Genomic DNA, 46,878 nt, shown 5'->3' on the forward strand with positions numbered 1-46,878 from the left:
CCTGAGGAAATTCTTCAGCATTTACGAACGATTCCCCAATTTGAACAGTATGACGAAGAACAGCTACATCAGCAGTTAGCGCAGCTTGTCGAATGGAATAACTTGACGGCACGTCAGGATATGACGAATGCGCGTACTATTGAGGAGTATAAAAAGAAACGTTTCCGTTATCAGCCAACGCCTTATACAATTGAAATTGAGCGTATGTTAATTGAGCTTGAGAAGATGGTAGACGATACGTTTAAAGGGTCGCTAGAGCGCTCGCAATTTGAACGTTTATTGGAGACGTTGCAAAAGCTAGAAGCAAAGCCGATGACACCTGATGCTTGTATGGCATTGTGGGAGGATATTCTTCAGTACTTTAAAACAATTCGTACAAGCACTGCGGATTATATTGCTTATATTAATAGTGAAAAGACAGACCAACGTATGCAGACGGAGGCATTTTTAATTTATAAGGCACAATTTACGAGTTATTTGCGCGATTTTATTGTGTCATTGCAGAAAACGTCATTTCAAATTGTTGAGTTGTTACAAAAGTTATCACTTGAAGTGATGCAGCCGTTTTTTCGAGAGCTTGTCAATAAGGAACGGTTGATTCCTCGCCTTGAGGAAATTCAACTGACAGATGAGGAATTATGTCAGCAGTATGAACAGTATTGGCAGTCTATCCAGCGCTGGTTTTTAGAAGTGGGCGGAGAAAAGAGCGAGCTTGAAATATTGCAATGGCAAACGAATGAGATGATTCGCCGCATTACTCGTTATGTACAACGATTAGGAGAGCGTCAGCATCATTTTAAAAGCCGCCGCAATGACTATATTCATTTAGCGAAATGGTTTGGAGACTGTGAAAATGTAGCAGATGCACATAAGCTTTCTTCCGTTGTTTTTGGCATGATGCAAGTGCAACATATTCAGTTAAAAACCTATACAACAGACGATTTACATAGTGATACATGGGATGAAAAGCCAGAGCTTGTGTCAATGAAACCACGTACAAATCGTTATCGTGAGAAAACAAAAGCAACGGGTACAATGTTGCAAACAGCGCAAAAGCAGAAGCAGCGTGAGCAGTATTTACAGGAACGTCAGCAACAAGAGATGGTGCTTTCTTCTTATTTTAACGAGGGCTATGTGCAATTATCACAACTTCATGAGGTCGAGTCATTTGTACGGAAGTTGTTACTTAGCTGGATGGCAAAGGCACGTACCAATCAACAAGGGCTTGTTAAAACAGAAAACGGCATGTTATTGCGTGTGCATGTTCTACAGGAAAACATCGTATTACATGCAGAGGATGGGCAACTGTCTATGCCAGATGTGCGTTTTGAGTTAGTGAAGGAGGGGGAGCATGGAGGGGCTATTTGATGAAAAGGCTGTGCAAGGGCTCGATTATTTGCTACATCATTTTTGGGTATTGCGCAAAGAGAACCCAGCGATGTATCAGTTGATTCGTGAGCGTCAAAAAGTATTGAAGCGCTATGCGAATGACAAGCTCGGCTTGCACTTACATATACGCCAACACTTTATTAAACTTGAAAAAATACCGATTGTGCCTGAGCGCTGGATGGGTATTCAGACATTTCAAACGCCAATGGATTATATGATTTTCTGCTATGCATTAGCATTTATCGAAGGCAAAAGCATTGAGGAGCAGTTTTTACTATCGGAATTATGTGAGAATATTCGGGCGATTGGTTATGAGCAAATTGAGCTAGATTGGACAGTGTATCAGCATCGTAAAGCCTTAATTCGTGTGATGAAAATATTGGTAGACTTGCATTTAATTGCAACAATTGATGGGGATGTACAAGGTTTTGACCATCATGAAAATCAAGAGGTATTGTATGAAGTCACGATTTATAGCCGTTATTTTATGCGGGCATTTCCTGAAGAATTTACCCAGTATGAGCATGTCCAGCAATTAATCGAAGGCGACCGCAATATGTTGGGTGAAGATGAAAGACGCAAGCGAGTATATCGGCAATTATTTACCTCACCAGCCATATATCGACAAGATGGGCAAGACCAAGACTTTTTATATATTCGTAATTTCCGTAATCGCATTAATGATGATATTGAACGGCATAGTGATTTTAAATTACATGTTTTTAAAAATGTAGCATTTTTATCGGTCACAGAGCCGAAAAAGTATTATGACCTATTCCCAAATACACGGGCAATAACAGATATCCTGTTACAGCTGTCCCATTATTTACATACGCATTTAGCAAGCTATCCACCGCGGGAAAATGGCGATATTGTGTTGACAGAGGGGCAACTCCAAGCAGTACTTGAAGAAATACGTGAGCAGTTAGGCGAGGGCTGGGCAAAATTATATCGCGATAAAACAACAGCAGCGGTGCGTGAGGAAGTTGTGGAGGAGCTAATGAATTGGCGGATGGCGACACTTGATGATGGCTTTGTACATATCCATGCATTGCTGGGCGTTTTGGCAGGTACATACCCACCAGACTATCAAAAGGAGGCTGAAAAATGACAAAATGGCAAATGAACCGAGCGGGCTTGCTGAATTTTTGGTATTACGATGATGAAATTTTTTCTTTTGAGCAAGGAAAATTGTTGTTACGTGGAACAAATGGTTCGGGAAAGTCAGTGACGATGCAAAGCTTTATTCCTGTGTTGTTGGATGGCAGAAAAACAGCGGACCGATTAGACCCATTTGGTTCGAAAGCACGTAAAATGAGCGATTACTTGCTTGGCGAGGAGGAAATTTCTAAGCGTGAGGAGCGTACAGGCTATCTGTTTATTGAATATAAGATGGCTGATTCGGAGCAATATATAACGACAGGCATTGGTATGCAGGCACGTCGCCATAAAGATTTGAAGTCATGGTATTTCGTGCTGACCGATAATCGTCGGATTGGCATTGATTTTGAACTTGCGCATCGTAGTAAAGCGGAAATTATCCCTTTCTCACAAAAGGAGTTGCAAAATCGTGTCGGAGTTGGTGGGGTAGTGGTCGATTCACAAAAGGACTATGCCGAGCTTGTCAATAAATATATTTTTGGCTTTGAAACGATGGAGGCTTATGAAGATTTAGTGAAGTTGTTAATTCAACTGCGTGCACCGAAGCTATCAAAGGATTTTAAACCAACTGTTATTTATGAAATTTTAGAATCTGCTTTGCCGCCATTAACGGATGATGAATTGCGCCATTTATCCGATACGATTGAAAGTATGGATCAAACGCAGCAACAGTTGGAGCAATTAACGATCGAATATGAAGCCAATACAAAAATTTTAAAAAAGTACCATGCTTACAATGAATATATTTTAGCAGAACGTGCATTCAAAGTAGTTGCTGTGGAGGGGCGATTGAAAAAAGCTGAAGAGGCGCGTATGACAAAGCAACAGCAGTTGGATGAAGTGCGTGAAACTGCGAAACAGCTTAAAGAAGAAGAACGTCATGTGCAACGTGATTTAACTGTAGCAATGGATGAGGAGGAGCGTCTTCGTTCGCATAAAGTATGGGATTTACAAAATAGTTTAACGAATAAAAAGCAAGAACATCATGAAACGATGGCTACTATAAAAAAGCTAAGCAATCGAAAAAGTGATGAGGAAACCAAGCGTATCAAGCTATTACATAGGTTGCGCGACCAGCAGGACGAGCTTTCCTCTACTGAAAAAGAGCAACGAGAAACACTACAGGAAATGCACGACTTAGCACAAGATGCAGCGTTTCAGGCACATGCTTTAAATGTTGATAGTTTGGCACGTGGTACGATGGAGTTTGCCTATTGGGGGCAAGAGGTGGAGCAGCATAAAGAGCAGCTACGCCAGATGAAAAAGCTCGTGTCTGAGCAGTTATGTTTAGCGGAGGAAGACCGTAAGCTAGAGCGTGCTTCTTCCGAAAAAACGAGGCAAATTGATATGTTGCAAAAAGAATTGGAGCAGGCAGGTCACTGGTATGATGAGGAGTTACATCAACTGAAGACAGCGCTATTTGTTTGGATGCAAAAGCATGACAAATTAGCATTTACTGCAGAAGAACAGCAGAAAATTTCACATATCTTGAATAAAATGTATAATGAAGCACCTTATCATGAGGTGACAAATATATTAATGGCTGCACTCAATAATTATCGTGCTGAGTTGACAGTTGAGCGCACAGCCAATGAAGTGGCACAGCGACAAAACGAGCTTGCGTTACAGGACAAGCAACAGCAGCTTGAAAAATTGCGCAATGAGGAATTAGCAGAGCCACAGCGTGTGGTGGGAACGGTGTTATTTCGGGAGCAGCTTGTACAGCAACAAATCCCGTTTGTGCCATTATATGCGGCTGTAGAGTTTCAACCGCATATAACAGATGAACAAAAAAGTCGCTTAGAGGCGGCACTTGCAACGACAGGTGTGCTGGATAGTTTAATTTCACCACAAACTTTCGAGGTGACGGAGGATGCCCTAATTTTACCAAATGCCCAGTTATTTGGTCATACACTTGCTGATTTTTTACAACCAGACGTCGATGTGGATGGCATTTCAGTAACACTTGTCGATGAAGTGTTGCGCAGTATTCCCGTTGAACAAAATAGTGAAGGCTTTTCTGTGGATGAGCGCGGTTTTTATCGAATTGGTTGTGTCAGTGGACATGCTCCACAGCAAGGTCCCTCAAAATACATTGGACGTGCATCGCGCAAACGTTATCAGCAAGAGCAAATAGAGCTTGTATTGGCAGAAATAACAGACTTGCAGAATCGCCAAGCGCAACTTGTCAAGATGCAGGAGGAAATTATGCAGACATTTGATGATGTGATGCGCTGGCAGCAAGCAATCCCATCTGACCGTACTGTTTATGATATTTATGAGGAAATGGTGCAAACGAAAAACAAGCAAAAGGGATTGAAGGAACAATTGCAACTGATTGACCAAGAGTGGCAGACTGTCAGACAAAGTTTGCGTGATATTCGTCAACAGCTGCTTGAAGTAAAGGATACATTGAATATTGCCCAAACGAAAGACGCCATCAATGAAGCACTTCAAGTGATGGATACTTATTTAAAGGAGCTAAATAATTTACGCTTTGCGATTTTAAATCAACAAAATTTGCATGACCGTATACGCGATGGGCAGTTTCAGCTTGAGGAAGTACAAGCGAAAATTGATGAATATCACGATGAATTTGTCGATGCGGAAAATAGGCTTGATAAAATTATAGCGGAAATTTCTTCAATCGAAACACAGCTAAAGCTTGAAGGAGCCGATGCAATCACGGCACGCATTGCAGAACTCCAAGCAACATTACAACAATTGAAAACACGTGATGATGAGATTCGCAAGGCGTTGCCAACATGTGAGGCACAGCAAACATTATTATCTACGCAACTTGAAAATGCTGACAAGGAAGTTACTTTTGCGAAATATATGTATGCACAGTGGCAAAAAGCGTTACAGGACGAACTAGATTTAGCATTTATCGCTTTGGAGGACAAAACACCACAAGCGATTGATAAGCAATTGAAAGCAGCTTTGCAACACGACCGTGTAAAACTTCAAGAGCAATTATCGAAAATCATCAATGAAGAGATGAATGCTTTAGCTGAGTATCATGTCAGCAGTTATTTAAAGGAAACGGAGATGCTAGCAGCATTTGCTATGCTAGAGGATGATCGTGTAGAAGGCTTTACACAGTTACGAGGACGTCGCATTATAGAGCTTGAATATCGTGGACAGCGTGTAAGCCCATATACAATAGATCGTGCACTGACCGCAGAGTTAGAGGAACGCCGCCATTATTTAGATGCACAAGACCGCGAGTTGTACGAGGATATTATCGTTAATTCAGTTGGCAGAATTTTACGTCAGCGCGTTGCTCGTGCACAACAATGGGTGAAGGAAATGGATCAAATTATGGCACAGCGCGACAACTCATCGGGACTTATTTTTTCGATTAGCTGGAAGCCGCGCACTGCGGAAGGGGAGAACGAGCTTGATACAAAAGATCTCGTGCAACTACTACAGCGTAAAAGTAGCTTTTTAAGTGAAGAAGATTTGCAAAAAATTACAAAGCATTTCCGTTCACGTATTGAAAGTGCGAAGGAAATTATTGGTCTACGCAATGAGGGCAATACATTGCATCAAGTATTAAAAGAGGTGTTGGATTACCGTAAATGGTTTTCCTTTGTTTTATCATATACACGCCAAAACGAAACGAAAAAAGAGTTAACGAACAATGCCTTTTACAAATTCAGTGGTGGGGAAAAGGCTATGGCGATGTATATTCCGCTATTTACGGCTGCTTATTCTCGCTATAAGGAAGCAGATGCCATGGCGCCATATATCATTTCGTTAGACGAGGCTTTTGCAGGTGTCGATGAGCAAAATATTCGAGATATGTTTGAAGTAGTCGAGCAGCTTGGCTTTAATTATATTATGAATTCACAAGTCATTTGGGGCGACTATGACACGGTTTCAAGTTTAGCGATCTCGGAGCTAGTTAGACCGAAAAACGCGGATTTCGTCACGGTATTAAACTATGTATGGAATGGTAAGGAACGTGTATTGAATGGCTAATCTATCCGCATTTCATCATGCTGCATTTCATAAACTATTTGTGTTGTTTAAGAAAAAATATTACTCGTTGGGCAGAATGCGCGGAACTGTTTCATTGCGTACATTTAACGCAGAGGAAATAGAGGAAATTGCAGGCTTTTTAGCGGTGTCACCTGCTTTTTTACAACGCAAGGGTAGCATAGTGTTAGCGCAATTTGAAGAAAAGCTTGCCACCTCCGCTTTCCATGATTTATCGCTCGTGCAGCTAGTCGAAGCCATATTAAATGAGCCACTTACTACAAAAGAACAAGAACAAACAACAAAGCTACAAAGTGAAGAACAATTTGTTTGTCAGCTTCGCTTAGTATTAGCATCATTGCCACAATGGTTGGCACGAATTTTGGAGAAACTACCAGATAGCCGCTTTATTTGGCAACAGCAAGCATCTATTTTACCTGCTATTCAATGTGTGGCACAGGCAATCAAAAATCGGCTACCGGCAGGGCAATTTGAACGTCTACCAATTTTCGCACAGCGTACAACGGGCAATCCACATGCCTTCGATGCACAAACACTATATGGAAGGTTACTTCTTCATGCGGCATTTAGTTTGAATGAAGGAGAATTCCCAAAAACAAGTGAAGAACGCAGTGAGTTATTAGCAACATTAGGGATTGTACAAGATGATTTATGGAATTTTGTGACTTGTCAAGGTTTGCGTGCTTTTGAGAAAGGGCAGGAGAATGCTGTATGGAAAGCGGCTATTCAAGAAAACAGTGTGTTGAATATGCCGATGCGTGAGCTAATGAAAATTGACTTTGTTCAGCCGGTTACGGGCGAAGCGGTATGGGTTGTTGAAAATTCTGGTGTTGCATCGACATTAATGGACGCACACCCAACCGCACCGATTCTTTGTACACATGGTCAGCTACGCATGGCTAGTTGGCGATTACTTGATTTGCTTGCTGAAAATGTCGAAATTTACTATGCAGGTGATTTAGACCCAGAAGGCTTACTGATTGCCCAGAAAATTAGTAGGCGTTATGGGGAACGTGTCGTGCTTTGGCGCATGGATGAGGCTTGTTACGAGCAAGGGTTAGCTGAACCATTAGCCGATGTGCAATTATTAAAGTTGAAAAATATCAAGATTGCTCCATCTCTTGTTGCGCGCATGCAGCAAGAGAAGCGTGCGGCATATCAGGAAGCATGGTTAGCGTGGTTGGTAGATGATATTCGTTTGCTAATGAAAAATTAGGGATGAAGCTAAATAGGCTGTTTTTCAACAGAGGAATGCTAAACCCTATTGTCAAATATTTTAAATAGTGCTACAATTCGATGTAGTTAAATAAACCTTATCAAGAGAAAGCAGAGGGATTTGGCCCGATGACGCTTCAGCAACCTCTAACAACAGTTAGAAAGGTGCTAATTCCAGCAAAGGATTTATCCTTTGAGAGATAAGAGTGGACGTGAAAAAATCCTTCTCATTCTATCTCGTATGGAATGAGGGGGATTTTTTAATTGTAAGCAATAACAGAGAGGGGAATGCAAGATGCCAATTAATATTCCGAAAAATTTACCAGCTGGAGAACATTTACGTGAGGAAAAAATCTTCGTGATGGAAGAGGATCGCGCAAGAACACAGCAAATTCGTCCGTTAAGTATATTAATTTTAAATTTAATGCCTGAAAAAGAAAAAACAGAGCTGCAATTGCTACGCTTATTAGGGAATACGCCACTCCAGGTCAATATTACCTTTTTAAATACGGCGACACATAAATCAAAGAATGTGAGTAAATCGCATTTACAGCTATTTTACACAACATTCTCGCAAATTCGTCATCGCCGCTATGATGGCATGATTATTACAGGAGCGCCTGTTGAGAAAATGGAATTTGAGGACGTGAACTATTGGCAAGAAATAAAGGAAATTATGGATTGGTCCAAAACTAATGTGACATCTGTTCTTCATATTTGTTGGGGAGCACAGGCAGCACTCTATCATCATTATGGTATTGGTAAGTTCGAGCTTCCTGCTAAATGCTCAGGGGTTTATTCCCATGTTATTACCGATTTAACGGTTGATTTAGTGCGTGGTTTTAGCGATTTGTTTACAGCGCCGCATTCACGCCATACTTCTGTCTCCATTGACGAGGTACGTAATCACCCTGATTTACGCTTATTGTCCTATTCAGAGGATGCAGGAGTCTTTATTGTACAATCGAAGGATAATAAAAATATTATGATTACAGGTCACTTAGAGTATGATGCGACAACTTTGGCGGATGAATATCATCGTGATATTGCGAAGGGGCTTGATACGGCAGTGCCTGTCAATTATTTCCCGAATGATGACCCAGCACAAGCGCCCATTAATACATGGCGTGCCCATACACATTTATTATTTTCAAACTGGCTGAACTACTATGTTTACCAAGAAACACCGTACGAATGGGATTTAGTAGAAGAGCTTGAATACCATATTTAGCACATCCATAAAGTCTAATTTCTTCTTGCCATGCAGAGGAAATTAGACTTCTTCTTCCTTTTGTGACTTTGGCTTTCGAATAGCAGCCACGATCAGCAGTAGAACAGGCAGTAAAATCATCACAATAAATGATAGAATAGGCCAAATCTCATTATTGTAATTATTGAAATGAATAATATTTGGATGCACAATTTGCGATAGTCCCAGTATCATTAAGCCCATTGGCAAAATAATTGGCCGATGATCCTTGATATTTAATATTTGTGCAAGTCCTACCACACTTACATAAAAGTACATAAATGTCCGAATATAAAGAGTTGTAAGCCACATAAAAGCCATTATCACTTCAATACGCTGCAAAAAATTACCGATTGATATTCTTTGTGCAAGTGCATAGCTAGGAAATGTTCGAGCAGCGGTGTTATCGGGTCCTAAGACAAGTATGCAGAGTGTTACCATTGTTGTGAGCACAATCCCACCAATAATAGTGCCCATATAAAAGCCTTTTTGTACAGAATGCTGAACATTGACCGTTATTGGATAAAGCATTAATAGCACCACTAATGGAAATGAGAAGATACTTAAAAAGCGTGTAATACTATAGAGCATGGACGCTTTAGTAGCCTCTAACATTGGCTGTATATTGTCAAACGTAATTTGTGGGGCAATACAAATCACGAAAAAAATAAAAATTAAGAAAAACAGTGGAAAGAGAATTTCAGCAGAACGTGCAAATGTTTCAATACCTAAGTAGGCTGCATACATAATAATAATACTAAACAGCAGGGCAAAGGCCATCGTAGGTGTTTCTGGCATAACCTCTGTTTGCATAAAAATACCAATAAAATATAATAATTCGCCTGTTGAAAGAATGGTTGTAATTAAAAAGCAAATTGTTGTGATCGTGCCAAAAAAGCGGCCTAAAATTTGCTTATTTGCCTCAACAAATGTCAGGGTAGGTGTTTGTTTAGCTAGGGTTAGCAATAATTTCACGATGAGTAAACTGAGTATGACACCAATACCTGCCGCAATCCACGCATCTTGCTTGGCCATATTCGTAATGCTGGCAGGTATAATTAAGATAGCCGTACCGATGGAATAGAGTATCGTAATAATAGTGAATTGTCTTGAACTGATCATTTCTTTTTCCATCTCATGTCTCCTTCATGTAGCTATTTGGTGAATGAAACAATATACTCTTTAATAGGTGTAAGGATAAAGGTAATAACGTCTAATGGACTTGGAATATTGATTTTAAGGGCGATGCCTATATTTAAAGCTGTACCAATCAGTAAGAGGATAGAAAAAACCACAACCGTCTTTGTCTCCTGTTGCTTTTTTAGCTTTGGTATCATGAGAAAAGCAATAATAATGGAGAGTAGGACAAACGCTATTGCTAGAATCAAACTATTCTTCCTCCTTTGGCATATTTAATAAGGAGTTTTGTAGGGTACCTACACCTTGTGTTTTCACCTTTACATCAATATTGACCTGCAATTCTGGAAAAATAGTAGGCCAATCCCCTTTGATTTTTTTCCACTGCTTTGCATCAGCTCGATGTAGGGCATCACAAAATCCCAAAATATCGACTTGATAGTATTGTTGAATCGTCTCTAATGTTTTTTCAATTCGTTTCTGAATGCCCTGCGCGGTCTTTTGATTAATATAATCCATGGTAGCACTTTCCATGAGATTGATCGTACAGCCCACTTCATCCACATTTTGAATAATATTGATTTGTACATCAATTTTTGGTGCTCCACGCTCAAAAGTACCTTTTATTTTGGTATGGGATTGCGTGATTTCCATAGACAAAGTTCCTTTTTCAGGACAGGCGATTCTTTCCACCGTACTTTTAATGGTGTCGTTCAGAAAGCTAATGCTTTTACTATCTTCCTCTGATAGTAATCCCACGAATTGATTGTCTTTAAAAACAGCTAAACCTGCATACTGTAGCCAAGCAGAGGTTTTTACCCGTTGTACATTTGTTTGATCCATTCCTAATTTCCTATCACCATGGATTTCAATAGCTGTAAGAATGGCACCTCTCTCTTCTTTATGAAGCATATCGACTAATTCATCTATATTGACAGCAATTGTAGAGCCCCAAGCTTTTTCAGAGGTTCGCAGAGAATTGACCATTTTATTGGCAGGTATTTTTTCAATGGGTGTTAGTATATTTAACACTTCCTTCGCTGTCGCCTCATAGGACATAATGACATCGAAATCATTTCGAAATTCATGATCTCGTGCAATTAAATCAAGTGATTCATCAATCCCTTCTTTTGCAAGGTCCTCTCCTAACACAACGACTTGAAGATGGGAAAAATACGGCTTTCTGGCCGCAACCGTTGTCATTTTTCGGATTGCCTCAAAGATAGTCTCACCCTGTGCATGATAGGTAATGACTGGGGCGCGCTGAGTGGAGACCTGTCGTACAGAAATCTCACTAGGATCAACAATTTGCACCGTTATTTCATAGTGATCCTCGACTTTATCGATGCCAAGTGCTACGACAATCGCTAATTCATTTAATTCACGTTTACTCCAGCATCCACTTAGAAGCAAGGTAAGGATGCATAGTAAACCAATCCCTTTTACTTTAGCCATATCTTATTCCTTTCGACCTTTGCGATTGATATAGGCATGCGCTCTTACCATATTTTTTTGATTGATCAGGCGAGGTCGTGTTCGCAACCATCTGCGTGGGAACAGCAAAAATGCATCCTTTTGGTCCTTTAGGATAAATGGGGCAAATGGACTTAAATAAGGTATACCGAATGTACGAATGCTACATAGATGAAGAATAATAAGCATAATGCCAAACATCACACCAAATAAGCCAAACATAGCAGCTACAATCATGAGGGGAAAGCGTAGCACACGAATAGTATTTGATAAGCCATAAGCTGGAAATAAAAAGCTGCAAATCGCTGTCAAGGCTACAATAATAACCATTACGGCTGACACAACCCCAGCATCTACAGCTGCCTGCCCAATAACAAGTGTACCAACAATGGAGACAGCAGGCCCAATCGTTCTTGGCATACGAAGTCCTGCCTCCCGTAATATTTCAAAGGCTACCTCCATAATAAGAGCTTCTACTACAGCAGGAAAGGGCACGCCTTCTCGTTGGGCAGCAATACTAATCAGCATTGGTGTTGGTAGCATTTCCTGATGAAAGGTGGTAATCGCTACATAGAGCGAGGGAGCGACTAAGGCTAGGCTAATACCAAAAAATCGCAATATACGAATGAGTGAGCTAATAAACCAGTGCTGGTAGTAATCTTCTGCTGATTGTAGAAAAGATGTAAATAATGCAGGTACAACCAAAACAAAGGGGGTACCATCAACAATTATTGCTATTTTGCCTTCTAATAATTCGCCAGCAATGACATCAGGGCGCTCAGAATTATAGATAGTGGGAAAGATAGAGGTTTTAGCATCTTGAATATAATCCTCAATATAGCCACTTTCTAGTATGCTATCTGTATCAATGCGATCTAAACGTGCTAATACCTCAGCGACAATTTTATCATTAGCAATGCCATTGATATACACGATGGCTACATCTGTTTGTGTGACATCGCCAATTACACGAGACTTTATCCAAAGATTAGGACTTTTAATTTTGCGACGAATTAATGCTGTATTGGTACGCAATGTTTCCGTAAAGGCTTCCTTTGGCCCTCTAATCACTGATTCGGTGGAGGGCTCAGTGACAGCACGATCTCTAGCATGTTTTGTGTTTGTAGTAAAGCCTGATGCTAAGCCGTCCAACAGGATTACGGTTTCGCCATTAAGAATCGCTTGATAGAGTGCTGTAAAATATTCGACATTGGCGATGTCACCAACTGTTAAAAAGGAATTTCGGATATGTTGATGAATGGTGGAAATATCAAACTCATGCTCTTCCTCGCTATACATCATCAGCTTATCAATCACTGCATCCGCAATCATCGTTTTATCGACTAAGCCATCAATAGCAATCATGGCCAGGGTATGGTGGCCAACGGTTATTTTACGTACCATGATATCGTTACTATGACCAAGTGTATGATCAATTATCTTTAGATTTTTTTCTAGGGATTCGTTTAATACTTCATGGAATGGGGAGGTATTGGTATTGTTAGACAGAGACATGTGCGTTCCTCCTCAAATGGACGTTCATTATTTATAGAATAGACAACTTTAGAAGGAGATAAACGAAGGAAGCCATTAAAAAACAGTATATCTCCCACGTAGCTCGAAGGAGATATACTGCTTTATGTACGATAGTCGTATTGTAATTCATCATTATTTGTATCAACGTCTACATATAAACTATGCTCGTTGAAAAACCATAAGTCCTTTTCCTCAATGTAATAGGTTACATCATCAATAACGGTTTCAACACCAATCGCAATTGGCTCCTCACGTGTCATACCGAGTGAAAAGCCCTCATGAAAGGGGCTAGAGCCGCCATAGCGAGCATAAAAACGAATTGTATCACCAGGCTCGACTTCCATCTCTTGTTTAAACCATTGTAGCGCTTGATCTGTTAATGCAATATCCATACGTATATGCTCCTCTCTTCTTTAAAGCCATTTTACCTTTGGCTCCGTGCCATTTTTAATACGGCCAATATTGGCACGGTGACGATAAATAATAAAGGTAAATAAAAAGGCTACTAGGATGCCTAATGCAAAATCGCCCGTAACAAAATAATAAACGATTGCATAAATAAGTGCTACTAATGCGGCGATCATCGAGGTTAAGCTAACGATTTTTGTTATTTTTAAGGTCACAATAAATGTTATAAATAACAGGACAAATAGGGGCCATGAATAACCAAGTAACACACCGGCAGAGGTTGCCACCGCTTTTCCACCGCGGAAATTAGCAAAGATAGGGAACATATGACCAATTACTGCAACTAGACCAAGCACTAATGGATGGATAGGGCTGTCTGCGAAAACGGGCAATGATACTAGTAAAACAGCCGCTGTTCCCTTTAAAACATCCATCACCGTGACAACAATCCCTGCTTTTTTCCCTAATATTCGAAAGGTATTGGTTGCACCAAGGTTACCGCTTCCATGCTCACGAATATCTGTATGATAAAAAAGTTTGCCTATCCATAGCCCAGAAGGTATAGAGCCAATTAGATAAGCGCATAAAATAATAAATCCATTCACCATAAGGTAGACACCTTTCCTTCACTTGATACGAATAGTTTGTCACAAGTATTTTACACTTTTTCTTGTGAATCTACAATGTTCGGAAGGAGAATTCACAGGAAGCCTTGAATTCAAATAGTTAGACAATCCAATCATTAGAGAGCGGCAACGCAAAGATAGGGATAATGGTCATTTTGTCAATTGTTCCTTCCTTTGATAGAATAGAAGTCTATCTCTAACATGTTTGCTGATGATGTATAGAGGATTGGTGTGTAGCTTATTTTGCAACTAAATGCGTAATGATGCGTCAAATGTTACGATTAAGAGAAGAGCAGCTACTTAACTTGCTTAAATCCCATTTTTAAGAAAGTGTTGAAGATGTTTACTATTGAAAAAAGTAAAATGAAATAAGACCTGTCGCTAGATCTTGACAGGAAATGCTATGATTGATTAGGATGAGAATAGTAATAGAACATGCGTTTGTTTTTGGAGGGGAATTTTTTGACGAATAAACAGTCACCTAGCGTCTATAATGATGACGCTATACAAGTATTAGAAGGATTAGAAGCGGTACGCAAACGACCCGGCATGTATATCGGTTCAACAGATGGCCGTGGACTTCACCACCTTGTGTATGAAATCGTAGATAATGCGGTGGATGAAGCACTGGCTGGCTTTGGCGCTCATATTATTGTCACGATTCATAAAGATCAAAGTGTAAGTGTGCGTGATTTTGGCCGTGGAATGCCAACAGGTATGCATAAAATGGGCAAGCCAACCCCTGAAATTATTTTTACAGTATTACATGCTGGCGGGAAATTTGGACAGGGCGGTTATAAGACAAGTGGCGGCTTGCATGGTGTAGGCTCCTCTGTTGTGAATGCGCTATCAACCTTTTTAGAGGTAACGATTCATCGTGATGGGAAAAAATATCGTCAGCGCTTTGAAAATGGCGGACATCCTGTAACAACGCTTGAAGAAATCGGGCAAACAAAGCAAACAGGGACACTTGTTCATTTTCTACCAGACGAGACCATTTTCTCTGTGACGAAATTTAACTATGATACATTAGCAGAGCGTTTACGTGAGTCAGCTTTTTTATTAAAGGGCTTAAAAATTGAATTAACCGATGAGCGCGAGGAAGGCAAAAAGGATGTGTTCTTTTATGAGAACGGTATTGAAGCTTTCGTTGCGTATTTGAATGAAGAAAAAGATGTCCTTCATCCTGTGAAATATGTAGAAGGCATACAAGATGATATCGAAGTAGAGTTTGCTTTCCAATATAACGATGGCTATTCCGAAACGATTTTATCCTTTGTCAATAATGTGCGTACACGTGATGGTGGGACACATGAAACAGGTGCAAAAGCGGCACTCACACGCGTTTTTAATGAATATGCAAGGAAAATTGGCTTGCTGAAGGAAAAGGATAAAAACCTAGAAGGAACAGATATTCGAGAGGGTTTAGCGGCCATCGTCTCTGTGCGAATTCCAGAGCATTTACTACAGTTTGAGGGACAAACCAAGGGTAAACTCGGCACAAGTGAGGCTCGTTCCGCTGTAGATAGTGTTGTATCAGAGCAAATTTTATATGTGCTGGAGGAAAATGCGGAATTATCAGCCTCTCTTGTCCGTAAAGCAATTCGTGCCCAGCAAGTGCGAGAAGCGGCTCGAAAGGCACGTGAGGATGCACGAAATGGCAAGAAAAACAAAAAGGGTAGTACGATTCTATCTGGAAAACTAACGCCAGCTCAGTCACGCAATGCGGCGAAAAATGAGCTGTATTTAGTCGAGGGCGATTCTGCTGGTGGCTCTGCCAAGCAAGGCCGTGATCGCACATTCCAAGCGATTTTACCGTTGCGCGGAAAGGTCATTAATACCGAAAAAGCAAAGCTGCAGGACATTATGAAAAACGAGGAAATTTCAACGATTATTCATGCGATTGGTGCAGGTGTTGGTTCAGACTTCTCTGTTGAAGATTCCGCCTACAATAAAGTTGTCATTATGACCGATGCGGATACAGACGGGGCGCATATTCAAGTCTTGCTATTAACGTTCTTCTATCGTTATATGCGTCCGCTTATTGAGGATGGGAAAGTCTTTATTGCACTGCCACCATTATATAAAGTGTCTAAAGGAACAGGGAAAAAAGAAGTGGTTGAATATGCTTGGACAGAAAGCGATTTACAAAAGGCCATCAAAAAAGTGGGCAAGGGTTACATACTACAGCGCTATAAAGGACTTGGTGAGATGAATGCAGACCAGCTGTGGGATACAACGATGAACCCTGAAACACGTACATTAATTCGTGTCACAATTGAGGATGGTGCACGAGCAGAACGACGTGTCACGACGTTGATGGGGGATAAGGTAGAACCACGTCGTAAATGGATCGAAGCGAATGTAGACTTCGGTATGGAGGATGATGCCAATATTTTAGATAATGAATTCATCCAACAAGAGGAGGGCCAAGCATGAGTAGTATAGAAGTATTCCAAGATTTACCTTTAGAAGAAGTAATGGGTGACCGTTTTGGTCGCTATAGTAAATATATTATTCAAGACCGCGCGTTGCCTGATGCACGCGACGGTCTTAAACCTGTGCAGCGTCGTATTTTATATGCGATGCACACAGAGGGCAATACACATGATAAGCCATTTCGTAAATCGGCTAAAACCGTCGGGAATGTTATTGGTAATTACCATCCACACGGCGATAGCTCTGTCTATGAAGCGATGGTACGTATGAGTCAGGATTGGAAGGCACGCCATATGCTAATTGAAATGCATGGCAACAATGGCTCAGTTGATGGAGACCCACCTGCTGCGATGCGTTATACAGAGGCAAGGCTTTCTACTATTGCGGCTGAAATGCTGCGAGATATTGGTAAGAAAACAGTGGAGTTTGTGCCGAACTTTGATGACCAGGATATGGAGCCAACCGTTTTACCTGCACGTTTCCCAAATTTATTGGTCAATGGCTCTACAGGGATTTCTGCTGGCTATGCCACAGATATTCCACCCCATGCATTAGATGAGGTGTTAAATGCGGTTTTAATGCGCTTAGACAAGCCAAATACGACAGTGGATGAATTGATGACGGTAATAAAAGGACCTGATTTCCCAACAGGTGGTATTATTCAAGGTGTTGACGGTATTAAAAAGGCTTATGAAACAGGTCGTGGCAAAATTATTGTACGCGCACAAGCGGTTGTAGAGCCGATTAAGGGTGGCAAGGAGCAAATCGTTATTACTGAATTGCCATACGATGTTAATAAAGCGAATCTTGTGAAAAAAATCGATGAGCAACGCGTGGATAAACGCCTAGAAGGCATTGCCGAAATTCGTGATGAATCAGATCGCACAGGCTTACGTATTGTCATTGAGCTTAAAAAGGATATACCAGGACAAGGAATTTTACAGTATCTATTTAAAACAACCGATTTACAGATAGCTTATAACTTTAATATGATTGCGATTCATAATCGTCGTCCAACGATGATGACATTGCCATTATTGCTGGATGCCTATATTGCCCATCAGAAGGAAGTTGTCACAAATCGTTCCATTTATGATTTACAAAAGGCAAAGGATCGTTCACATATTGTAGATGGTCTTATAAAAGCACTGTCTATTTTAGATGAGGTCATTGCTACGATTCGTGCCTCTAATGATAAAAAAGATGCTAAGCAAAATTTACAAGCAAAGTTTGATTTTACAGAAATACAAGCAGAGGCAATTGTCAGCCTGCAATTATACCGTTTAACCAATACTGATATTACAGAGCTTCGTAAAGAGCAGGATGAGCTGAATAAAATAATTGCCAAGCTAGAAGGCATTTTGCAAAGTGAGGCAAAGCTTATACGTGTGATCAAGCAGGAATTACAAGACATTAAAAAGCGCTTTACAGAGCCACGTCGCTCCAAAATTGAGCAAGAAATTGAAGAAATTAAAATTACCTTAGATGTGCTTGTGCCAAGTGAGGAAGTGGTGGTCACTGTCACAAAGGATGGCTATATTAAACGTACATCCACGCGTTCACATGCCGCTTCGAATGGACAGGATTGTGCGATGAAGGACTCGGATTACTTATTGTATGAAGCAACCTTAAATACACAGCATCATCTGTTACTCTTTACAAATCGAGGAAATTATATTTATCAGCCTGTTCATGAGCTTCCTGATATTCGCTGGAAGGAGCTTGGTCAGCATATTTCCAGTATTGTGCCAACAGGTGAGGATGAAGCCATTATCGCAGTCTATGGCTTTGCTACATTTGAGCAGCCAAATACCTATATCCTTACAGCCACAAAAGATGGGCAAATTAAACGATCTCCATTAGTAGATTATGTTGTGACACGTTATTCGAAGCCAATTAAAACGATGAATGTGAAGGCTGGCGATACACTGATTTATGCCGCCCTTGTGACGGATGCTGTAGAGCTTATGCTGACAACAGATACTGCGTATGCCATTCGTTTCCCAATTGAAGAATTACCTGTAACAGGTGTAAAAACAGGCGGAGTAAAAGGTATTACGCTAAAAGAGGGAGAAGCCTTAGTTGGTGTGAATGTGTTACAGCCTGATGAAACACAGTATGTGGTCATTGTGACACAGCGTGGAGCAGTAAAGAAGATGAATGTCGCTGAAGTAGAGATGGCCAATCGAGCAAAGCGTGGGCTTAAAATATTAACAGAATTAAAGGCAAATCCACACCGTATTGTGGCGATTGTTCAAGCAACGGATAAGGAGCAGGTCGTGATTGAAACCGAAAAAGGGATGCAGGAGGTGTTAGATGTACAAGCCTTAACACGTGCAGATCGTCATTCTAACGGTTCCTTTAAGGTGGATGTTGCAACAGATGGGCCGATTTCACATGTACAAATCGCAAAAAAAGAGCCAGCTGACGCAAAAGAGAGTTAGTATAATTGAATGCATCGTTCTGTACCAGTTACAGGGCGGTGCTTTTTTAGTTATACATCTAAAATTTAGACCTGCCCTTGTCATTTCCAATCAACTATGGGTATAATAATCATCGAAAAGTTCATAGTGAAAGAATGTAGGGGGGCTAGTAGCGGCTAGCTGAGATTGTGTCCGATAGGCACTGACCCTTTGAACCTGATTTGGCTCGTACCAGCGTAGGGAACATCTATTCAAAAAAAAGCATTATTTTGGAGATTGATTGTGAGACGTCTGGGAGAAATCCTAGGCGTTTTTTATTTTGGTTCAGCGGTTATCAAGATGGCGTCATGCTACATTTTGCCAATGTTCTTCTGGTGCTAACATTCATTTTATGAACGCTTTCATATTTTAAATTAGGAGGATTTCGCATGAAAAAATGGGCATTTATTGTATTGACATTCGCAGCACTGCTTGCACTTGTTGGCTGTGGGGAGAAGGAGGACAAGCAAGCTGATGATGCACCCAAAAAGGTTTCTGTTGTCCTTGATTGGACACCGAATACCAATCATACAGGGCTTTATGTAGCAAAAGAACTTGGCTATTTTGAGGAACAGGGCTTAGATGTGGAAATTATTATGCCTGGTGAGGCGGGAGCTGATCAGCTTGTGGCATCTGGGAAGGCGGAGTTTGGGGTTAGCTATCAGGAGGGCATTACACAGGCTCGTGTACAGGATGTGCCACTTGTTTCCATCGCTGCGATTATTCAGCATAATACCTCTGGCTTTGCTTCTATTGCCTCGAAGGGTATTACGTCGCCAAAGGATTTTGAAGGAAAAACATATGGTGGCTGGGGTGCACCACTTGAGCAAGCAGTATTGCAATCCTTAATGCAAACAGAGGACGCCGATATCGATAAGCTTGATATTGTAAATGCAGGCGATTTAGATTTCTTTACCATGATGCAAAAGGATATTGATTTTGCGTGGATTTATTATGCATGGACAGGTATTGAGGCAGAGCTTCGTGGTGAACAGATTAATATGCTGTATTTAACGGATTATAGTGAGCAGCTTGATTATTATACACCTGTCTTGGCAACAAATGAAAAGATGATTGAAAACAATCCTGACATGGTGAAGGCATTTGTGGCTGCTACAGCAAAAGGCTATGAATATGCAATCGAGCATCCTAGTGAGGCAGCTGATATTTTACTAGAAGCGGCTCCTGATTTAGATAAAGAACTGGTACATAAAAGTCAAGAATGGTTAGCGGATAAGTATCAGGATGATGCAGCACAATGGGGAGAGCAAAAGCTAGCTGTTTGGGAAAACTATGCAAACTGGATGTCCAGCAATCAGGTATTAGAGGGCGACTTCCATGCAGAGCAAGCTTTTACCAATGACTTTTTACCAAAAAAGGAGAAAAACTAATATGGCAAATTCATTAATCAGTGTTCAAATTATCCCAAAAACAGAAAAATATGAGGATATTATTCCTTATGTTGATGCGGCTATTGCTGTTATCGATGCTTCAGGTGTGAAGTACGAGGTACATCCACTTGAAACAACAATGGAGGGTGAGCTGTCAGTATTGCTGCAAATTATTGAGAAAATGAATGATAAAATGATTGAACTTGGTGCCATCAATGTGATTACACAGGTGAAAATTTTATATCAGCCATCTGGTATTACCATGAGTACATTAACGGAGAAATATCAGTAATGAAACAAGCATTGCACAAGGGAAGGACGATATTTTTTATCGCCTTCCTCTTATTCGTCTGGGAGCTAATTGTGCATATGGCTGAAGTTCCCCATTGGCTACTACCTGCACCAAGTAGTATTTTGTTGGAAGCCTTTCAGTCGTACCAGGCCTTTCTACCACATGCTTTTGCAACGGTGCAATTAGCATTGTTAGGGCTTGCCATTGGGATTGGCTGCGGTTTAACAGTTGCCATTGTCTTACATCGTTTTACATTTATTCGTGAGCTATTTTATCCGATTCTGATTATGTCGCAAAATATTCCAATTCTTGTATTAGCACCACTGCTTATTATTTGGTTTGGCTTTGGCTTATTACCAAAGCTGATTATCATTTGTCTTGTATGCTTTTTTCCGATTGTGATTGCCGCGATGGATGGTTTCCGTCAAACGGACGCTGCGTTAAAGCATTATTTTGAAATGATTGGTGCATCAAAGGCACAAACCTTTTGGAAGCTAGAATGGCCTTATGCCTATCCAGCGATCTTCTCAGGCATTAAAATCGCTGCTACTTACAGCGTGATGGGAGCGGTGATTGCAGAGTGGCTTGGTGCAAAAAAGGGCATTGGCGTTTATATGACCTTAGCACAGTCCTCCTTCCGCACAGATCGTGTGTTTGTGGCAATTTTTGCGATTGTTTTATTAAGCTTATTGTTATTTAGCAGTATTCGTTTGATTGAAAAATTCATGGTGAAGGGGAGAGGCTATTATGCTCAGCATTCAAAACATCGCTAAGTCCTTTGACGCCCTTCAAGTTCTCGAGGATTTATCCTTTGAGGTGAGGGATGGCGAATTTGTAGCAATTATTGGACCCTCAGGCAGTGGCAAAAGTACACTTTTTCAATTAATTGGTGGTGTCGCATCCATTGATAAAGGAGCTATTTTATTAAATGAAGGGGATATTCAGCAAAAAAGGGGAACAATTGGCTATATGCCACAGCAGCCTTCTTTACTGCCATGGCGTACGGTTTTAGAGAATGTAACCATTGTCGAGGAGCTTCAGCGTAAACCTAATACAGAGCGTGCTAAGATATGGTTAAAAAAGGTTGGGCTTGAGTCATTTATTCATGCGTACCCACATGAATTATCAGGGGGAATGCAACAACGCGTATCTTTTATACGGGCTATGGTCAGTGATAAGCCTATTTTATGTTTAGATGAACCATTTTCTGCACTGGATGAATTTACAAGGCTAGAAATGCAGGCATGGCTTTTATCCATTTGGGAGGAATATCGCAAATCGATTTTATTTGTGACCCATAGTATTGAGGAGGCACTTTTTTTAGCAGATCGTATTTTGATATTAACGAAACGCCCTGCTTCTATCAAAAAGGAAATGATTGTACCATTTGCTAGACCACGGCAAGAGGAAATTCGCCATTCTACTACATTTACAGCGTTGAAGCAACAGTTATTTACATACTTACAGGAAGAAAAGGGAGATGTCTATGCTGATTGATGCCCATATTCATTTAGAGCAGTATATGGCTGAGGAAATTCCTTCCTTGCTAGATGAGGTAGATGCGGTGATTGCCGTGAGTATGGAGCTATCTTCTTGTAAAAAAACATGGCTGTTAGCCCAAACATATCATAAGGTGAAGGCTGCCTTTGGTTTTCATCCGGAGCAGCCTTTGCCAAGTTCAAAAGATGAGACTGTATTATTTGAGTGGATTCGTTGTCATGCAGCTGATATGGTCGCTGTGGGCGAGGTAGGTTTACCGTATTATTTAAGGAAGGAACAAGCAATTGATAATGCTCCATATATCGCTTTGCTAGAGCGTTTTATTGTCTTGGCTAAAGAGCTCCATAAACCGATTATTTTACATGCAATTTATGAGGATGCCGCCATTGCCTGTGATTTGCTTGAAAAGCATCAGATCAATCAAGCGCATTTCCATTGGTTTAAAGGGGATCAGGCAGTCGTACAACGAATGATTCGACATGGTTATTTTATCTCTATTACTCCTGATTGTTTGTATGAGCAGGAGATTCAGCAATTAATTCAAGTCTATCCGATTGAGTTGATGATGGTGGAAACAGATGGGCCTTGGCCATTTGAAGGACCTTTTGCAGGTAAACGAACAGCGCCATGGATGATACATTCAACCATTGGTATGATTGCGGTAATCAAGGGGTTAACTGCACAGGAAGCGGCGTATATATTGACGCAAAACGCAAAAAACTTCTATCAACTTTAACGCTTAAAAAGCAGAATCAGCAACGATTTAATCGTCCTGATCCTGCTTTTTATATTTAGTGTGATCCTGCTCTAATTGCTCGCGCTTTGTTTTCGTCACTCGTTCATGCGTACTGAATAGGGTAGACTGTCGATTTTTTTCAACATCCTTGCCACTGATCCGTTTGCTATGCTTACGCTTCTTTTTTGCCTTTGATTGTGACATAGTTGTTTCCTACCTTTCCAAAAGTAAAACCTCGTAAGCATGATACTTACGAGGTGTTTACACATATTAGTGAGATACGTCCTGTACAGAAATACCTGTGTTTGCTTTAACGTCAACTTCACGATATTTCGCCTCATCGCTTTCTTTAGAAAGCAATGTGCCAATAAAGCCGCCAAGGAAGCCAAGCGGTACAGAAATAAGGGCTGGGTTCGTTAACATAATTAACGGATCGCCCACAAAGATTGCTTTACCTTCAACTGGATTCCATACGTTTGGTGACACAGCTACGATTGCTAATGCTGAAATTAATCCTGTTAGCATCGCTGTTACAGCACCTGCTGTATTAAAGCGTTTCCAGTAGATTGTGTAAAGAATTACTGGAAGGTTAGCAGAACCTGCAATACAGAATGCAAGTGATACTAGGAACGCAACGTTTAATGTTTGTGCCCCAAGTGCTAATAAAATAGAGACAACAGAGATTGTGATCGAACCAATACGAGCTGCAAGAACCTGCTCTTTCTCTGAAATTTTACCTTTTTTAATAATTTGACCATAAATATCATGAGATAGGGCAGATGCACCAGAAAGTACAAGACCTGCTACTACCGCTAAAATTGTCGCGAATGCTACCGCACAAACGAATGAGAATAGAATATCGCCACCAAGTACTTCTGCAAGAAGTGGGGCAGCCATGTTACCAGCAGGGTTAGCTGCAATAATATCTTCTTTTCCAACGAATGCTGCTGCACCAAAGCCTAAGAAAATTGTTAATACATAGAATAAACCTACAATCCAAGTAGCCCAAATAACTGAAGAACGAGCTGTTTTTGCATCTTTTACTGTAAAGAAGCGCATTAGGATATGTGGTAGACCTGCAGTACCTACTACTAAGGCAATTAGCATTGAAATTGTATCAATACCATTTGTATATTTAAGACCTGGGTTTAAATAAGCAGCACCATTATCGGTAGCTTTGGACATTTCGCTAAACATTGTAGCAATGCTGAAATCAAATTTCAATAATACTAAGAAAGAAATAATTACTGTACCAATCATTAAAAGACAAGCTTTAATAATTTGTACCCAAGATGTTGCTGTCATACCACCGAATAATACGTAAGTTGTCATCATAACACCTACAATTAATACGGCAATCCAATAGTCGATTCCTAAAAGTAATTGAATAAGTGCTCCTGCACCAACTAGCTGTGCAATCATGTAGAATAAAACAATTGTAATTGTACTTAAAGCTGCTGTTCCACGAACCTTTGAATTATTAAAACGTGCTGTAATCATATCAGCTAGTGTAAATTTCCCAAGGTTACGTAATGGCTCAGCTACGATGTATAGTACCACTAAGTAAGCTACTAAATAACCAACAGAGAAGAAGAATCCATCAAATCCAAATAGTGCTACTGCACCAGCAATACCTAGGAAAGACGCTGCAGATAAATAGTCACCAGCAATAGCTAGTCCATTTTGCCAGCCTGTTAAACCACCACCAGCTGTGTAGAAGTCACTTGCTGAAGAATTACGTTTAGATGCCCACCATGTAACAACTAATGTTAAACCAACAATGGCTACGAAGAAGAATATAGCTGTAAAACTCATCGGCGGCCACCTCCATTTTCATATTCAGCGATAATCGCCTTTGCCTCTCTATCATAGCTGTTCGCTTTTGCTACGTATAGATGACATAAACTCCAAGTCATAATGAATAATCCTGCAGCATAGATCCACACCCAAGTGATTTCCCCAATAGCCTTTTGGTGTAGAATTGTCGTATATGATGTCAAAATTGGTAACAACATGTAAGCTGCTAAAAATATGACAGTCATAGACCATAGAAAAGCATTTTTCTTTCGTACAAGTGACTTAAACGACTCCTGCTTTGCAATTGCATCGTAGTCAATTACAACTTCTTTTTTTGTTAGATTGTTCGCCATTAACATTTCCCATTTGTGTGTTTTTTTACTGCCTTAAGACTTATTTTTGCTAGTTTAGTGAATTCACATTTTCATTTTATGAAACAGTTTACAAAATTGCAATACATTTCAGAAAAATTATGCAAAAAAAATTTCCTAGAAAATAGTCCTAGGGGAGAAAAAATGCTCTAAAGTCAAGCAGACAAAGGGTTTTAGAATATTCAGATAAATAAAAGAAGTGAAGAGAAATCTACGTTCTTCATAAAAAATGGATGGTAAATTTACAAAAAAAATCGATTTTTTCAAGTGAAATTAAACACTGGCACTGAATACTATTTTTGAGACAGTATGAAAACACCTTATTATACAGCCAGTTGACGGTATTGAACCGGCGACTGGTTGTTTAATTTCGTTTTAATCCGAATATTGTTATAATAGTAAATGTATTCTTCGACAATATTTATGACACACGCATTTGTTGTGCGATAAATATCATCGAGGTAGAACGTTTCAGACTTTAGCGAGGAGTGAAACGTTTCAATTGGGGAATTATCAGCGGGCGTGCCTTTACGAGACATGCTCATGGTCATTCCTTTTTCTTTGACTGCCTTCTGATATGCATAAGATGTGTAAACAGAACCCTGGTCGCTATGCAGGATACAGCCTTCTGGTAGATCGGGTAATTGATTTAGCGTATCTAAGACAAAGTCGGTATCTTGTGTAAAACCAATTGTAAACGCAATAACCTCGCCATTAAATAGGTCTAAGATACTTGAAAGGTACATCATAGATTGTCCAAAAGGCAAGTAAGTAATATCTGTTACGAGCCTTTCTAGCGGTTTTAATGCCGTAAAATCACGTGCTAATAAGTTAGGAACAATGTGAGCTGGTTGTCCCGTACGTTTACGTTTCTTTACCTTTACACGACATTGCCAGCCGTATTTTTGCATCACACGTTGCACCGTTTTCTCACTAATGTCAGTAAGTAATTCTGTGATTTTTCGATAGCCGTATCTGAATTTGTGTAACTTGCACAAGTCGCCAATTTGTTGGTCTCGAAGATCCTTTTGAGTGAATTTATTTTCATTGACCTTCCAGCGATAATACGACGAACGAGCTACACCTAAATGACGGCAGATTTCACCAATCGGCATCCTTTCTTTTAACTCCTCTACTAGCTCTACTACAACTTTTGGGACCACTTCCTCTCCAACTCTGCGTACTTTTTTAACACTTCAATTTGTTGCTTTAAATAACGATTCTCTGCTTGTAACTTAGCGGTTTCACTTTCATATTCAGGCCCTTTGCCAAATGTATATTGTTTTCCTACTGGCTGTTCAAGACGATGTAATTCGCCGTTCTTGTACCATTTCATCCATGTTTTTAACTGAGAATGGTTACGAATATTTAGCTCCTCTAGTACTTGTTTTACAGGAATGCCTGCTAATCTCATTTCAATTGCTTTCATTTTCACTTCCACTGGGTAACTCACTCTTGTCCCCATAGAAAAACACCTCCACATTGATTTGATAAGGTACAATACCCGTTTTTCAACGAAAGGTGTTTTTATTTGTCTCATTTTTTTAGGTCAGTGCCCACTATTATCCTAGTGAAAATTGGTTTTTTTCTGTTTTTTGGAAGAAAAATAATATTGTTCGATAAGTAATTTAGTAGAAAACAATAACAAAAAATGCGAAAAAATCGACAAAAAATCGGTTTTTTCGCATGTTTTTTGTATATTTTGAATGAAGATTCATTGCTTACCTAACTTATTAATGAGAAATATCTGATACAGAGACACCTGTATTCGCTTTTACACGAATTTCTTTATAAATACGCTCTGCCTCTGCATCTGAAACTTTACTGGATGACAGAATCGTACCAAGGTATCCCGCAATAAAGCCCAGTGGAATAGTAATAATAGCTGGTACAGCAAGCGGAACAAGCGGCGTCCCAACAAAAATAGCAGCACCTTCAACAGGACTCCAAACATTTGGTCCCATCGCCCCTAAAATTAAGCATGATACTAACCCTGTCACCATAGCTGTTACGGCACCTGTTGAATTGAACTTCTTCCAGTAAATTGTATAAAGAATAACAGGTAAGTTCGCAGATGCACCGATACAAAACGCAAAGGATACGAGGAACGAAACATTTAAGCTTTGCGCAAATAAAGCTAAAATAATCGATACAATCGCAATTGAAATAGAGCCTGTACGAGCAGCGATTACTTGCTGCTTTTCTGTTAATTTTCCATCTTTAATAATTTCCCCATAAATATCATGAGAAATAGCAGAAGCTCCTGTTAATACTAAGCCTGATACAACTGCTAAAATTGTCGCAAAGGCTACAGCACCGATAAATGCCATTAATACATCTCCACCTAAGTATTGTGCAAGCAGTGGGGCAGCCGTGTTGCCAGCTTTACTTTCAGCAAGAATTTGATCAAGTCCTACAAAGTTTAATGCACCGAACCCTAAGAAAATTGTTAATGAGAAGAAAATAGCTGTAATCCAAGTTGTCCAAGAAATAGAAGCACGTGCTGTCTTTGCATCTTTTACAGTAAAGAAGCGCATTAAAATATGCGGTAAGCCTGATGTTCCTAAAACTAACGCCATCATCATAGAAACAGAGTCAATTGTACTTGTATATTTAATACCTGGTACAAGGAATTCCTCACCATGCTCTGTAGCAATCGTATCGAACATCTTCACTAGAGAAAAATCAAATTTCACTAATACTAATGTTGCTAATAAGCCTGTCCCAAATAATAGCAATGTTGCTTTAATGATTTGTACCCAAGACGTAGCTGTCATACCACCAAATAATACATAAGTTGTCATCATTACACCGACAATTAACACGGCAACCCAATATTCAATACCAAATAATAGTTTAATAAGTGCACCAGCACCAACTAGCTGTGCAATCATATACAGAATCACAATAATAATTGTGCCTGATGCAGCCACACCGCGAATGCGCTTTTCATTAAAGCGTGCTGTCAGCATATCTGCTAATGTATAACGACCTAAATTACGCATAGGCTCAGCAATAACATAAAGCAACACTAAATTGGCTACTACATAACCAACAGAGAAGAAGAAACCATCAAAACCTGTTAAAGCGATAGCACCAGACACCCCAAGAAAGGCTGCTGCTGATAAATAGTCACCTGCAATGGCAAACCCATTTTGCCAGCCCTTTAAACCACCGCCAGCCGTATAGAAATCAGCCGCCGAGGACGTACGCTTAGCTGCAATATATGTAACAACAAGCGTTAAACTAACAATTGCTAAAAAGAAACCAACCGATACTAAATTCATTTATTTTCCGCCTTTCGCTTGATACTCTGCTAGCACAGCAGCTGCAGCTTTATCGAATGAAGCAGCTTTTTTTACATATACTGTACAGAGCACAATAGTCATGATAAATAATCCTGCAGAATAAACCCAAACACCCGTAATATTTCCGATGAACTTTTGTTGTAGTACAGGCTGGAAAGCAAGGATGGGCAGCAAGATATAAAGGATTAAAAATATTGCTGTAATCGAGAAAAGGAAGGTATTTTTCCTTTTGACAAAGCTATTGAATGATTCCATTGCTTCAATTGCATCATAATCAATTGCTTGCGCTTGTTTTTTGCTTGAAACGTTCGCCATTATTATTCCCCCTAAAGTTATATATTTCTGTTTTAAACGACATATTTCTTTTTGATTCGTCGTTATATTCACTTATTTTATGGTGGAGATTCCTATAATGCAATACTAAATTTTGATTTTTAATAATTTTTAGTCAAATCAAAATGGTTGGAAGAACATAGAAATAATAAGGATTTAATAGAAATGATTTATTAGAAAGTAAGAGAAGTTTTCTGTGGAAATAATATTGTTAAAATAGTTTATGATGGAGAATAAGAAGTATGGGACAAAATTTAAACATAAAAGAGAATTTTCTGTAATTTATTATTGTACAATTGAAATTCATAAAATGTTAAAAAGTAGAAAAACTTTGTTATATAACAACTATCTGCTATTGCGAGAAATAATAAAAATAGTAAAAATAAGCTTTGAAAGAATTTTTAAAAAGATTGCGTTGTTTGGAAAATTTAGTATGAAGAATGTTCATTTGTTACATAAAAAGTAATAGGTGTATAAGGTTATTAGCTTGTATTTAACTTTTATAATGCATAAAATAAAAATGGTGATTGAAGGGAAGTGAGCCATTGTATGAAAAAGAAAAGTATCATGCTTATTTTAATACTGGTAATAAGCAGCGTGTTAACTGCCTGTGGAAGCTACAAGTTTGAACCGTCGTTAAATATAGAGGTTCAAGACTTTTCTATGACGAATCAACAAAATGAGCAGGTTCGTTTGGATGATTTAAAGGGAAAAACATGGCTGGCAATGTTTATCTTTACAAACTGTACAACAGTCTGCCCACCAATGACATTTAATATGACAGAAGTTCAACAGGCACTAGAGGACAAAAATGTTGAAGATTATGAGATCGTTGCGTTTAGTGTTGATCCTGAGGTAGATAAACCTGAAGTATTAGCAGATTACCTAAGTAAGTATAATGTTGTGGATCAAAGCAAGTGGCAACTATTAACGGGCTATGAACAAAAATTCATTGAGCAATTTGCACGCCAATCTTTTAATTCGGTGGTAAGAAATGATCCAAATTCAGACCAGGTCATACATATGTCACGTTATTATTTAGTGAACGCAGATGGAACAGTTGTAAAGGATTATGATGGCGCAACAGATGTACCAGTTGAAACGATTGTCGCAGATATGAAAGCTCTTATTAAAGAAAGTAAATAAAGCGTTTAACCAGTGAAAAACCCAAACTGTTAGAGTGAGGAAACTCGTAATAGTTTGGGTTTTCTGTTTACAGGCTAGGATGTCTCAACCGTATTTTTTAATTTGTCTCACTATTATTAGTATACTTTTCAATGAAATATAACTTCCTATAATTTATATTATGTAAACTAAAATCATTTGGCATGGAGGAGGGCTTGGATACGTCAACTACCCATATGTATATGGACAAAAACTTTTAGAGACTGCCACAAACCAGCCTTCTTTGTACGCGAGAAATTTAAAGCATTTTGATTCTTTGGACAAGAACTTTTAGACATTATATTTTTATGGAAAGTTGAAATACCTCAATGTAAATGGTCACTAAAGTCAAATGAATATGTCACCAAAGCAATGCGGTATGTGGCTGACTTTCTCCTATTATTTGAAAAAGAAAAAGATAGGATCTCTGTGGAATTCCATCTTGAAGTAAAGCATCTCGATAGTTTAAGTGTATTCTTTCACAAACTTGTTTATTTTTCACTTATCGTATTGTGGGAATGCAACCTTGTAGTCACATAAGAAAAGGGCTACCTTATTTTTATTAAAGAAAGTTCAATAAAAATAAGAAAACCCTAGGTGATTACATACCATACGTGAAGAGCAATACTTTGTTCGATTTGCATTTTACTACCTCAGCATACTGATATGTACGCTGTAATTGTATAAATGTCAAAATAACAATGTACATTTTTGCTTGTCTAAGCATGTACACTTTTGCTGATTAACTTCTTTTCTATACAAGTGTGTGAATAATTACAACTTGACATGGAGCCTCTACTCGCATGATTCGGTAGCCAAAACCCAGCTATGTCAAGGGCTGGCTAACCAGTTTAGGCTATCATGCTCGCCACTCCATGTAAAGTTGTAATATACAGAGGTAATCAAAAATGTACTTGGTTAAACAAGCGTTTTTGTACATATTTATTTCGACGTTTATATAATTGATTAGCTGTTAGATTCTTTAGTAAATATATCCAGCATTCATGTAGACAATCTTTTTTTCAAACAGTACGACTTTATTTCAAAGACACAACGATCTTACTACCCACTTTTTATTTATTCCATACTCTCATCTGCTAGTACTACTATTTTTTATTACCAAATTAGCCGTTTCACTCGGATGGTTAAGAGGAAAATGATGACCATATGGAACAAAATCAACCTTACCCAGATGCGAAGGAGCAGAATAGCCTCTGTCAGAATCCCCCCAAATAATGTGAAGATTATACTTTGTTACTTCATTGAAATCACCTTGAACGTTTTTCGATAGTAAAGTGTTAAGCTGAACCGTAGTATTTAAAATTCTAGGAGAAGTAAAACTTTTACTTAGTTTTTCAATATAATGTTCAGGGATGCTCTCTATACTTTCAAATAAACCATTACTTAATAAATATCGCTCTATCAAATTAGTAGTTGCCCATTTCAATGTCCATTTGTTCATAAATTGAGGAACATATATCGATTTAGCATTTTTTTAGTAACAGGTGGCTGAAGTAAAGTAATTGTATACTTCTTATCTATGTACTTTTGTACTAATGCTTCCAAAAGAATATACGCACCAAATGAATGGCCAATTAGATGGGCGCCGTTAGTAGCTTTCTCCAATAACTTTTTTAATACATTCAAATGAATCAATTTCATAAATCGATTTTTTCAAGAGCTTAGACTGCTCCTGTGTCTGATTTTTGTTTTTTAAAATTTAAGCTGCGTTGTTTTGTAGCTGTAAACGTACATTCATCCGATCGACTGCTAATTTGCAGGCATTATAAATAAACGTCACAAGGTTGAAGTGCAGTTTAGCTTTTCTACCGGTTTTGTGACGGACGTTGTTTAACTGAAAAAATTGCTTTAAATAAGCATTTACTCGTTCGACAGCTGTGCGTTCCTTGTAAAGTTTCTTCCATAGCTCGGAGCCACGTGCTGGAAACGTGTATTTGCGGATATCGGTTTCACACTTGATTTTAAACACCTTTTGACAGAGCGAGTCATCACGTAATGGACAGGTTGCGCAATCTTTTGGACGTGTGAACTTAAGCGTTTGATACTTTTCATCAAAGCTGTCGTAACAGTAGCTATGTTCACGCACACAGGTTGGACGGAAATGTTCATCAAAACCGATCATTTCGCCCTCACGTCTTTTCACATATGGAATCACAGCTTTCATCTCTTGTATTGAAATCTGGCGGTAAATTGCTTCATAGTCATAACCTGCATCGAAAATAGCCGTTGTGAAATGGTTAGGCATGATATGGTTCATCTTTTTTAGTAACGGAATCGCCGCTTTACTATCACTCAGATTGCCGGAAGACATTAGACGCGCCACGATATATTGGCTTTTTGTCGAAACAGCTAAATGCCCTTTAAAGCCGTACCAGAATGTGTTTTTACCATCGCTGTTTTTCTTGATGCCCCACTTTGGTTCAATGGGGATGTCTTGCCATAGAGTCGTCAATGGAATGGTTAATTGTGCTTCCAACTTCTTTTCAAAAGTCGTTTGATTCGCTTCAAGTTCTGCTTGTTCAGCGAGCCAGGCAGCACGTTCTTCTTTTGATTTACGACCACGTTTTTTCGGTTGTGTTTCTTTTTTCTCTGCTGGTTTTGCGGCATCTCTCGCTTCAAAATGTGTTGCATCAAAACTAAGGTGTTCCTCTTCAAGAAAACCTTCTGTAAAGGCAGCTTGAATAAGTTCATCGTGCATGCGATCTAAGACATCTGATTGACTAATCACGTCGACCATACGTGAATACGAGGCTTCAGATGGCACCGTGTCCGAAACTAAAAAGCCACAATCTAAGCGAAAGACGAAATCATGCGTTAATCGATTGACCAAATCTTTAACGGTAGGGATACGCTCGACAATGCGGATCATCAATGATTGAATCATCGCACCGTAGTTTAATTCTCGTGGAGCACCACGCATCGTCTTCTTTCGAAATAGTTGAAAGATTGGCTGCACATCGAAAGTGGCTAAAATAGCATCAAAACGACGAGAACTTTCCATTTTCAATAATTCACGGATGTCAAATAGGCTCATTTGTTTTACAATAGTCATGAGGCATCATTCCTTTTCGGTGGGTTGTTTAGTCGCTACCATTATACCGAATTTGGGGAGGTGCCTCATTTTTATTTAATTTTAGCCCTTGATATTAAAGGGATTAGAATTATGAAATTAACTCAAATAGATATTTAAAAGATTTTTCTCGCGTTTAAAAGGAGAACGTCCCAAACCTGGAAGATCCAAGATCCATACAGGTCGACCCGTTTTTTCATGAAGCTCTAGCGCTAAAGGAAATAAATCCTCTCCATCACTCAATAAACCATGTAATAAAATAAACGGTTTCCCCTCTCCTTGTAATTGGTAAAGGGTATTGTTATCGCATAATGTTCGCTCAAATAAGTGATGATGCTCACCATTTTGATATATCAATCGATAATCCAGATCAGCTACTACGGCAGGGAAAAAGTTCATGACACTCATCTTCTTAAACCAATCTCCCCCCCTCATGGTTTTCACCGAACCATTTGAAAATGTTCGTTTTGTGATAAAATTCAGTCCATCAGAAGGAATGTTTGTTATTTTACTTACTCCACTTTTCATTATTGTTTTCATAAGCGGCATTGGAACAGAGATTTTTGGTGCCCTCATATTCATACTTTCCGACATAACACTTAATAATTCAGCAATGTTCGGATCGTTCTCTTTGTCATCAACAAGTGTATATGTTTGAATAGCCGGCTGCTCCAATTTGAAAACCTGCACAATAAACTTCGCAAACTCATCGTTTGAAATCAGTGGCAACCTATATCCCTTACCTCCAGGAATCACTGGCATGAGTCCTCTTCGCATACTTGTCACAAGCAAACCTAATCCTGCTATCTGCTCTGTACTCCCTGTTTTACTACTACCAACCACAGTTGGCGGATTAATAACAGACAGCGGATAACCTACTGCTGATGCCTGCTAACGGATATAAAGATCTGCTAAAAATTTTGTTTTCTCATATGGATTTTTTATTTTTAAAAAATTGTTTCCTTCTTTAAATACATCTCTCGCAACCTTGCTATTATTATCATCAAAGGGACTCATATAGCCTACAATATGAATAAATTGCTGCAAGCCCTTCAATTGATGAATACTTTTTGCGAATTCACTAATATGTTGGGCGCCATTCAAAAATACAGAAGTTGCCTCTTTGTTTGTCGCTTGAATATCCATCGGGCCTCCTGCGTGAATAATCACATCCGTTTTCAATACCAACTCCTTATCTTCAGCACTCAGACCTAAGTCTATTTTCGTTAAATCACCTTCAATAAAGTGCATATTTTCCTCTTTTAAGATGCCTCTTTCCTGAAAAATCTGTGTTGCTTTACTTTTCGACCTCACTAAAAGAAGAATGTTCACATCCTCTTTGGCTAATTCCTTCACTAATTGCTTTCCAATAAAACCTGTTCCACCCGTTAAAAATACTGTTCTCATAAAAATCCTCCTAGTAGTACTGAGTAGTACTAATTTGATGTAAAAAAAATGCTTCTTTTACCGAAGCAAGTTAAACAAATGATCTGCTGTTTTCATGATTACAGTTGCATCCTCTAGTGTCTCTGAAATAAATAGCGCTCCTTCAAGATTTGTAATAAAAAGAGATGCAACCTCGTCAATATTTATTGTCTTTCTAAATTCACCCTTCTCTACCCCTTGTTTAAGTAACAGAGAAACTTTTGTTTGTAAGCCTTTAAAAAAAAGACCTATTTTTTCTTTTACTTTTGTGGCATTTGTAGGACTTTGAATATAAAGCGTAATAAATGGACAGCTCCCCTTATATTCTCTCGTCTGAACTCCTTGTGTTATTTGTTTTAAAAATAGTTGGATACGATCTTCAACTAATAATTGGTTTTGAGATAGTAAGTCATCTATTGCAGATTGATACATTTCAATCCAATAATCAACGACCCCTTCCAACAATTCTTCCTTATTAGAGAAGTGATAATACACATTAGACTTTGAAACTTTGCTTACACGAACTAATTCATCCATGCTTGTATAAGCAAACCCTTTTTCTAAAAATAATGTTGCAGCTACTTCAATTACACGTTTTTGATTCATTAATTTTACCTTTGTCATGATTAGTACTATACAGTACTACAATGGGTGTTGCAAGTATTTTTGTTAGTTTAATAAAAAATTGATCAAAAAAGCTTTACTTTAATTGATTTTACTGCTAAAAATTAATCTCATTTTGAACAAAGTTGAACTGATCCCCAAAACGTTGGCTTGCAATTTTTCACTTGTGTTTTAACGCTAGGCTCATATATTTTTGAAAAGAAAACAAATATGTTTTTTGGAAGATACATACGAATTTATTTTTGTAGTCACTAAATTGTGCAATTGGCTTCCCCATATATCTTCGGGATTACATCAAACAAATCAAAATATAATGCAGCAGATTAATCAGGCTGAATTCCAACCTGATATCATCCGAATGGGATCCTGCGAACCTCCCCCTGAATTAATACCTAACAAAATGATTCAGGGCGTACTACAAAAACTGTCTAAGTCTATGGCATCGCTGGGTTATGAAGAACCAAAAGGAAATATTCATCTAAGAAGAGAGGTATGTACATACCTTAAAACAATAGGAATAGAGGCTGATCCATCCTCAATTTTGATTACCTCTGGTGTTTTACAGGCACTACAACTTATTTCCCTTGGTCTTTTGCACACATGTTGAAAAGCCATCCTACCTATACTCTCTTAGAACCTTTCAATCGTTCGGAATGCAGCTTTCGGGAATTAAACTGGATGAAGAAGGTATAAATTGGTTGATCGACATAGGCGGAGAAAAGGAGCAATGCTTTTTACAATACATACTTTTCAAAATCCTAACGGGAGTGTCATGTCACTTGAAAGAAGAAAAACGCTTGTTGATAAGTGTGATAGGAAACGTTTGCCTATTATCGTGGGTGATGTATACAGGGAGCTTTGGTTTGATGAACGCCAATAAAGGCATTTAATAACAATGGACTTGTATTATATAGTGGTGGGATATCACACTCATATAAATTCCAGTTAGTCTTATCTATTTATAAAATCTATAAGTCAAAACCAGCAGCTGTATCGATTGAATAACTAAAATGTGGCTTCTATCTTCATATCATTTAGTCCCTATGTTCCCTTTCTAACTGTTAGCCGTAGCAAAAGCCTTTAAGTGAATTAATAAACGACATCGATTCTTCAAAAATTAATTTCTGATCTTTTCCTAACGTCATTAAATGTGTGGAGTTTGGAAAAGCTTTTATTTCTTTTTCACTTGAGGATATATTTTGATATATATAATTTGCACTCATTCCATACAACGAGTCATCCTTGTTTCCATAATAGATTGCTACTGGTGCTGTAATGGCAGAAACCTGATCCACTGTGTCATGAATAAACTGCTGGAACATTTTAAATGAATGTAAAGACACTTCCTGAAAAGCCAGCAATTCTTTTGCAATCTCTTCAGTTGTCTTCCCTTCGAGCTGCTTGTACGCTCTTGTATAATCAATCAATCGTTGCTTTAATGGTTCTGGTGTACGATCTTTTGGGGCGGACATTTCAATCTGCTCTTGCTGTGCGAGCTTTAATGAAAAGATCTCACCTATTGATAATCTGATTAGAGAAATCCTTTTATACCCTTGTTGTTGTAAAAAATAGTAAGCCTCTTGTGCATCTTTCCACCAATCATTTATATTCATAATTTAATAACGCTTCTGGTTGTCCCCCATGACCTTTGTATAACGGTACATAACATGTACAACCAATATGCTCGTTTAGATATTCGGCTATTTTTTTCATGTCACGTGTATGACTTGTGTAAGAATGTAAGAATAATATCGCTGTTTCATTTCCCTTAAGAAAGAGTTCTTTCGCTGGTCGAATAAGCATTCCATCACCTCAAAATGTCTATTATTATTTATGTTATAAGAAATTGTATAGCCACAATAAATATTAGACTTCCAATAAAACTAAAAAGGAAATCTTTTTTCCAATGCACAAGTGAAATACAAACAAGCTTTGTTAATAAGTAATTGAACTTCCAAACTAGTTTCTCTGCGTCAAGAAATAAGGTTGGAAAAATAAGTCCGGAAAAGATGGTACTGCACCCCAAATGTTAGAGTAATAAATCTAACTTTTGAGGGTCACTACCCTTTAGAACGGGCTTATCCTTGCTTGTAATTTTGTTCAACTTCAGTTAATTAAACCTTTTATTTAACAGCTAGAACAATAGCTGAAACAATATAATTGTCTACATCATAATTAAGTTCTCATTCACGGATAAATTCTTTGGAATAATTTTTTGGTACAATTGAGATATTTGTAAAGCCTGCATCTTTTAAAAATAGAAAATAGATATATAAAACTGATTCTATTAATAAATTTTTTGAACTTTTATCTAGAAAACTACTTATTAAATTAATACTATAAAGCATAATCTAACAAGAATATTAGATACGAATCATACATATATTGATTTTAGTATTTCATTAAAACAGAAGTCTATAATTATCCTAAGATGAATTTATAATATATGTGAAAATTATCTATAAAGATAGGATGATGACAATTATTGAAAAATCGGTTCTTGCTATGGTTATATTACGTGTGTTGTCTGGAAGTATTGAAGTAAGTGCTGGATTATTGATGCTAAAGTTGAATAATTTAGAAAAAGCATTTTATATTAATACAATGCTTGCGTTGGTTGGTCCAACAGTTTTAATCGTCACGACAGCAATTGCATTATTTGGACTAGCTGATAAAATTTCTGTGACGAGAATCATTTGCCTATTTACGGGCATAACCCTTATTATTATTAGCTCACATGTTAAGTAATAATAAAAATTGAAACTTTATTTTTACGCTATATTCTTCTTTCCATTAAATCTTTATTATGCCATCTCCATTTAACTGAGCAATTTTTTCTCTTGTGCCAACAATTTAAAACCCATCTTTTTATGTATTAGTATTTTAAATAACTTTTAGGAAATATCCTCCATTTTGCAATCATTTAGTATATACACACTAACTTCCCCCACTCCAGAATAAACAACACATGTTGAAACAGGTGTAATGGCAATCCAACCAATTACACTATTGTGTTCTTCTGCTACAAAGTGCAATGTTGCATGATATCTTTCATCTCATACCTGTTCACTTTGCACAATTGTTTCAAAGGTGGTCATCCCTGTTTTGATTCCTTCTTTTCACTATTATTTTGTGAATATGCAAGAAGAGGTTTTTCGCAAGGACTCGTAAATAGTACAATACAAGCTTTATGACGTTTAAACTTCATCTCTTCTTGTTAATTTAATAAATCTATTAATTGTTTCTCGTCAATTAAAGTATATATTTAATCATGAAATTGAGTGAATAACAGAACAAATACAATGAACCAAATGTCACACTGGTGTTCGCAGGAATCCCTTCTATAAGTGGGGATAGTTCAAGTTATATTAATCGGACGCTAAAATGAAACGAGTAATTGTATGTCTCGTCTTTTTATATTTGATTTACCTTGGATTCAAAACATGGTTATTACGTAGACAAAAAGGGATGATTTCTGCACCACCTTTGCCAAAATAAATATCTATTCCATTTTGTATTTTCATGATTTTGCTAGGTATCATTATGCCACTCTTCGGTATTTCTCTTATTATAGTTGTTATAATCGAACTTTTTATTTCAATTACTAAAAAGGAAAAAAAACTATTTAAGGAAATAATTAGTTTTAAGGAACTTAACTAAAAAACAGGTGTTAAAACACAATTAGCACCTGTTTTTTTATCGTATTATAGTTCATTAATAATATTGTCAATATATTGCTCATCTATAGGTCCATACACTTCATGAACAATCTCCCCATTACCACTTAAAAATATTGTTGTTGGTATTGTAAAACCACCGAAACGCTTTCGGATATCTCCAGTTTCATCCAGTAAAATGGGTAAATCCCATCCTTTTTTAGTAGCGTATTTAGTTACGGTATCTATACTTGCTTCGGTATCAGTTGCATTGACTGTTACAATCTGTACATCTTTTTTTGTTTCATAATAATTTTGCAATCGCGGCATTTCCTCATTACAAGGTCCACACCAGGTTGCCCAGAATACAAGGACAATTGGCTTACCTAGATAATTGTATAATGTTGTTTGTTCACCTGAAATATTTGGCAATTCAAAATTTCGTACTGCCCTATCTGAAAGTTTGATATCGGTTGTGTTAACTGTACTATCTAGTATTTCTTTAGAAGTTTCTGTTTTATCTGAAGCTAAATAGTTAATAAAGACAATACCCATTAAAATTAAAATAACACTTACTGAAAGCCAATTCTTCAAAACATTGCCTCCTCTAAATACAGTTTCAACCATATAGATTCTAATGATTCTTCAGAATATTGTCTTTTTAAACTAGAAATATTACCAGAAGCAAGAATTTTACCTTTATGCATAAAAATTACTTCATCTGCAATTTCCTCTACTGTTGATAGTAAGTGAGTAGAATATAAGATCAATTGGCCTTTATTTCTTTCCTCCTTTAAAATTGTTTTCACTCGGTTAATCCAATATGGATCTAGGCCGTTTGTAGGTTCATCTAAAATATAAACATCACATTCGCCTAGCAAACTTTGTGCAAAATTTAAACGTTGTTTCATTCCTTTTGAAAGCTCACTGACAAAGCTATTTTTATGCTCAAATAGATCGACTAGCGTTAAAATGTCATCTTGACCTCTGCTAGTAATCCCTTTTAATTTTCCTAAAAGCTCAATAATTTCACCCACTTTTAATGTAGGTGGAAAATTTAAATCATCAGGCATATATCGAACTCTTCCTTTAGGAATACCCGTTATAGTTCCACTCTCTATTGGTAATTGCCCCATAATTAATTTCATTAGCGTACTTTTTCCAGCACCATTCTCCCCCACTAAAGCTACAATTTTCCCACTTGTAAGCTGATAAGTAACTGGACCAATTTGTTGTCCTTTACAATATGTAATCACAACCTCTTGTAGCTCTATCATTTATAACGCTCCTTACGTTTCAACTTTAAATAAGCAAGACAGAGGGGAATTATCCACCATAATCCTGTAATCCCAATTATGAAGCCAATTCCTAAACTTGTTTCGTAAAACTGTGTTAAATAATAAAACGACTTCCCTAAAATACCTGTTTGTTCAATTTGAATTAAATAGACATAGCGTAACCATTCAATAATATTTATATGGACGTGAGTATAAATTACATTTTCATAAATATGTTTTGGAATAATAGTTCCAATTGCCATTACTATATAATTACTTAATAATGTAAAAACTGCCCATAGTCCTAGACTAAAACCTAAGGCTTGTAACCGATGTATGGAAAAAGTGCCAATCATTACACTAATAGCACTAAAAATAACGATAATAACAGCCGTTAATACAATAAATTGACTATCTATATGAACGCCACCAAAGAAAGCGCCTATAATTAAAATAACTGCCTCTGTAGTTACTAAAGCGAATAAGAAAATAGCTACTAATGCAACATATTTTGCTCCTAAATAATGTGTGATACTAACAGGATAAGATCGAATTAATTGATACCAACCTGATTCTATATCAGCAGCTATACTCATTGCCCCAATTGTCAAAATAAATAAAGGAAACAAAAAAAGTAATAAATTTAAAAGAGAGGCTTGAAAGCGATCAAATCCACCTGCATCCATGTTTAATTGCTGCAACATTAAAATGGCTACAAATAATACAATAAAAATACTGAGCAACATGTAAATCCACTTACTTCGGAAAAGTTGCTTTATTTCCGATTTAATCAATGTTCATGCACACCCCAATTAAATGACGTTACTAATTCTTCATACCCAAGTGGCTTACCTGCACCATTTTCCTGCTCATAAATTGTTGCATCCCCAATCGACGCAAAAGCAAGTACACCATAATTCATCGGTGTCCAATAATCCTCGTTATATAAATAAGCAGCCGTTTTTACATCTATCCATTCTTGTTTATCGTTTGATTTGATAAAAGCTGCTGCTACTTCTTGTTCTGGATTTTTTAAATATTCAATTAAACAACCTAAATCATCAAATACTAGATAATCATTATTCTTGAAAATTACTTGCCCTGCATAATCAGGATGCGTGATACCCATGTTACAAACTATACAAATATCCGTCTCTGGATCAATATTTCGAGGTTCTATGGTCTGCTCCGAACAACCTATCAAAAAAAGTCCAATAATTACTAATAAAATGATTTGTTTCATTTCAATTTCCTCCAACTAAAAACTAGTACAATCAATAAAGTGATGCCAATGCTAAAATGTTTCCCTGAAAAGGATAATTGCCAAGGTTGCCCCTCATAAACAATAGGTTTCTCATCCATTAGAGTATTTGGTTCCGTTATTTTATTGTCCATTTTTTGTAATAATCCAGTAGCTGTATTTCCAATAAAGTATTGATAATATTCATTTTTTAATACCCATTTACCAAATGTAGAAGTTGCAATGTACACACTATCACCATAGCCATCCCCGTTGAAATCTTCTCCTTCGTAATCATCATAAACATTCCTTACAAGTGTTATACCTTCAGAACCACTTGAAGCAACTAGCACATTTCCATAAAGTTTATTGTTTGTAACAAGGACACCTTTTGGTTGAATATTTTTAAGTACTAATAAATTACTAGCAAATATATTACTGGACATATCTACCGTATTTGCCTGTTGTAACTGAACAGCAATAGAATTTTCACGAATGATATTATGGATCACATTTACTTTTGAAGTTTGATAAAGTGTAATGCCAGAACTATTTAAAGCATTTTGATGTTTAACTGTGTTCTTTTCTATATCTACATTATTTGTCATCATGGACATTACCCCTGTTATATGATGGGAGTAGTTATTTTGAAGCAATTTGATATCGCTACCATACATTATATGAGTACCGTAACGTCCATACGTAATCGTATTTTTTTCAATTGTAACTTGCCTGCTATTCTCTAAGTAAATTCCGTCTTGTGTTTGTGTAATATTACTATTTTTAATATGAATACCCTTAGCGTTATAAAGAGAAATACCGTGGCTTTTTTCTGAATAATGACCAGATTTACCAATAATGTCTACTTCAGCAATTTCACTATTTTCTACACCATCGAAATAAATAGGAAATCTTTTTGTTTGAAATGAACTTTGAGTTATTTTGATGTTTTCAACTTTCTTTGCAACAACCCCTTGTTCTCCAAGAAATTGAATACCACTAACCTCTACATCATCAGCTTTTATTTCTAATTTTCCAGTGAATTTAACCCCCTTGTTTCCGTATATTTTAATGGGTTTTTTTATTAATAAATTTTCTGAATATTGCCCTGGTTCTAGCTCTAAAACATCCCCCAACGAGAGACTATCGATCTGCTGTTGTACGCTCTGAGCATATGCAGGTGTTGAAAATCCAACTATGCAGAAAAAAAGGGCAAGTAAACTGCCCTTTTTCATATTAGTGACTATGTGTTTCTTCAGTTCCATGCTGGTCCTCACTATGTTGTTCATGGTCCCCTTTTTCATGCATCATTTTTTCACTGCGTTCTTTTGCTGCTTGTTTAACTACGTCTAAAGCTTCAATTTTTGCTGTTGGATTTTCTGAAATATACGTTTTGGCATCTTCTTCATAAGCAAAGAATATATAACCCCAGTTCATTGGCGATTTAATATCTGTTTTAACAAGTGTTGCTTCCTCGACATTAATCCAATTTAGTGTAATATAATCTCGAACAAATTTTTCATTCGTTTGATTTTGAGCTAATTCTGCATTTAATAAACAACCAATGTCATCATAAAATGCAATCGTACCATCTGGTTTTACAGATTGTGCGGAAAAAACACCTAGTTCATGATCCTTTGTATATACTTTCATATTACAAATTTCACAAACAGTATCCACTGCTGGTTCTTGTAGACGATCATCGATTTTCCACTCAGCTGTGGATGCTAAATATGTAACTTCGTTTTTTGGTTGTTCTGAAACAACCTCTTCTTGTTTTGGTTCCTGATCTGTTTCTTTGTTTGTTCCTGCTGTACTATCATCATTACATGCATATAGAGCTAGCATAAATGGGACAATGAGAAAAATTTTCTTCATTCCTTTACCTCCTGAGTAATTATTTTACTAGACATATATACTTTACTAAAAAATTGTGAAAAAACTTAGAAATATAAGTGACAATAATATTCTTTTTATAAAAGTAAGAATCGATAAAATGAATTAAGTGAAGATTATAGCTTGTTACACAACCTTACTATTTTTTTCTTAACTCTTCTGGATGAAAATGTACTTTGAATTTTAAAATAAAAGTCTTATTTTTCTACAATGACTTGTATAACACGGCGAGTATTTTTTTGAAATGAAGCTTCATGTTGTTCTATCTCCCCAGTGAAGTAATGTTTTAGCTTATAGCGCCTAGCCCATCTTAAAATATCCTCAGCATTATATAAATAAGCCATATCGTTTGGTCCACCTGTATTGTATAAAAGCTGTGCATATTCATACACCTCAAACATAAAAACTCCATTTAATTTTATAGAATTCATTATTTTATCTAATACCACTAATTGGAATTTGTGTTTGAAATGACCGAAAACCATTATTGCACCATCATAATTTTCTTGAGGTAACTCATACTCTATTAATTCCACCCTCTTAGTTACAATTGATACTCCATTCATTCTTGCTAATAACTGTACTTTAGCTAGACCATATGAAGTCGAATCATAAACCGTTACCTGGTGTCCAAGTTTCGCTAAAAAAACCGCATTAGCTCCCTCGTTTTCTGCATAAGCCGCAATCTTAGCTTGTTTAGGCAAATACTGGACCGATGAGGTGATAAATCGATTTGCTTCAGTTCCATATACATATAATGGTGGACTAGCTTGGTCACTCCAAATACTCATTTCCTTAACCCCCTATTTGTAAAAAAGCTTCATCTCTTGACTATATTGTTCCATTTAATACGACTATTATAAAAAAAAATTGAGAAATTCAAATGAACTTTAAGCAACAAAAAATAAAATTTCACCTGCATAACCTATGTAATCTCTATAAAAATACAAATAATAAAGAGCGCTAAGAGTAAATAGATTCTTTTTAGAACTATTTTGACAAAACAATGAAATATAGTTACTTTCAATTTCACATATTACTCATTCGATTTTCAAATCTATTTAGTATGATTGCATTGAATTTGATTAAAAAAAGAAAGGAAGAGGATAATATGAATTTTCCATCCGTGGATTATACATGGTTTGGTAATGGCACTGTCATTGCTCTTATTGCAATTATTCATGTGGTAATTAGCCATGGAGTCGCGATAGGTACATCTGTTTTAGTTGTATCAATTGAATATCGTGCGATGAAAAAGAAGAACGATAAATTAGATCAAGTAGCAAAAACAATGTTGAAATGGGTATTAATAATTACTACGACTATAGGTGCGATGACTGGAGTAGGAATTTGGTTTTCAACTACCGTCATACAACCAGATTCGATTTCTTCATTATTGCGTATTTTTTTCTGGGCATGGGTTGTTGAATGGGGAGCATTTATTTCAGAAGTAATTATACTTATTATCTACTACTATACTTGGGATAAATGGAAAGAAGGCGAACTTAAACGTAAACATATCATGCTAGGCGTAGCACTGAGTGTTGCTTCATGGGTGACAATGGTCATAATTACAGGTGTCTTAGCTGCAAAATTAACACCTGGACGTTGGATTGAAACATTTTCATTTTGGAATGCATTTCTCAATCCAACCTACTTCCCTTCACTCGGATTCCGCATGTTTTTAGCAATCATGTTGGCAATATCTTTAGTATCATTTTTTATTCGTTGGCGTATTAAAGATAATACGTTACGTACAGAAGTTTTTCGAGTGTTTGCATTCTGGGGTGCTATCTCTTTACCCATGACTTTTATCGCTGGCTTATGGTATTTATGGGCAATTCCAACTGAGGCATATAATATGATTGTCTGGTCTACAGGGATGTCTGAGATCATCTTCAAAAGTTTAAATATTTTAGGATTTAGTATTCTAATTATATTCTTAGTTTGGCTTGCAAAAAGTCCAAGAACTGTTCCATGGATTTTATCAATAGCAGTGATGTTCTCTTCCATAGGTTTTATCGGGGAATTTGAAGTAGTAAGGGAAACTGTAAGAAAACCATATATTATCTATAACTATATGTATGCGAATGGAATGTTAGAAAAAAATGAAGAAAAACTAAAAAAGGAAGGTTTTCTGGCTAATGCCACATGGGCAAAAGAAAAAGAAGTAAATGACAACAATATGGTTGAAGCTGGTAGGGATGTATTCGTTGGTCAATGTATTACCTGTCATACAATTGATGGATGGAGAGATACAAGAGCCTTGTCTAGTAAAATGGAAGGTTGGGATAAGGAAGCCATTATGTCCTTTGTTCCGAATATGCATTTTGCACAAGTAGCAATGCCTCCATTTATGGGGACTGAAAAAGAAATTGAAGCTTTAGCTACTTATATTTTAACAGAACTTGAAGAGGAAGAAGAGGTGTCTACAAAATGAACTATTTAAGTTTTGCTTTAATTTCTTCAGATAATCCTTTACCAATACCTGCACCTATTGGATTACTTGAAATTCTTATCGTTGTAACATTCATTTTCCATATTATTTTTGTGAATTTTACAATATCATTGACTGCAGGAGCTGTTGGATTAGAAATTACTAGTATGATCAAAAAAAATAGTTTATTTGATAAAATGGCGCAAATTTGTTCATTTCATGCTTCAATACATAAGAGTATTGCAGTCGTTCTAGGAGTTGGCCCATTACTGATTGTTAGTGTCTTATATACACAATATTTTTATTCTTCAACTATATTAATAGGAAAGGCTTGGATGAGTTTATTAATCCTACTAATTACTGCATTTCTTCTGTTATACATTTACAAGTTCACTTGGGATAAATATCAAACAAAAAAATTATTTCATATAAGTATTGGTTTATTGGCAATGTTGATTTTATTCTTTGTGCCTCTTATTTTTATTGTCAATGTAACTTCTATGTTATATCCAGATCGTTGGGGAGAAGCAAACAGTTTTTTTGAAAGCATAGTTTACTATCCTCAAATCTGGCAACGTTACCTACACTTTATGCTAGCAAGTTTAGCAACAGGTGGATTTTATATGTTTGTCTATTTTGCTTATCAAAAGCGAAAGCAGAATAGATTAGAGGAACATGAACAATCATTAAAACTTCTTGGTGCAAAGATAGGCTTTTGGATTACAATTGTACAGTTGGTAGCTGGTTTCTTATTATTATTTTCATTTGATACGAATATTCGTATGCTTTATTTAGGCGAGGATTTATTGTTAACTTCTTTACTTATTATTTCTATTGTATTGACTGTTATTCTTTGTATGCTACTATATGCAGCAGGCTACAAAGATTCTGCTAGTTCTTTTCTAGCCTCTATAATTGTGTTCATTTGTGTAATAGGTATAATGGGATGGATGCGACATGAATTAAGAGAAGCCTATTTATCCCCATATCTTGACGAACATCCACGAACAGAAGAAAGAATTGAATCTACCTCAGAATAAAATTAATTGTACCAATCATTTTTCTATATAACGTAATCCCCAATCCCGTTTTTCTATTAGGTTAAACGGGATTGCTATGTTATTAAAACAATATATCAATTCATTTGATTGAAAAGGTTTATCTTAAACTACGAGATAAAACTTCTGCTCATAGATAAAATCTGGATAGGCTACACTTAGTTGGACAGAATTTTTAAGGT

Annotated in this window: 40 protein-coding genes, 2 pseudogenes and 2 riboswitches (1 of these 44 cut by a window edge); of the genes and pseudogenes, 17 read left to right on the plus strand and 25 right to left on the minus strand. The window is 37.4% G+C overall.

Going from position 1 to position 46,878, the window contains the following annotated elements:
• The 5 genes from ADM90_RS14640 to metA all read left to right on the plus strand — a co-directional run.
• Positions 1–1,368, plus strand: partial view of a TIGR02677 family protein gene (locus ADM90_RS14640; RefSeq protein WP_235473575.1) — the 3' portion only. It extends 114 nt beyond the left edge of the window; only the last 1,368 of its 1,482 coding nucleotides appear in the window; the start codon falls outside the window, past its left edge; the stop codon is at positions 1,366–1,368.
• A complete protein-coding gene (locus tag ADM90_RS14645) occupies positions 1,352–2,500 on the plus strand; it encodes a TIGR02678 family protein (protein ID WP_053995700.1) in 1,149 nt (382 codons plus the stop codon). Before ADM90_RS14640 ends, ADM90_RS14645 begins: the two co-directional genes overlap by 17 nt.
• Entirely contained in the window at positions 2,497–6,537 is a 4,041-nt protein-coding gene (locus ADM90_RS14650) for a TIGR02680 family protein (protein WP_053995701.1), read from the plus strand. Before ADM90_RS14645 ends, ADM90_RS14650 begins: the two co-directional genes overlap by 4 nt.
• Entirely contained in the window at positions 6,530–7,771 is a 1,242-nt protein-coding gene (locus ADM90_RS14655) for a TIGR02679 family protein (RefSeq protein WP_053995702.1), read from the plus strand. Before ADM90_RS14650 ends, ADM90_RS14655 begins: the two co-directional genes overlap by 8 nt.
• Before the next feature lie 94 nt (positions 7,772–7,865).
• Positions 7,866–7,977, plus strand: a riboswitch (SAM riboswitch).
• Positions 7,978–8,065: 88 nt separating this feature from the next.
• Positions 8,066–9,001, plus strand: a complete 936-nt coding sequence (gene metA / locus ADM90_RS14660) for a homoserine O-acetyltransferase MetA (protein WP_053995703.1) — start codon at positions 8,066–8,068, stop codon at positions 8,999–9,001.
• A 42-nt stretch (positions 9,002–9,043) separates the two neighbouring features.
• Here the strand turns inward: metA and ADM90_RS14665 are convergent, their stop codons facing one another.
• The 6 genes from ADM90_RS14665 to plsY all read right to left on the minus strand — a co-directional run bounded on the left by ADM90_RS14665 (position 9,044) and on the right by plsY (position 14,181).
• Complete coding sequence (locus tag ADM90_RS14665) at positions 9,044–10,153, minus strand: GerAB/ArcD/ProY family transporter (protein ID WP_053995704.1); 1,110 nt, start codon at positions 10,151–10,153, stop codon at positions 9,044–9,046.
• Positions 10,154–10,173: 20 nt separating this feature from the next.
• On the minus strand, positions 10,174–10,407 hold the full coding sequence (locus tag ADM90_RS14670; RefSeq protein WP_053995705.1) for a hypothetical protein: 234 nt from the start codon (positions 10,405–10,407) through the stop codon (positions 10,174–10,176).
• Between the two features lies 1 nt (position 10,408).
• Positions 10,409–11,611, minus strand: a complete 1,203-nt coding sequence (locus tag ADM90_RS14675; protein WP_053995706.1) for a Ger(x)C family spore germination protein — start codon at positions 11,609–11,611, stop codon at positions 10,409–10,411.
• 3 nt (positions 11,612–11,614) lie between these two features.
• Positions 11,615–13,144 carry a spore germination protein gene (locus ADM90_RS14680; RefSeq protein ID WP_053995707.1) on the minus strand — a complete coding sequence of 510 codons (1,530 nt, stop codon included), beginning with the start codon at positions 13,142–13,144 and terminating at the stop codon, positions 11,615–11,617.
• Positions 13,145–13,266: 122 nt separating this feature from the next.
• Positions 13,267–13,557 carry a HesB/YadR/YfhF family protein gene (locus ADM90_RS14685; protein WP_053995708.1) on the minus strand — a complete coding sequence of 97 codons (291 nt, stop codon included), beginning with the start codon at positions 13,555–13,557 and terminating at the stop codon, positions 13,267–13,269.
• A 21-nt stretch (positions 13,558–13,578) separates the two neighbouring features.
• Positions 13,579–14,181: a glycerol-3-phosphate 1-O-acyltransferase PlsY gene (gene plsY, locus ADM90_RS14690; protein WP_053995709.1), complete on the minus strand. Its 603-nt coding sequence runs from the start codon at positions 14,179–14,181 to the stop codon at positions 13,579–13,581.
• Between the two features lie 453 nt (positions 14,182–14,634).
• Between plsY and parE the strand changes: the two genes are divergently transcribed.
• The 7 genes from parE (at position 14,635) to ADM90_RS14725 (ending at position 23,019) form a co-directional block, all read left to right on the plus strand.
• Positions 14,635–16,638, plus strand: a complete 2,004-nt coding sequence (gene parE / locus ADM90_RS14695; RefSeq protein ID WP_053995710.1) for a DNA topoisomerase IV subunit B — start codon at positions 14,635–14,637, stop codon at positions 16,636–16,638.
• Positions 16,635–19,082 (plus strand): DNA topoisomerase IV subunit A, encoded by a 2,448-nt coding sequence (gene parC / locus ADM90_RS14700; protein WP_053995711.1) that lies wholly within the window; start codon positions 16,635–16,637, stop codon positions 19,080–19,082. The genes parE and parC overlap by 4 nt, the downstream gene beginning before the upstream one ends.
• Before the next feature lie 128 nt (positions 19,083–19,210).
• A riboswitch (TPP riboswitch) is annotated at positions 19,211–19,321 on the plus strand.
• A gap of 168 nt (positions 19,322–19,489) precedes the next feature.
• A complete protein-coding gene (locus ADM90_RS14705) occupies positions 19,490–20,491 on the plus strand; it encodes an ABC transporter substrate-binding protein (RefSeq protein ID WP_053995712.1) in 1,002 nt (333 codons plus the stop codon).
• 1 nt (position 20,492) lies between these two features.
• Entirely contained in the window at positions 20,493–20,783 is a 291-nt protein-coding gene (locus ADM90_RS14710; RefSeq protein ID WP_053995713.1) for a thiamine-binding protein, read from the plus strand.
• Positions 20,783–21,556, plus strand: coding sequence for an ABC transporter permease (locus ADM90_RS14715; protein ID WP_053995714.1), 774 nt, complete (start codon positions 20,783–20,785; stop codon positions 21,554–21,556). Before ADM90_RS14710 ends, ADM90_RS14715 begins: the two co-directional genes overlap by 1 nt.
• Positions 21,531–22,280 (plus strand): ABC transporter ATP-binding protein, encoded by a 750-nt coding sequence (locus ADM90_RS14720; protein WP_053995715.1) that lies wholly within the window; start codon positions 21,531–21,533, stop codon positions 22,278–22,280. The genes ADM90_RS14715 and ADM90_RS14720 overlap by 26 nt, the downstream gene beginning before the upstream one ends.
• A complete protein-coding gene (locus ADM90_RS14725) occupies positions 22,270–23,019 on the plus strand; it encodes a TatD family hydrolase (protein ID WP_053995743.1) in 750 nt (249 codons plus the stop codon). The genes ADM90_RS14720 and ADM90_RS14725 overlap by 11 nt, the downstream gene beginning before the upstream one ends.
• A 27-nt stretch (positions 23,020–23,046) precedes the next feature.
• Here ADM90_RS14725 and ADM90_RS24720 read toward each other — a convergent pair whose 3' ends face one another.
• The 6 genes from ADM90_RS24720 to ADM90_RS14755 form a co-directional block, all read right to left on the minus strand.
• On the minus strand, positions 23,047–23,223 hold the full coding sequence (locus tag ADM90_RS24720; RefSeq protein WP_162838607.1) for a hypothetical protein: 177 nt from the start codon (positions 23,221–23,223) through the stop codon (positions 23,047–23,049).
• Positions 23,224–23,289: 66 nt separating this feature from the next.
• Positions 23,290–24,834: a solute symporter family protein gene (locus ADM90_RS14730; protein WP_053995716.1), complete on the minus strand. Its 1,545-nt coding sequence runs from the start codon at positions 24,832–24,834 to the stop codon at positions 23,290–23,292.
• Positions 24,831–25,169, minus strand: a complete 339-nt coding sequence (locus tag ADM90_RS14735; protein WP_053995717.1) for a DUF485 domain-containing protein — start codon at positions 25,167–25,169, stop codon at positions 24,831–24,833. The genes ADM90_RS14730 and ADM90_RS14735 overlap by 4 nt, the downstream gene beginning before the upstream one ends.
• Before the next feature lie 341 nt (positions 25,170–25,510).
• A protein-coding gene (locus ADM90_RS14740) for an IS3 family transposase (RefSeq protein WP_152927953.1) occupies positions 25,511–26,652 on the minus strand; the annotation gives its coding sequence in 2 pieces (ribosomal slippage) (positions 25,511–26,379 and positions 26,379–26,652; 1,143 coding nt in all).
• Between the two features lie 268 nt (positions 26,653–26,920).
• Positions 26,921–28,474, minus strand: coding sequence for a solute symporter family protein (locus tag ADM90_RS14750; protein WP_053995718.1), 1,554 nt, complete (start codon positions 28,472–28,474; stop codon positions 26,921–26,923).
• A complete protein-coding gene (locus ADM90_RS14755) occupies positions 28,475–28,810 on the minus strand; it encodes a DUF485 domain-containing protein (RefSeq protein WP_053995719.1) in 336 nt (111 codons plus the stop codon).
• A 567-nt stretch (positions 28,811–29,377) separates the two neighbouring features.
• Between ADM90_RS14755 and ADM90_RS14765 the strand changes: the two genes are divergently transcribed.
• The gene (locus tag ADM90_RS14765; protein ID WP_053995721.1) at positions 29,378–29,974 is read left to right on the plus strand and encodes an SCO family protein; all 597 of its coding nucleotides are present in this window, start codon (positions 29,378–29,380) and stop codon (positions 29,972–29,974) included.
• 1,108 nt (positions 29,975–31,082) lie between these two features.
• Here the strand turns inward: ADM90_RS14765 and ADM90_RS23895 are convergent.
• From ADM90_RS23895 to ADM90_RS14790, 4 genes and pseudogenes are all read right to left on the minus strand, one after another.
• Positions 31,083–31,645 (minus strand): annotated as a pseudogene (locus tag ADM90_RS23895) (alpha/beta hydrolase); the annotation flags it as partial.
• Positions 31,646–31,712: 67 nt separating this feature from the next.
• On the minus strand, positions 31,713–33,065 hold the full coding sequence (locus ADM90_RS14780; protein WP_053994487.1) for a transposase: 1,353 nt from the start codon (positions 33,063–33,065) through the stop codon (positions 31,713–31,715).
• Between the two features lie 120 nt (positions 33,066–33,185).
• Positions 33,186–34,490 (minus strand): annotated as a pseudogene (locus ADM90_RS14785) (alpha/beta fold hydrolase); the annotation flags it as partial.
• A 57-nt stretch (positions 34,491–34,547) separates the two neighbouring features.
• Entirely contained in the window at positions 34,548–35,114 is a 567-nt protein-coding gene (locus tag ADM90_RS14790) for a TetR/AcrR family transcriptional regulator (protein WP_053995724.1), read from the minus strand.
• Between the two features lie 211 nt (positions 35,115–35,325).
• Between ADM90_RS14790 and ADM90_RS25140 the strand changes: the two genes are divergently transcribed.
• A complete protein-coding gene (locus ADM90_RS25140) occupies positions 35,326–35,739 on the plus strand; it encodes a hypothetical protein (protein ID WP_235473578.1) in 414 nt (137 codons plus the stop codon).
• A 454-nt stretch (positions 35,740–36,193) separates the two neighbouring features.
• Here ADM90_RS25140 and ADM90_RS14800 read toward each other — a convergent pair whose 3' ends face one another.
• Complete coding sequence (locus ADM90_RS14800; protein ID WP_235473580.1) at positions 36,194–36,745, minus strand: alpha/beta hydrolase; 552 nt, start codon at positions 36,743–36,745, stop codon at positions 36,194–36,196.
• Complete coding sequence (locus ADM90_RS25145; RefSeq protein WP_235473582.1) at positions 36,732–36,935, minus strand: alpha/beta hydrolase; 204 nt, start codon at positions 36,933–36,935, stop codon at positions 36,732–36,734. The genes ADM90_RS14800 and ADM90_RS25145 overlap by 14 nt, the downstream gene beginning before the upstream one ends.
• 669 nt (positions 36,936–37,604) lie before the next feature.
• Here ADM90_RS25145 and ADM90_RS14805 point away from each other — a divergent pair.
• The gene (locus tag ADM90_RS14805; protein WP_053995744.1) at positions 37,605–37,880 is read left to right on the plus strand and encodes a YqhV family protein; all 276 of its coding nucleotides are present in this window, start codon (positions 37,605–37,607) and stop codon (positions 37,878–37,880) included.
• Between the two features lie 956 nt (positions 37,881–38,836).
• Here ADM90_RS14805 and ADM90_RS14810 read toward each other — a convergent pair.
• The 7 genes from ADM90_RS14810 to ADM90_RS14840 all read right to left on the minus strand — a co-directional run bounded on the left by ADM90_RS14810 (position 38,837) and on the right by ADM90_RS14840 (position 43,992).
• Complete coding sequence (locus ADM90_RS14810) at positions 38,837–39,382, minus strand: TlpA family protein disulfide reductase (RefSeq protein ID WP_053995725.1); 546 nt, start codon at positions 39,380–39,382, stop codon at positions 38,837–38,839.
• Entirely contained in the window at positions 39,379–40,065 is a 687-nt protein-coding gene (locus tag ADM90_RS14815; protein WP_053995726.1) for an ABC transporter ATP-binding protein, read from the minus strand. The genes ADM90_RS14810 and ADM90_RS14815 overlap by 4 nt, the downstream gene beginning before the upstream one ends.
• Entirely contained in the window at positions 40,062–40,811 is a 750-nt protein-coding gene (locus tag ADM90_RS14820) for an ABC transporter permease (protein ID WP_053995727.1), read from the minus strand. Before ADM90_RS14820 ends, ADM90_RS14815 begins: the two co-directional genes overlap by 4 nt.
• Positions 40,812–40,855: 44 nt before the next feature.
• Positions 40,856–41,308: a nitrous oxide reductase accessory protein NosL gene (locus tag ADM90_RS14825; protein WP_053995728.1), complete on the minus strand. Its 453-nt coding sequence runs from the start codon at positions 41,306–41,308 to the stop codon at positions 40,856–40,858.
• A complete protein-coding gene (locus tag ADM90_RS14830; protein ID WP_053995729.1) occupies positions 41,305–42,570 on the minus strand; it encodes a right-handed parallel beta-helix repeat-containing protein in 1,266 nt (421 codons plus the stop codon). The genes ADM90_RS14825 and ADM90_RS14830 overlap by 4 nt, the downstream gene beginning before the upstream one ends.
• Entirely contained in the window at positions 42,542–43,183 is a 642-nt protein-coding gene (locus ADM90_RS14835) for a nitrous oxide reductase accessory protein NosL (RefSeq protein WP_053995730.1), read from the minus strand. Before ADM90_RS14835 ends, ADM90_RS14830 begins: the two co-directional genes overlap by 29 nt.
• Before the next feature lie 215 nt (positions 43,184–43,398).
• Entirely contained in the window at positions 43,399–43,992 is a 594-nt protein-coding gene (locus ADM90_RS14840; protein WP_053995731.1) for a class I SAM-dependent methyltransferase, read from the minus strand.
• Positions 43,993–44,276: 284 nt separating this feature from the next.
• Here ADM90_RS14840 and ADM90_RS14845 point away from each other — a divergent pair, with 284 nt between their 5' ends.
• Together ADM90_RS14845 and ADM90_RS14850 are read left to right on the plus strand one after the other, a co-directional pair.
• The gene (locus ADM90_RS14845) at positions 44,277–45,641 is read left to right on the plus strand and encodes a c-type cytochrome (protein ID WP_235473585.1); all 1,365 of its coding nucleotides are present in this window, start codon (positions 44,277–44,279) and stop codon (positions 45,639–45,641) included.
• Entirely contained in the window at positions 45,638–46,678 is a 1,041-nt protein-coding gene (locus ADM90_RS14850) for a cytochrome ubiquinol oxidase subunit I (RefSeq protein WP_053995733.1), read from the plus strand. Before ADM90_RS14845 ends, ADM90_RS14850 begins: the two co-directional genes overlap by 4 nt.
• The last annotated feature ends 200 nt before the right edge of the window (positions 46,679–46,878 follow it).

Source organism: Lysinibacillus macroides (genome assembly GCF_001281525.1).
GTDB lineage: Bacteria > Bacillota > Bacilli > Bacillales_A > Planococcaceae > Lysinibacillus > Lysinibacillus macroides.

What these genes read in the sequence shown, in the direction of transcription:
- ADM90_RS14850 (WP_053995733.1), top strand. Translation starts at nt 45,638, where the DNA reads ATGAACTATTTAAGTTTTGCTTTAATTTCTTCAGATAATCCTTTACCA.
- metA (WP_053995703.1), top strand. Translation starts at nt 8,066, where the DNA reads ATGCCAATTAATATTCCGAAAAATTTACCAGCTGGAGAACATTTACGT.
- ADM90_RS14715 (WP_053995714.1), top strand. Translation starts at nt 20,783, where the DNA reads ATGAAACAAGCATTGCACAAGGGAAGGACGATATTTTTTATCGCCTTC.
- ADM90_RS14720 (WP_053995715.1), top strand. Translation starts at nt 21,531, where the DNA reads ATGCTCAGCATTCAAAACATCGCTAAGTCCTTTGACGCCCTTCAAGTT.
- plsY (WP_053995709.1), bottom strand. Translation starts at nt 14,181, where the DNA reads ATGGTGAATGGATTTATTATTTTATGCGCTTATCTAATTGGCTCTATA.
- ADM90_RS14680 (WP_053995707.1), bottom strand. Translation starts at nt 13,144, where the DNA reads ATGTCTCTGTCTAACAATACCAATACCTCCCCATTCCATGAAGTATTA.
- ADM90_RS14765 (WP_053995721.1), top strand. Translation starts at nt 29,378, where the DNA reads ATGAAAAAGAAAAGTATCATGCTTATTTTAATACTGGTAATAAGCAGC.
- ADM90_RS14790 (WP_053995724.1), bottom strand. Translation starts at nt 35,114, where the DNA reads ATGAATCAAAAACGTGTAATTGAAGTAGCTGCAACATTATTTTTAGAA.
- ADM90_RS14705 (WP_053995712.1), top strand. Translation starts at nt 19,490, where the DNA reads ATGAAAAAATGGGCATTTATTGTATTGACATTCGCAGCACTGCTTGCA.
- parE (WP_053995710.1), top strand. Translation starts at nt 14,635, where the DNA reads ATGCGTTTGTTTTTGGAGGGGAATTTTTTGACGAATAAACAGTCACCT.
- ADM90_RS14675 (WP_053995706.1), bottom strand. Translation starts at nt 11,611, where the DNA reads ATGGCTAAAGTAAAAGGGATTGGTTTACTATGCATCCTTACCTTGCTT.
- ADM90_RS24720 (WP_162838607.1), bottom strand. Translation starts at nt 23,223, where the DNA reads ATGTCACAATCAAAGGCAAAAAAGAAGCGTAAGCATAGCAAACGGATC.
- ADM90_RS14820 (WP_053995727.1), bottom strand. Translation starts at nt 40,811, where the DNA reads ATGTTGCTCAGTATTTTTATTGTATTATTTGTAGCCATTTTAATGTTG.
- ADM90_RS25145 (WP_235473582.1), bottom strand. Translation starts at nt 36,935, where the DNA reads ATGCTTATTCGACCAGCGAAAGAACTCTTTCTTAAGGGAAATGAAACA.
- ADM90_RS14780 (WP_053994487.1), bottom strand. Translation starts at nt 33,065, where the DNA reads ATGACTATTGTAAAACAAATGAGCCTATTTGACATCCGTGAATTATTG.
- ADM90_RS14710 (WP_053995713.1), top strand. Translation starts at nt 20,493, where the DNA reads ATGGCAAATTCATTAATCAGTGTTCAAATTATCCCAAAAACAGAAAAA.
- ADM90_RS14725 (WP_053995743.1), top strand. Translation starts at nt 22,270, where the DNA reads ATGCTGATTGATGCCCATATTCATTTAGAGCAGTATATGGCTGAGGAA.
- ADM90_RS14730 (WP_053995716.1), bottom strand. Translation starts at nt 24,834, where the DNA reads ATGAGTTTTACAGCTATATTCTTCTTCGTAGCCATTGTTGGTTTAACA.
- ADM90_RS14685 (WP_053995708.1), bottom strand. Translation starts at nt 13,557, where the DNA reads ATGGATATTGCATTAACAGATCAAGCGCTACAATGGTTTAAACAAGAG.
- ADM90_RS14805 (WP_053995744.1), top strand. Translation starts at nt 37,605, where the DNA reads ATGATGACAATTATTGAAAAATCGGTTCTTGCTATGGTTATATTACGT.
- ADM90_RS14830 (WP_053995729.1), bottom strand. Translation starts at nt 42,570, where the DNA reads ATGGAACTGAAGAAACACATAGTCACTAATATGAAAAAGGGCAGTTTA.
- parC (WP_053995711.1), top strand. Translation starts at nt 16,635, where the DNA reads ATGAGTAGTATAGAAGTATTCCAAGATTTACCTTTAGAAGAAGTAATG.
- ADM90_RS14655 (WP_053995702.1), top strand. Translation starts at nt 6,530, where the DNA reads ATGGCTAATCTATCCGCATTTCATCATGCTGCATTTCATAAACTATTT.
- ADM90_RS14665 (WP_053995704.1), bottom strand. Translation starts at nt 10,153, where the DNA reads ATGGAAAAAGAAATGATCAGTTCAAGACAATTCACTATTATTACGATA.
- ADM90_RS14735 (WP_053995717.1), bottom strand. Translation starts at nt 25,169, where the DNA reads ATGGCGAACAATCTAACAAAAAAAGAAGTTGTAATTGACTACGATGCA.
- ADM90_RS14825 (WP_053995728.1), bottom strand. Translation starts at nt 41,308, where the DNA reads ATGAAACAAATCATTTTATTAGTAATTATTGGACTTTTTTTGATAGGT.
- ADM90_RS14840 (WP_053995731.1), bottom strand. Translation starts at nt 43,992, where the DNA reads ATGAGTATTTGGAGTGACCAAGCTAGTCCACCATTATATGTATATGGA.
- ADM90_RS14800 (WP_235473580.1), bottom strand. Translation starts at nt 36,745, where the DNA reads ATGAATATAAATGATTGGTGGAAAGATGCACAAGAGGCTTACTATTTT.
- ADM90_RS14650 (WP_053995701.1), top strand. Translation starts at nt 2,497, where the DNA reads ATGACAAAATGGCAAATGAACCGAGCGGGCTTGCTGAATTTTTGGTAT.
- ADM90_RS14645 (WP_053995700.1), top strand. Translation starts at nt 1,352, where the DNA reads ATGGAGGGGCTATTTGATGAAAAGGCTGTGCAAGGGCTCGATTATTTG.
- ADM90_RS14835 (WP_053995730.1), bottom strand. Translation starts at nt 43,183, where the DNA reads ATGAAGAAAATTTTTCTCATTGTCCCATTTATGCTAGCTCTATATGCA.
- ADM90_RS14750 (WP_053995718.1), bottom strand. Translation starts at nt 28,474, where the DNA reads ATGAATTTAGTATCGGTTGGTTTCTTTTTAGCAATTGTTAGTTTAACG.
- ADM90_RS14755 (WP_053995719.1), bottom strand. Translation starts at nt 28,810, where the DNA reads ATGGCGAACGTTTCAAGCAAAAAACAAGCGCAAGCAATTGATTATGAT.
- ADM90_RS14815 (WP_053995726.1), bottom strand. Translation starts at nt 40,065, where the DNA reads ATGATAGAGCTACAAGAGGTTGTGATTACATATTGTAAAGGACAACAA.